This is a genomic window from Neorhizobium lilium (genome assembly GCF_004053875.1).
GTDB lineage: Bacteria > Pseudomonadota > Alphaproteobacteria > Rhizobiales > Rhizobiaceae > Neorhizobium > Neorhizobium lilii.
Window position 1 is genome coordinate 1 of sequence record NZ_SBIP01000005.1, and the last position, 57,461, is coordinate 57,461.

Below are 57,461 nucleotides of genomic sequence, written 5' to 3' on the forward strand. Positions count from 1 at the left end.
TTCCGGGCACATAAAAGCCCGAAAACTATAACGCGGGGTGGAGCAGCCCGGTAGCTCGTCAGGCTCATAACCTGAAGGCCGCAGGTTCAAATCCTGCCCCCGCAACCAAATCTTACAAGATTATCAAGACTTTATCGGCCTCCTTCGGGAGGCCGAAGTCGTTTCTAGACCTAGCACCGCTAGCGCGGCAATCTATCTCGAATTGGAGGCGAAACGCCAGCTCCGCCACAAGCTGGCTATGATCAGACTGCCAGAATACGAAAAGGTCGCCCCCTAGCAGATCGAGAGCTCAAACGAGATTCATATAGCTCAATTCACGTCTATGTCGGGGCCAAGCTTAAAGCGCATTTTGCAATGCCTCCTATATGTAATAGCGAGCTTTCTTCCATATTTTCAGTCAGTTAACAGTTCCGCAGGCGAATATTCGGTCCGAATCCTTTCAAGAGCGTGATTAGATGCCGAAAGTGGCCACCTAACTCAGGCCTTCCCTTCAATCTTCGGATAATTTCTCGCCGCTCCCCGTGCCGCGCCAAGATGGCTCAGCATAAGACTGGACGCTCGAACCCTGTCGCCCTGGAAGATGGCATCGATGATGTCCAGATGTTCACGGCACCAGTTCCGAACCCGGCGTCGGTTGGAATAGCCGCCGAATTCGAGAAGCCGCCGCAGCCGGTTTTGCTGCTGAATGGCCTGCAGAAAGAAGATGTTGCCGCTGAAAGCGGCGATCATTTCGTGAAACTGCGCATCCGTTTCGAACAGCTGGCGCGGATCGACGCTGGCTATGTCGGGATGTCCTTCAAGGTAGAGGTGTTCCAGGCGCGACCGCTCGAGCAGGCCGGCATCGAATTGAAAACTGCTCAACAGAAGCCCGGCCGGCTCCAGAGTGCTGCGGTAGTCATAGCTGTCCCGCAGGGCCACTTGGGAATCGAGCGTCGGTCGAAACGTCCAGCCGCGGCCGCTATTGCGGGAAAGCAGCCCGTCATTGACCAGATGCGTCAGGGTTCGTTGCAAAAGTGTCCGGTCGATATTGTAGCGCCGGGTGAGTTCCGCCTGGGTGATGCTGTCGCCGAGAATGCCCGACAGCCTGTCTTCCACGATGCGCGCATAGAGATCCTGATCGGCCGTGGCCGGCACTTCCAACTCGGTCCGATGAAGCGCGACCTGTTGCGCCTTGAGGAAAAACCCCTGGTTCTTTCTCGCCTCGACAATGCCGCGTTCTGCCAGCAGGTTGAGGGCGGCTCTGACCGGTGTCCGCGAGACGCCAAGCATGTCGCCGAGCTGCTGTTCGCGCAGGTGATGCCCGATCTCGAATTTCGCGTCGCGAATGAGGTCGAGAATCTGGTTGGCAAGGCGATGTCGGCCTTGCTGCGCATTTGTCGTCACCATCGGTGCGAGTTTTGTATCATTGACAGACATGTTGTACAATCATGCGGCTTATATTCGTATGCCTGACTAAAAGCCATCCATCGGGAAAAGTCTATCTCTGGATGAAAGGCTCACGTTGAATTACGCATCACCCCCCAATCTAGGGTCGAAAAACTCATGTTCTGTGGCAAAAATGATCAGTAAGCCCAAAAAATAGGCATAGTTTAAGAGTGCGTAACATTTCACTTTCTTGCTTGACTCTCAAATTTCTTGAATTGTATTGTTGTAGTCAGAAAATGCAATATTGACTTAACAACAAGGGAACTCGCATGCTCAAGAACATCCTCGCCGCATTGATTCTGCCACTCGTTATCGCCGCTTCGGCATCCGCTGCTGAGCTTCCGGTCAGCGGGCTGGTAGAGAAAGGTGCGCTGACATATGGCGTCGCCGCGACCTTCGCTCCGTTCGAATTTCAGAAGGACGGTCAGCTTACCGGTTTCGACATAGATCTCATCGCCGCTCTGTCCAAGAAGCTGAAGGCCGAGACGAAGCCGATGAACATGGAGTTCAAGGGCCTCATTCCGGCGCTGATCGGCGGCCGCCTCGATCTCATCAACTCCGCCATGTACATCAATCCGGCCCGTTCCGAGCAGGTCGATTTCATTCCCTACCTGAAGATCGGCAATATGGTGATCGTCCAGGCGGGCAATCCGAAGAAGATAACCGGCCGTGATGACAGCCTGTGCGGCAAGACGGTCTCCGTCACGCTCGGCGGCATTCAGGAAAGCCAGGCGCGTGCCGACGATGCACGCTGCAAGGCCAAGAACCTCGAAGGCGTCAAGGTTCTGACCTTTCCGACCGCCCAGGATTCCGCGCTGACCCTGCGTCAGGGCCGCGCCGACGCGACCTTCGATTCACGCCGGGCGCCGTCGTGCTGCAGAGTTCCGTTCCCGGCGTCTACCAGACGGTTGGCGAAGAATTCGAATCCAACACCAGCATCGGCATGGCAACCCGCAAGGGCGATGCAGCAGTGCAGAAGTCGATCAAGGATGCCCTGAGCGAGATCGTCGCCGACGGCACCTACAAGTCCCTGATCGAAAAGTGGAAGCTGCCGGCATCGGTCGCGATCTTCAACTGAGCTGTCCGATAACAAAGAGAAAAGGAGAGCGGGATGTCACTTGATCTGGTCTTTGACTATGTCTTTTCACCCGCTTTCTTCCATGGTGCGCTGCTGACCCTGGTCATTACCGTGACCTCGTTGTTCTTCGGAATGATAACCGGCCTCATCGTCGCGCTGCTGCAGGAATCGCGTATCAAGCCCCTGCAGATCGGCACGCTAGTCTATCTGTGGCTGTTCCGTGGCACGCCCGTCCTGTTCCAGATCATCTTCATCTACAACGTGCTGCCGACATTCGGCATCATGCTGTCGGCCTTCGTCAGTGCGATAATCGCGCTCTCCCTGAACGAGGGCGCCTATATGGCGGAGATCATTCGCTCCGGCCTTCAGGCGGTCAAGAAGGGGCAACGAACGGCGGGTCTGGCGCTCGGCATGAGCCGGTTTGCGGTGATGCGCTACATCGTCATCCCGCAGGCCGCCCGCATCGTCCTGCCACCCACGGGCAATCAGATGATCGGCATGCTGAAGACGAGTGCCCTCGTCTCGGTCGTGGCTGTGGAAGAACTGCTTCTCGTCGCCAACCAGACGGCAAGTTCCAACTTCAAATATTTCGAGGCGCTGACGGCTGCAGGCATCTATTACCTGGTGCTGACCACGATTTTCATGGGCCTCCAATATCTTCTCGAACGTGCTCTCGACCGCAAACGGCCGCGTGAAAAGCGTCGTTCTGTTCCCTTGATGGCGCGTCTGACTGCGCTCACTGAAAAGACAGAAGCCCGGTGAAGGACAGATCGATGACAGCTTCCGAACGCCAGCCGCTGCTCGAAATCATGGGGATCAACAAGAGCTTCGGCGATCTCCAGATCTTGAAGGCCTGCAGTCTGAATGTCCGCAGCCGCGAGACCATGGTCATTATCGGCCCGTCCGGATCCGGCAAGTCGACCCTGCTACGCTGCATCAACCTGCTTGAGCCGGCCGATGACGGCAATATCTTCTTCGAAGGCAACGACATTGCCCGGGAATTGCGCCGCGCGCCGGAAATCCGCCGCCAGATCGGCATGGTGTTTCAGAATTTCGAGCTCTTTCAACACCTGACGGCGATCGAAAACATCATGCTTGCTCCGATGAAGGTGCTCGGTATGAGCCGCAGCGATGCCCATGATGTCGCCATGGATCTTCTGAAGAAGGTGCGCATTCCCGAGCGCGCCGATTTCTTCCCCGACGAACTTTCCGGCGGCCAGCAGCAGCGGATCGCGATTGCCCGCGCGCTCGCCATGAAGCCGAAGCTGATGCTTTATGACGAGCCGACATCGGCACTGGATCCCGAAATGATCCGCGAAGTGCTGGACGTAATGGCCGAGCTCAGCAGCGAAGGCATGACCAGCATCGTGGTGACCCACGAAATGGGCTTCGCCAAGCGCGCGGCAGACCAGATCGTTTTCATGGAAAACGGGGAAGTGATCGAAAACGCCTCGCGCGATGCCTTCTTCGGCGGAACCGTCAATGAACGGGCAACACGCTTCCTCGACCAGATCCTGCACTAGGTGACATGCAATCATGACCAATAAGCCAGACATCGCACGCATGAAGCGCGAACTTGCGGAAATCATAGCCATCCGCAGCGAGAACCCGCCGGGCGGCGAGGCCGATGTCGCCGTTTACGTCGAGCGGCTTCTCAAGGACGAGGGCTTTTCGGTCTCCCTTACCGAATACAAGCCGGGACGGTTCAATGTCGAAGCCAGACTGGAAAACGGTCCGGGTCCGGTCTTTGCCTTCAATACCCATATGGACACGGTCCCTGCCGGCGACGGCTGGACCTCCGACGCCTTCACGCTGCGGGAGGAAGACGGCAAGCTTTTCGGGCGCGGCGCCTGCGACTGCAAAGGGCCGCTGATCGCCATGATCGAAGCGATGCGGATGCTGGCGGCGGATCGCACGACCTGGTCGGGCTCGCTTCTCGGCGTTTTCGTCGGTGACGAGGAGATCGCCAGCGAAGGCGCCAAATATTATGCCTCGACCAAGCCGAAGATCGATTTTGCAGTGGTCGGCGAGCCGACATCCAACACGACCTATTCGGCCCATAAGGGCAGCCTGCGGCCGGTCGTGCGCGTTCATGGTGTCACCGCCCATTCCGGCACGCCGCATCTTGGCGACAATGCCATTTATCGCGCCGGCCAGCTTCTGACCCTGATCGAGGCCTATCATAACGAGGTCGTGCGCAAGCGGACGCATCCTCTGGTCGGCGAAGCGAGCCTGACCGTCACGCGTATTTCCGGCGGCCATGCGGACAACGTGCTTCCCGGCTCGTGCGATCTGCTGCTCGACCGGCGCATGGTGCCGGGTGAAGACGAGAATGCGGTAAAGCAGGAATTCGCCGCTCTCCTAAAGGATGCCCGTGATCGTTTCGGTGCGAAGGCTGAGATCGTCGATTACAAGGCGACCACCGGCAGCGCTACGGAAACGGCCGGTGACCATCCGGTCGTGCTCGCAAGTCTGGAAGCATGCAAGGATAACGGCACGGCCGATCCCGGCCCGTTCGGGTTCCAGGGTGGCTGTGACCTGGTGCATTTCCGCTCGCTCGGCGCGCAGGGAACGGTGATCGGCCCCGGCAGTCTTTCCGTGGCCCATAAGGCGGACGAATTCGTGCCGCTGGACGAATTCGTCACCTGCAGCGTCATCTATCGCGACGTTGCCAGAAAGATGCTGCGGCCGAACCCATGAGAGCCTCCCTCCACAGAGCCATGCTCCGATATGGCGGTGGGCTTCTCCTCCATACGGCCTCGTCCGGTCCGGTCGGCGGTCTCGACACGCTTTACCTGAGGCTGGAGCATGGCCAGCATACCGGGATCGGCGAAGTCCGCATCAATATCGCTTATCTGAACGGCATCAGCCCGGGGACCTGCCTCGAAAAGGCCTTGAGTGTTCTGGGCGGTATGGACTGGTCGATGGACCCCGCCGCAATGCAGGCCGAACTGGCCGCGCGGGCGGATGTAATCGCGCCGGTGCGGATGCTGATCGATATCGCTCTTCACGATCTGATCGCACGCGAGAAGGGTGTCACGGTCTCAGCAATGCTCGGCGGCAGCGCCGCGCCGATCGTGCGTTACGCCACCAACCAGACCCTGTTCATTTCCTCGACGGAATGGTTTCTGGCACAGGCCGAGACCTATGTGACACGAGGTTTCCGCGATCTGAAAGTGCGCGTCGGCGGCGGAGACTTTGCCGAGGACGTTGCACGGCTTGCAGCCTTGCGCGACCGTTTCGGCGATGCGGTCAAGCTTGCGATCGATGCCAACGGTTCGTGGAGCGAGGCGGAAGCCACCGCAAATCTTCAGACGCTCGCCCGCTTCGGGCTCGCCTATGTCGAACAGCCGGTCGCGTCGGGAGACTGGGACATGCTGAACCGTCTAGGGGAGGCAAGCCCGCTGCCGCTGATGCTCGACGAGAGCGTTGCCACATCCGCGGATATCGATGCGATCGTCGCCGCCAAGGGTCATCTTTGGGCACATCTGAAACTTGTCAAACTCGGTGGCATCGCTGCCAGTCTGACTGCGGCAAAGCGGCTCTCGGGCGCAAACATCCCCTTCATGGTCGGACAGATGAACGAAGGCGCGGTCGCGACGGCAGCGGCACTTCATTTGAGCTGTGCGGTCGGCCCCCGGTTCGCCGAACTTTATGGCGCCGATGGCCTGGAGAACGATGCAGCTAACGGGCTGGTCTACCGGGATGGCGGTGTCGAAGGACCTGCAACGACGGGTTTGGGTTTGGAATTCGATGCGTCGAAGGCGCATCTGGTCAAGGAGTTTGAAGCATGAGCATTCCCAGCGATATCGTTCAGGGACAGGAATCCGCCTTCCCGAGAGAAGAATACGCACGCCGTCAGGCGCTCGCCCGCGAAGGGCTTGCAGCGGCAGGCCTCGACGCGCTGGTCGTCACAGGCCCGGAAAACATTTTCTACCTGACTGGCCAGCAGACGCCGGGTTATTATACGTTCCAGGCGCTGATCCTGCCGGCCGACGGCGATCCGGTATTCCTCATCCGTCAGCTCGAATATTTCAATTTCATCGCCAACACGTTCATTTCTGATGCTGTCGTCTATCAGGACGGCGAGGATCCGCTCGGCCTTCTGGTGAAGCTAATCGAAAGCCGTGGTCTGGCCTCCAAACGGATTGCCATCGACAAGCGTGGCTGGTTCCTACCGATTGCCGTTTATGAAGCACTGCAGGCCCGACTTGGCACGATCGGCGATGGCGCCGGCGTTATCGAAAAATTCCGCGCCATCAAGTCGCCGCTCGAAGTGGAAAAGCTTGAAAAGGCCGCAGCCTATGTCGACGAAGGCATGCGTGCCGGCCTCGACGCCGTTCGCGTCGGTGCCACCGAAAACGACCTTGTCGCTGCGATGATGGGATCTGCGATCGCTGCCGGTTCCGAATATCTCGGCATGGAGCCGCTCGTCTCGGTCGGCCCGCGCACCGGCGTGCCGCACGGCACCTGGCGCCGTCGCGCGATTGCGGCCGGCGATCCGGCATTCCTCGAAATGGCGGCCTGCCACGATCGTTATCACGCAGCCCTGATGCGCTCGGCCTGGATCGGCGAACCGCCGAAGGAAGCCGCCGACATGATGAAAGTCTGCCAGGAGGCGCTGCAGGTTTCCCTCGATGCCATCCGTCCGGGTGAGGCCTGCGAAGTGCCGCATATCGCCTGCCAGAAGGTTATCGATCGCGCCGGTTATACCGAGAACTTCAAGAAGCGCCTGGGCTACAGCGTCGGGATCTCCTTTGCGCCGGATTGGGGCGAAGGCGCCATCCTCAGCCTGAACGCGGGTGTCAAGACCGAGCTGCAGCCGGGCATGACCTTCCACCTGCCGCCGGCCCTGCGTATCTATGGCCGCTTCACGGTCGGTGTCAGCGAAACGATCGTCATCACCGAAACTGGTTATCGCGTGCTCGGCACGATCGACCGCGATCTGCTGATCGTCTGAAAAACGCGGATCGAACGGAGCTGACGATGGGCCTGATCCTCGTTCACCATGATACCGACAGTCCGGCTCTCTATGGGGCTGTTGCCGCAGCGATTGCGGCAACACGGAACTGCGGGTTCATGCATATCGCGGCCCGTTTCGATACGTCGCGTCATGCCGACGCTGAGCAGCATGTGGTGGCCACCGGCGGGCTTGCTGCGAGCGGACTTTGCTGGTTCGAACGGCTGTCGGGAAAGCCGGTATCACCACCCGCAACGATCGAGGCAGTTCTCGATGCCGCCCGTCTCACCGATGTCGTCGTGCCCGTTCATCCGGCTTTCATAGCCGATGCCGATGCGGCGACGACCCTTGCGGCAGGCGCGGTCGAAGTGATCAGCGTTGTCGGCCGCGGCGATCATTTCGTCGACCGGGAGACACAGACGGTGCTTGCCTGGCGGGATCGCTTCGGTCGCATCGTGCTGGAACAGCCCGAAACTGCACCCGCTGCCGCGCTGAGGATCGCGCTGGTCGGCGCAAGCCGTGATCATCTCAGTGTATACCCGTCAGCCCTGGCAAGTCTGGCCGACGCGGCGGACAGTCTGTCTGTCGCGGTGGATATAGATTTCATCGATCCGGTCGCGTTCCGCGAGGCCGATGCGGACAGGCTGCTTCGACCGTATGCCGGCGTTCTTCTGCCGGGCGGGTCGGACATGAAGAATGTGGCCGGGCAGACGGCTGTGGCCGCCTTTGCGCTCCAAAGCGGCCTTCCGGCCGTCGGCCTCTGCCTCGGCATGCAGACCATGGCAACCGCCGTCGCCTGGAAGACTTTTGGCCGCCGCAACGCCAATTTGGCAGAGGCTGATCCCGATGCCGGCATCAAGACCTTCCTTGCCATGGCGGGAGAAGAAAAGGCCGATGGCGGCTTGCTGCCCGAACACCGGAGCGGCGATCAGACGACGCGCGCAACGCCTGGCACGCGACTGGCAGGCCTGATTTCCGCGGATGCGGTCATTCGATGTAATCACCGTTTCAGGCTCAATCCGAAACTCGTCGGAGATCTTGAAACGCACGGTCTGCGGGTTGCCGCCCGTGGCGTTGATGGAGCCGTTGTCGATGCGATTGAGGTGACCGACCATCCCTTCTACATGGGCATGCAGGGGCATCCCGAACTGTCGTCACGTCCCGGCGCGCCCCATCCGCTGATCGTCGCCTTTCTCCAGGCGGCGCTTCTCAAGCAATCACAGGCGACCGACTAGCTGCCATCTCTTCATCAAAAAAACACAGGAAACATCCATGCGCTCTCTTTTCCATCTCGCCTATCACGTCACCGATCTCGATGAGACCCGCCGTTTCTACGGGGGCGTCCTGGGTTGCCAGGAAGGTCGCAGCACCGACACCTGGGTCGATTTCGATTTCTTCGGCCACCAGATCTCCATGCATCTCGGCAAGCCGTTCGAGACCACGCGCACCGGCAAGGTCGGCAATCACATGGTGATGATGCCGCATCTCGGCGTGGTTCTGGAGCTCGACGCCTGGCTTGCGCTCGCCAAGCGTCTTGAGGATGCCGGTATTGCCTTCGACATCCCGCCGGTTGTTCGCTTCGAAGGTGAACCGGGCGAGCAGCGCACGATGTTCTTCTTTGATCCGAGCGGCAACCCGATCGAGGTCAAGGGTTTCAAGGATTTCGACAGCGTTTTTGCGCACTGAGCTCAAAGGCAGGCAAAGAGGAGACCGTGCGATGATTGCGCTTGTGACGCGTATGACCGCTGACGTGGAACAGCTCTGGCTGACTGCGCTTTCGCAGAAACTGCCGGGTGAAACGATCATCCCGTTCCGGGACCTCGACGAGGCATCGCGGGAAAAGGTCGATATCGCGGTCGTCGCCAATCCCGACCCGGCGGATATTGCGCAGCTGCCGGGTCTGAAATGGATCCACAGCGTCTGGGCTGGTGTCGAACGTCTGGTCGGCGAACTTGGCAAAAGCCGGCTGCCGATCGTGCGTCTCGTCGATCCGCAGCTCAGCCGGACCATGGCCGAGGCGGTGCTGGCCTGGACATATTATCTCTTCCGCGACATGCCCGCCTATGCGCAGTTCCAGCGGCAGCGTGTCTGGCAGCAGCTCGCCTACCGGCGACCCGAGCAGGTCACGGTCGGTCTCTTGGGTCTCGGCGCGCTCGGCGCCGCTTCCGCAGCCCGGCTGAAGGAAGCCGGCTTCAACGTGATCGGCTGGAGCCGTGCTGCCAAATCGCTGGAGGGTGTCGAAACCTTCCATGGGGAACAGGGCCTCGACCTGCTTCTGAGCCGTTCGGAAATTCTGGTGTGCCTGCTGCCGCTGACTGGAGAAACGAAGGGGCTGCTCAATGGCACCCGGCTTTCCATGCTGCCGAAAGGCGCCTCCCTGATCAATTTCGCGCGGGGTCCGATCGTCGTCACCGACGCGCTGATCGCGGCGCTCAGTTCAAGCGCCATGAAGCACGCGGTTCTCGATGTCTTCGACGTCGAGCCGCTGCCTGCCGACAATACAGTGTGGGATCATCCTGCGATCACCGTCCTGGCACATATCTCGGCTCCGACGGACCGGGAGACGGCGGCCGCGATCGTCGCCGGTAATATCCTGACCTATCGCGAAACTGGCGCACTTCCACCCACCGTCGATCTGGCGCGCGGCTATTGAAGCCTGCCGCGCTACGATTCGACCATCACACAGTCATCTTTCTTGGGAACTGAATGAACATGATCTCTTCTGAACGCATCGTCTATGTCGACGGACACTATGGCCCGGAATCGCAGGGCAAGGTTTCGATCTTCGACCGTGGTTATCTCTTCGCGGATGCTATCTACGAAGTGACCTGCATCATAGGCGGCAAGCTCGTCGATTTCGACGGCCACATGGTCCGTCTCGTGCGCTCCCTGAAGGAACTCGACATGCCCATGCCGATGAGCCCGCAGGAATTGCTGGCCATCCATCGCAAGCTGATCGCCGACAACAATGTCGACGAAGGCTTGATCTACATGCAGATCTCGCGCGGAAATGCCGATCGTGACTTCAACTTCCCGTCGAAGGACACGCGGCCGGTCATCGTTATGTTCACTCAGGCCCGTCCGGTTCTGGAAAGCCCGCTTGCCAAGCGCGGCCTCAAGGTCATCACGCTCCCCGATATCCGCTGGGGCCGCCGTGACATCAAGACCGTGCAGCTTCTTTATCCTTCGATGGCGAAGAATGCCGCCTATGAAGCCGGTGCGGACGATGCCTGGCTCGTGCAGGACGGTTTCGTCACCGAAGCCTCTTCCGCCAATGCCTATATCGTCACGGTCGACGGCAGGATCGTCACCCGCGGACTGTCCTCCGACATTCTCCACGGCATCACCCGTGCAGCCGTTATCGGCTTTGCACAGGAAGCAGGTTACGTTCTGAAAGAGCGTCCGTTCACCGTCGCGGAAGCGCTGGAGGCAAAGGAAGCTTTCATCACCTCGGCCACATCCTTCGTCATGTCGGTCCTGTCGGTCGATGGTCAGATGATCGGTGATGGCAAGATCGGTCCTGTCAGCAGCCGCCTGCGGGAAATCTATATCGATAAGGCCGTCGGCGCCCGGATATAAGTCAAGCCGCGATGCCATCGGCTTGGCCGCGCGTTCCGGGAAGCGCGCGGCCTTTACAATTCGGCTCCCGCTCAGGAGCAAATCTAACCGTCTTGATCCGGATGAAGGTGCTCATCATCTTCCGCATGCGCCCGATCAGGTCGTCCAGAACCGCTATCCTCTGCGCGCCGGTGGGGCGGATCGCAAAATAGGAAACCTCGATTCTGGGCTCGAACGGAATTGCAACGACCTGAGCGACGGCTGAGCGAAGGCTGGTGTAATCGACGATGCTGACGCCCATGCCAGCGGCGGCGGCGAAGTAACAGCAGTTCAGCATCGACGTTTCCATCGTGCTGACCAGCGGATGTTCCTCCCGGGAAAAAGCTCGGTTCAGGGAAAGCCTGAGCGGCGAATTTCGTCCCGGAATAGGATGCGTTCGTCGATCAGGTCGGCCGGCGTTATCACACTGCGGCCTGCCAGCCGGTGGCGATTAAATGGAAACAGTTCTGTTGGCTCGAGCGGAAGCAGATGCGAGGAGAGCGGCGCCAAGTCGCAGCCATAGCATACGGCCAAGCCGCGATCTGCTTTGCATGAGGTAGTAGCTAAGGCCCAATGAGGGAGATCTGCTCAAGGCAGGCGGGTGGTGCGATGGCACCAGCATTGCAGGAGACCAACCGGCAGGTTGTAAGGCCCACTCGGGACACGACAATAGAAAACATTTTTCCTATTCGGGCATTCCCCAGAACGATCTCTCTTCATTATCTACCAAATAACTAGACAAATAGAGGGATAAGCAACACCTCCGCGAGGTCGTCATGTATGCGCAAAGCCTTCTCGACAAGAGTCCGATCCGACCAGAAGAGAGTACCCTCCAAGCGCTGTCGCACACGGTCCATCTCGCTCGCCGGGCCGAGGAGCTGGGATATCGCCGCTTCTGGGTCGCCGAGCACCATGGAACGTCGGAATTGGCGAGTTCGGCACCGGAAGTGCTGGTGTCCTGGATCCTTGCCAATACCTCGCATATCCGTGTTGGTTCGGGTGGCGTCATGTTGCAGCATTACAGCCCGTACAAGGTTGCGGAGGTTTTCAACCTGCTGTCGTCGCTGGCCCCCGGTCGCGTCGACCTCGGCATCGGCAAAACACCGGGCGGCCTGCCGAAATCGACGGCAGCACTGCAGGCGTATCGCTCCGTTAAGCCGGATTTCGAGGCTCAGATCGGCGATCTCAGCGCGTTTCTCGACAATGCCGTCGTAAGCCCGCCGACTGATACCCGGCCATTGGCAGGCCCACGTCCGCCCGTAACTGCCGAACGCTTCCTGCTCGGGGCGAGCCCGGACAGCGCCCGTCTCGCAGCCGCCCAAGGATGGAATTTCGTGTTTGCCGCTCATCTCAACGGCGATCCGGAAAACCTGCGGCTGAGCCTGGATGCGTTCCGGCAGCACAGCGGCGGTCGGTCGGCGATCGTGGCGCTCGCCGCCTACGCCTCCGAGAACGCTGCCAGGGCGGCAGCCCAGATCGCCGAGCTCAAGGTTTTCAAGGTCTTTCTCGACAATGGCCAGGCTGTCAGTCTCGGGCGCCGCGAGCAGGCGGAAGAGTTCGCAAGGCAGGCGGGGGCCAAGGAATATCGGATCGAGGAGCGCAAGCCGAGCATTCTGCACGGGACGCCAGAAAGCATCCACGAGGAGCTTGCGCGGCTGTCGGAACTGCACGGCATCGAGGAGTTCATTCTCGAACCGCCGGCCGTCGGCGCTGACGAACGGCTTGCCTCGGTCGAGCTTCTCGCCCGTAAGCCGCTGTCTGCGGCGGCCTGATTTGAAGGAGAGATGAAATGAGCAAGAAAATCCGTTTCGGCATCATGCTTCAGGGCGCAGGCGGGCACATGAATTCGTGGCGCCATCCCAAAAGTCCGGTCGATGCCAGCGTCAATTTCGAGTTTTTCAAAACCACCGCCCTGAAGGCGGAGGCGGCCGGCATCGCATTCGCCTTCGTGGCGGACGGGCTTTACATCAACGAGAAATCCATCCCGCATTTCCTCAACCGGTTCGAGCCGCTGACCATCCTGTCGGCGCTGGCGACGGTGACCTCGAAGATCGGCCTCGCCGGGACGGTTTCCACCTCCTACAGCGATCCTTTCACTGTCGCCCGGCAGTTCGCTTCGCTTGATCTCTTCAGCGGTGGACGGGCTGGGTGGAACGCCGTGACGACGCCGCTCGAAGGGACTGCGAAGAATTACAGCCGCAGCCATCCGGAACATGCGCTGCGCTACGAGATGGCGGACGAATATCTGGAGATCGTCAAAGGTCTTTGGGACAGCTGGGACGACGACGCCTTCGTGCGCGACCGGGAGACCGGCAAGTTCTTCGATCGCGACAAGCTGCACCGGCTGGATCACAAGGGGCGCTTCTTCCAGGTGGAAGGCCCGCTCAACATCCAGCGCTCGCCGCAAGGCCAGCCGGTTCTCTTCCAGGCCGGCGCATCGGATGCCGGGATCGGCCTTGCCGGCAAGCATGCGGACGCCGTCTTCACCAATGCCGTTTCGCTGGAGGACAACCAGACCTTCTTCCGGCGGGTCAAGCAGGCAGCGGTCGCGCAAGGGCGTTCGGCCGAGGACGTGAAGATCTTCCCGGGCATCGGACCCGTCGTGGGCGAGACGCAGGCGGAAGCGGAGGAGAAATACCAGATCATCCGCAACCTGATCTCGATCGACGAGGCGCTTGCCTATCTCGGTCGTTTCTTCGACCACCACGATTTCAGCGTCTATCCGCTGGACGAGCCTTTCCCTGAACTTGGCGACATCGGCAAGAACAGTTTTCGCTCGACCACCGACCGGATCAAGCGGGTTGCCCGCGAAAAGGGCCAGACCCTGCGCGAGGCGGCCCTGGAGGCGGCGACGCCGCGCGAGGGCTTTGTCGGCACACCGGACGCGATTGCCGGCAAGATCATCAACTGGGTCGAGAACGACGCAGCCGACGGATTCATCCTCGGCTTCCCGGTGATCGCCGAGGGGCTTGACGATTTCATCCGCCTGGTCATCCCGATCCTGCAGGAGCGCGGCTATTTCGATCCGCATCTGGAGGGACAGACGCTGCGCGACCATCTCGGCCTGCCCTATCGTGACAGCGTCTACAAGGACGGTGCGGTGCAGCGGACGGAGAAAGTCCGGGCCTAGCAATTTGAAAAGGTGACGCGGCCGCAGCTTTCGGGTTCGCGGCTCCAACCGATGGAAAGCAGACGATCATGAATATCCACATCGACGGCGCGCGTCCGCGGGACGACGCCGAACGGGTGATCCTTGCCTCGATCGACGAGTTCGTGGCCATCCGCCGGGATCTGCACCAATATCCCGAGCTGTCGTTCCAGGAGCGGCGAACCTCGGGTATCGTTGCCCGCTATCTGCTTTCCTACGGCTATGAGGTGGCCGAGGGGATTGGAGGACATGGGGTCGTTGCCACGCTGACCCGGGGCGGAGGCGACAAGCGTATCGGCATCCGCGCCGATATGGATGCACTGCCGATCACCGAAGCCACCAGTCTTCCGTATGCGAGCCGTAATCCCGACGTCATGCATGCCTGCGGCCATGACGGCCACACCACGATCCTGCTCGCTGCCGCTCGTTATCTCGCCGAACACGGCCGGTTTTCGGGCACGCTGACGCTGATCTTCCAGCCGGCCGAGGAAGTCGGCGCCGGTGCCCGCAAGATGATCGAGGACGGTCTGTTCGAGCGCTTTCCGGTCGATGCGGTCTTCGGGCTGCACAACTGGCCGGGTGTTCCGCTCGGGCAGTTCGGTTTCGTCGAGGGACCAGCCATGGCCTCCGTCGATCAGGCGCTGATCCGCATCGTCGGCAAGGGCGGCCATGGCGCCTCGCCGCATGAAACGGTCGATCCGGTGCTCGCCTCGGCGGCTTTCATCACCGCGCTGCAGAGCATCGTTGCCCGCAATGTCGATCCTCTCGAAATGGCGGTGCTGACGGTCGGCTCCATTCATGGCGGATCGGCCTCCAACGTCATCCCGGAAAGCGTCGAGCTGAAGCTGACTGCGCGCGCCTATTCGCCCTCCGTCCGCAACAAGCTGGAGGAGCGGGTCCCGGCGCTTGCAAGGGCGCAGGCCGAGAGTTTCGGTGCCCATGCCGAGGTCAACTACCGGCGCGGCTTTCCCGCGGTGCTCAACCACGTCGAGGAAACCCGGCTGGCCCGCCGCGTGGCGGAGGAGAATTTCCCGGACGACCAGGTGGCCAGGGATTTTCGCCCGCGCACCGCCAGCGAGGATTTTGCCTACATGCTGCAGGCGCGGCCGGGGTCCTACCTCTTCGTCGGCAACGGCGACAGCGCACCGCTGCACAGCCCCCAATACAATTTCAACGACGAGATCATAGCCCCCGCCGCGCGCTTCTGGGTGCGGCTTGCAGAAACATTCCTGTCCTGACAGCGAAATCCAAGGAGCGTCCGATGAGCGATCGTTTTGTCTACACCACACCGCTGGATCCGCTGGCAAGGCCGCTGATCGAGGAACTGACCTTCGAATACGACAGCCGCTACGGCAGCTTTTACAGCGCCGAAGGCGCGGTGACCGAGATGAACCGCTATGGGCCGGAGGTGTTCGCGCCGCCATCGGGAAATTTCCTGCTGCTGGTGCGCGATGGCGTGGCGATCGCCGGCGGCGCTTTCATGCGGCATGAGGACCGGGACACGGTCGAGTTCAAGCGCGTCTGGACGAATTCCGCCCATCGCCGGCAGGGATTGGCCCGCAAGGTTCTGCTTGAACTCGAGGACCAGGCGGCGCGGCAGGGATACCGGCGCATCTACCTGACCACCGGCTTTCGCCAGCCGGAAGCGGTCGGGCTCTATCTCACCAACGGCTATACGGCACTCTTCGACCGGACAGCTGACCCGGAAACGCTGCGAAAGCTCCCTTTCGAAAAATTGCTGTCCAGCAAGGCCTACAGCGTCCCGCCGCCGGCACAGGCTCCCCATAAAATCTTGCACGGAGCGTGAGGATCATGACCGTCGCCGCAGATTTCAACGATGTGGCCGTAAGGCCTCGCGAGACACCCGCCGCCAAGGGTGATTATTCCCATTACCGGATCGTGCCGGCCCGCTATCCGGCCCGTACTGCCGGCACGATCTTTGCGCTTCTGGTGATCGCCGCCACCATACACTCGGTGCTTGGCAATCCCCGCTGGGGATGGGACGTGTTTGCCGAATGGTTCTTCGCCGAGCCGGTCCTAGTCGGGCTGGGGCGGACATTGCTGCTGACCCTGCTCGGCGCCTTCTTCGGCTTCCTGCTCGGCACTGGCCTGGCATTGGCCCGCGTCTCCCGCTCGCCGCTGCTGGTCGGCGTGTCCTGGACCTATATCTGGATCTTCCGGTCAATCCCGCTGATCGTGCTTCTGCTGATCCTCAACAATCTCGGCTATCTGTACGAAACGATCACCGTCGGGGTGCCCTATACGGGCATCAACTTCATCAGTTGGAACACCACGCAGCTGATCACGCCGTTCGCGGCAGCTGTGTTAGGGCTGACCCTCAACCAGGCCGCTTTCGCCTCGGAGATCATTCGCGGCGGCATTCTCTCGGTGGACCAGGGCCAGCTCGAAGCCGCCTCCGCGCTCGGCTTGCCGCGCCGCCGCCAGGCGTCAAGGATCATCCTGCCGCAAGCGATGCGGTCCATCCTGCCGACCGCCTTCAACGACATCATCGGGCTGGCGAAGGGAACCTCGCAGGTCTACATCCTGGCGCTACCCGAGCTCTTCTACACGATCCAGATCATCTATCGCCGCAACCTAGAGGTCATCCCGCTGCTGATGGTGGCGACGGTTTGGTATCTCGTCATCCTGACAGTGCTGTCGATCATCCAGCATCATATCGAGCGGCGCTATGCCCGGGGCGCCCTACGCAATCCGCCGCCATCGATCTTCGCCGGCCTCTATCGCCGGCTCGTACCGGAGTTTTCGGTCCCTCGGGCTGCCGAAGAAGAGCCGGTGCAATCAGGCGATAGCAGTCGTGCCAGCGTCATCCTGCCCGCTCGCGGCGGCGAAGTGACGATCCACGGCGTCTCCAAGAGCTACGGCCAGTTGAAGGTCTTGAGCGACGTCACGCTGACGGTACCGGCGGGCAGCGTCACCACCATCATCGGACAGTCCGGCTCGGGAAAATCGACGCTGCTGCGCTCGATCAATCATCTCGAACGGGTCGATGACGGCTTCATCGCCATCGACGGCGAGCTCATCGGTTACCGCCAGAACGGCGAGACACTTTATGAACTGAAGGAGAAGGACATCCTTAAGCGCCGCGTCGAGGTCGGCATGGTGTTCCAGAGCTTCAATCTCTTTCCACACCTCACCGTTCTCGAAAACATCGTCGAAGCACCGGTCACCGTTCGCGGCATCCCGGGCGATAGAGCAAAGGCAGAGGCGCGCGAGCTGCTTGTCCGCGTCGGCCTGTCCGACAAGGCGGACGCCTATCCAAGGCAGCTTTCGGGCGGCCAGCAGCAGCGTGTCGCGATTGCCCGGGCGTTGGCCCTGAAACCCAAGGTGCTGCTGTTCGACGAACCGACCTCGGCGCTCGACCCGGAATTGGTGGGCGAAGTGCTCGACGTCATCAAGGAGCTCGCCCGGTCCGGCACGACGCTGCTCATCGTCACCCATGAAATCGGTTTTGCCCGCGAAGTTTCCGATCTGGTCGTCTTCATGGAACAGGGCCGCATTCTCGAAACCGGCACGCCCGAAAAAGTCCTCGGCCGGCCGGAGCATCCGCGTACGGCGGAGTTCCTCGCCAAAGTCCTCTGAACATCAATCAAAAGGGAAGCATCCAGCATGTCTTACAGATCCAGGTTCTTCAGCATCGCCATTGGAACTCTCCTGTCGGTTTCCGGCCTTCTCGGCACTCTCGCCCAAGCCCAGGAGGCCGATCTCTCGCCGGACCAGAAAAGCCGGGTGAGGGTGGAGAAGGTCGACGCCGCCATCAAGCTCATTCCCGCCGGTTACAAGTTCGTCACGGCCGGAAAGCTGACCGTTGCCTCGGTGCCCGGACGCCTGCCGTTCGCAGCCTATGCGACTGACAACAAGACGCCGGTCGGCAGCGAGCCGGACGTGGCGCAACTCGTGGCCGATAGTCTCGGCCTGCAGCTTGAACTGGTGCCGATCGCCTGGGCCGACTGGCCGCTCGGTGTCGTCTCCGGCCGGTTCGACGCGGCGATCCACAACATCACCGTGACCGAGGAGCGCAAGGCAAAGTTCGACTTCTCCACCTACCGCAACGACCTTCTCGGCTTTTACGTGCCGCTGAACAGCAAGATCACCAGCATCAGCAAGCCGGAGGATGTCGCGGGCCTCAAGGTCATCGTCTCGTCCGGCACCAACCAGGAGCAGATCCTGCTGCGCTGGATCGAGGCCAATAAGGCCAAGGGTCTGCCGGCCAGCGAGGTGCAGTATTACGACGACGAGGCGGTGCTCGGCGTGGCGCTGCAGTCGGGCAGAGCCGACGCGTATCTGGGCCCGAATGCCACGTCCGCCTTCAAGGCGGCCAAGGAGAAGAACACCAAGCTTGTCGGCACTTTTTCCGGCGGTTGGCCTGAGACTGCCGAGATTGCGGTGGCGACGAAAAAGGGCTCCGGCCTGGCGGATGCAGTGACCGCCGCGGTCAACGCGCAGATCGCCAACGGCAATTATGCCAAGGCTCTGGGACGCTGGAACCTGTCGGCCGAAGCCGTCAAGGAATCGCGCACCAACCCGCCGGGCCTGCCGAAAAGCTGATGTGACGAGGACACAGCAGCGGAGGCGCGGGCCATCTCCTCCCGTCCGCGCCTCCAATCTCTTCAACCGGATAACAGACATGACCATCACCCAAAAGATCAGCCGCGCAATCGCCGCCGGCCTTCTCGCCCTGCCGCTGCTGGCCTATGGCGCACTGGCAGCGAACGATATTTTCGATCTCTCTCCGGATCAGCCGGGCCGTATCCGCGCCGAGAAGGATGCGGCAGCAGTTTCCGCGATCCCAAAGGACTTCAAGTTTACAAGTCCGGGTAAGTTCACAGTGGCGGTCTCCCCCGGCGGACCGCCGCTGGCGACCTACGCCACCGACGCCAAGACGGTGGTCGGGGCGGATCCGGATTATGCGCTGGCGATTGCCGACAGTCTCGGCCTGCAGCTGGAACTGGTGCCCGTCGCCTGGGCCGACTGGCCGCTTGGCCTGGTCTCCGGCAAATACGATGCCGTCATCTCCAATGTCGGTGTCACGGAGCAGCGCAAGGAGAAATTCGATTTCTCGACCTATCGTCAGGGCCTGCACGGCTTCTTCGTCAAGGCAGACAGCCCGATCACCTCGATCCGGGAGCCGAAGGATGCCGCGGGCCTGCGCATCACCGTCGGCGCCAGCACCAACCAGGAGCGGATCCTCCTCAAGTGGAGCGACGAGAACGTCAAGGCAGGGCTGAAGCCGATCGAGCTGCAATATTACGACGACGATGCTGCTCGGATACTGGCATTGCAGGCGGGCCGGGCCGACGTGATCGTTCAGCCGCATGCGCAACTGGTCTACATCGCCGCACGTGACAAGAACATCAAGCGGGTTGGTACTTTGTCGGCCGGCTGGCCGGAACGGTCAGACGTGGCGATCACCACGCGCAAGGGCTCGGGTCTGGCCGATGCTCTGACGCTTGCGACCAACGACCTCATCAAGAACGGCGCTTATGCCAGGATCCTTGCGCGCTGGCAGCTTTCCGAAGAAGCGCTGCCGGAATCGCGCACCAATCCGCCGGGTCTTCCCAAAAGCTGATGTGACAAACGACATGACATCGCCTTCGCTCTCGATCAGCCATATCGGCTTTCTCACCCCCGGGAACTATCCCGACGGCGACCCCGCCGGCGGGCTTGAAGCATCACTGAAGCTTTTCGAGGCCGCAGAAGCACTCGGCTTTGATAGTGGCTGGGTCCGGCAGCGGCATCTGGAGCACGGCGTTTCCTCCGCCCCGGTGTTTCTGGCCGCCGCCGGCCAGCGGACCAGACGGATCCAGCTTGGATCGGCCGTCATCCAGCTCGGCTACGAGAGCCCGTTCCGGCTGGCCGAAGATCTTTCGATGGCCGATGCGCTGTCCGGTGGACGGCTGAATGTCGGCGTCAGCGCCGGACCGCCGCTGCATGCCGAACTGGTAGCGCCGCTGGTCTTCGATGGTGACTGGCAGACGTTCGACTTCTCCTATGCCCGCGTCGAGCGCCTACTTGCCAATCTCGCCGGCCATCCCATCGGCGATGGCGAAACCTTCGTGATGTCGCCCGGCAACCGCCAGCGCGCCCGCCTGCAGCCTTTTGCAAAGGGATTGCAGGATCGAGTCTGGTACGGCGGCGGGTCACTCCGTTCATCGGAATGGGCCGGCAGGACCGCCCTCAACCTGATGATCGGCAGCCTGACCTCCGGCGACGTGTCCGACGATTTCTTCGACGCGCAGGCGCAGCAGCTATCCGCCTATCGCAAGTCTCTGCCGGCCGGCATGACGCCGCGGGTCGCCGCCGGCCGGGTGATCGTGCCGACGGACGGCGCGGATCGCCGGACGAGAAATAAATACCAAGCCTACGCAGCGAGCCGCCACGAGCGGACCCTGTCGCCGCAGGGGCCGCGCCGCACGCTCTTCAGCCGCGATCTGGTGGGCAGTTCCGACGAGATCCTCGAGCGGCTGTTCGCAGACGCGGTGCTGCCGGACGTCCGCGAACTGAGACTTGAACTTCCGTATGAATTGGCGCTCGAGGAATACGTGCAGATCATCACCGATTTTGCCGAAAAGATCGCGCCGCAGCTCGGCTGGCGGCCAGCCGAGGCACCCGAGACGCCCGCCGAACAGACGAAAGCATCCGCATGACCAAAGATCGCACTCCCTCGGGCAAGCTCGGCATCAACACTCAGCTGGTGCGGGCCGGATATGACCCGTTCGATTATCACGGCTTCATCAACCCGCCGCCGGTGCGGGCATCGACCGTGCTGTTTCCGACCGCCGAGGTCATGGACACGCATGCTCAGAAATACACTTACGGGACGCGCGGCACGCCGACCACCAATGCGCTATGTGATGCGATCAACGAGCTTGAAGGAGCGGCCGGCACGATCCTTGTGCCCTCCGGCCTGGCGGCGGTGACGATCGCCTTCCTGGCTTATCTTTCGCCCGGCGACCACGCGCTGGTCGTCGATTCCGTCTATGGCCCGACGCGGCATTTCTGCGAGACGGTGCTGGCGCGTTTCGGGATCGAGGCGGAATTCTACGATCCGATGATCGGCGCCGACATCGAGAGGCTGTTCCGGGCCAATACCAGGCTCGTTCATACCGAGGCGCCGGGATCGAATACGTTCGAGATGCAGGACATCCCGGCGATCGTGGAGGTGGCGCACCGGCGACGGGCCGTCGTGACCATGGACAATACCTGGGCGACACCGCTCTATTTCAAGCCGCTGGAGTTCGGCGTCGACATCTCGATCCAGGCCGTCACCAAATATCCTGCCGGCCATGCCGACGTGCTGATGGGAACCGTTTCGGCCAATGCCGAGCACTGGCCGCGGCTGAAGGAGACCAACGGTGCGCTCGGAATCTGCGGCGCGCCCGACGATGCCTATCAGGTGCTGCGCGGCCTGCGCACCATGGGTGTGCGGCTCGACCGCCATCAGCAGAGCGCGCTTGCCGTCGCACATTGGCTGGAGAGCCGGGACGAGGTTGCCCGCGTCCTGCATCCGGCGCTGCCGAGCTTTCCGGGCCACGATATCTGGAAGCGCGACTTCAAGGGCGCCAGCGGTATCTTCTCCTTCGTGCTTGCCGTCGAACGCAAGCAGGATTTCAAGCGCAAGGCGCAGGCCTTTCTTGATGCGCTGACATTGTTCGGGCTCGGCTATTCCTGGGGCGGGTTTATGAGCCTCGCGCTGCATGTCAATCTCTTCGATCGCAGGGTGACCCCACCGCCTGCCGGCGGGCCGGTCCTCCGGCTTCAGATCGGACTGGAAGAGGTCGACGATCTTATTGATGATCTCGAAAGGGGATTTGCAGCTGCCGAAGCGACCTGATTGCCGACGTCGGCAGACGAGAGGGAGCCGGGCGGTCATTCGCAGCCTGCGACGATTGCGATCATGCCGACGACCGTAGGTCCGCCATGTGATGACGGAGGTCCGTGTTGATAGCCTCGGTACTCGACACCATGACGCCTGTACAGAGGGTTGCCAACGTGATGCCGGCAGGTTCGGCGATCTTCAGGCTGGACACGGCAAGTAAGCTCCGAATATCCGTTGGGCCAGGGCGCTTTTCCGTTGGGATGATAGTCCCGGTCGCGTCCACCGCGCGGGTGCGGGCGAATGATCCTGAGAAGCTGCGTCGCTTGGGGTCCATAGATGTCGGCGAAAACATCGTCCGGCTCGGCGGTTTTTGCAAACACGCCTTCTGCAGACGCCCCTCAAGGCTCAGGCGCTTGAAGGAGCGCTCTAATCTGCATCGTCACCCCGCCACGGGATGCGGCAGTCGGTATCGCTCCCGAACCGTATTTTCCTCGTAATGCGTCCGGTAGACGCCGCGATCCTGGAGAATCGGCACGACCCTGTCGATGAACTCTACGATATCGTCCGGTGCGCGGGGCGGCTGCAGCGTGTAGCCGTCCACCGTGCCGTCGGCCCAGAGATCGATGATGGCGTCGGCGACCTCGTCCGGCGTGCCGAGCAGCAGCCGGTGGTGCCCTTCCGAGCGGCGTACCGCCTGGCGAGCCGTGATTTTTTCATGGGCCAGCAGATCCGACAGACCAAGGCCCATGCCGACAGCCTGCAACCGGTTGGGATCGGGAATGAAGCGTTCGGCGTCCAGCACCGCGTCGGGATCGAAACCATCGGGATCGATCCCGTTCTCCTTGACGAAGCGGGCGATGAGACCGTCCTCCGAACCCGCGCCGCTGAATAGTTCGTGCTTGCGCAACGCCTCATCGCGGGTGTCTCCGAGGATCACCACCAGGCCGGGGACGATGCGGATGCCCGACGGATCGCGGCCCATGGCTGCCGCTCGATCCTTGACCTTCCTGCCGAAAGCCTGGCCGGCGCCGCGCGACAGGATATTGCAGTAGATGATTTCTCCATGGCGGGCCGCAAGCTCGATGCCGCCTTCGGAGGCGCCTGCCTGCGCAATGACCGGATGGCCCTGCGGACCACGCGGGACGTTGAGAGGCCCTTTGATGTTGAAGTGATCGCCGACATGGTCGATCGCATGGGCGCTGGAAGCATCCCAGAACCGGCCGTCCGGAATGTCACCCTCGCGCGCCGGATCCCAGCTCGCCCAGAGCTTCTTGGCGACATCCAGGAATTCGGACGCCTTGGCATAACGCTCGCTGCGCGGCGGCAGCGGCTCGGATCCGAAGTTTGCGGCGACATTGGGGTTGAACGAGGAGACGATGTTGACGATCAGCCGGCCGCCCGAGACGATGTCCACGGACTGGGTGCGGCGGGCAAGATTATAGGGCGAATTGTAGGTCGAGGACATGGTCGCCACGAAGCCGATGTCCGGCACCTGCGCGGCGAGCGCCGTGCAGAGGATCAACGGGTCGATCGTGTGGAACGGCCGCCCGTTTGGATCGGTCATCAGCGCCGGATGGTCGGAGAAGAACACCGCATCGAACAGGCCCCTGTGGGCAAGTTCGGTCAGCCGGCGGTAATAATCGGGATCGTTGATATCGTGGCGGCTTCCGGTCCGGTACTTCCAGGCATTGCCGAGGTAACCTGTCGTGTTGATGCCGACATTCAGATTGAGCTTTCGTGTCGCGCTTGTCATGTCACTGATAATCCTTGTGTTCGGCAGGATAGAAATCGCCGATGACCACATCGACGCCCGGGCTTGCCTTGAGGCTGCCGGCACCGCCGACCATGATGATGCGTCGCACGCCTGGACTATGGGCGCCGATGACGGCGTCATGGCCGGCGACGATCTTTGCCACATCGTCCTCGTCGGCGATGTCGGCCTTGAGAGTGATCAGCCGTTCCTGCGGCGCGAGATCCGTGGAGCGGGTAACGGCGGTGACACGCAAGGCACGGCACAGTGCCTCGAGGCTCTCGGTTGGAGCGCGGCCGAGCGTGTCGATGAATATCTGGAAAAGATGCGGGGGCATGTCGGCCTGCAATGCGTCGATACCGCGCTGCCGGATGCGCATCCGGAAACCCTGCACGTAATCGGCGCGGATCGCGTCGCGCTCGAAGACGGCAGTGTCGATGCCGTTCTTTTTGAGACCTTGGGCCAGCGCCAGGCCGCCGGGTCCTCCGCCGATAATGGCCACGTCAACACATGGAATGCTCATGGAGATGACCCGGCAAGTGCGGCTTTGGAGGCCAGCTGTTCGGAAATAAAGGCCTCGACGCTGCGGGGTGCATGGCCGAGTAGGGTGGCAACCGTGTCCGTTGTCGCCGCCGCTCGTCCCGCGGCGATCAGCGTTGCGAACTGCGCCACGGCGCGATGTTCGAATTCGTCATAGGCGGTCGCCGGCGGAAGCTTCTGGATGACCGGAACCTGGCGGTTCAGGATCTCGGAGAGGAGGCCGGCCACCCGACGGGGCGTTACCACTGCCGGGCCGGTGAGATTCAGTACCTCGTTGACGACGGCTTCCGCCGAGAGCTGGTGAACGGCGACGTCCGCGATGTCGCGCGCATCGATATAACCGATGCCGGCATCCGGATTGCCTGTGAACACGGGTTTGCCGTCCAGCACCTGCCGGATGGTGTTGGCGAGCGACACCTGCATCCAGGCGTTGGGGCGGAGCGAGACATGCTCCATTGCGAGTCCGCGCAGATGTCGTTCGACGATGGCATGCGCTTCGCCCGAGATCGAACTGCCGGGTGGGTCGATGGTCCAGTCCGATCCAGAAATCTTGACGATCCGGCCCAAGCCGGCAATTGACGCGGCTTTGACGACGAAGAGCTGGTCCGCAGCCAGTGCAGGGCTGATCGGCGACAGCAGCAGAAGCCGCTCGACGCCGCGCATCGCCGTCGCCAGGGAAACGGGGTCGGCAAATTCGCCGATGGCGATCTGCACGGCCGGACCGAACAGCTTTAGGGCGACGTCCGGCCTGCGGGTGAAGACGCGAGCCAGCTGGCCGGCCGCGGTCAGCCTTTCCACCACCAGCCGGCCAAGCCTGCCGGTGGCCCCGGTCACGAGGATAGGAGCAGCGCTCATGCGGCATTCCGACGGCCGGCCGCATTCAACGGTGTCCGATCGATCCAGCCGAACACATCGAAATCGGTCGGGATGAAGCCCCATTGCAGCAGGAAAGTCTTGAAATGCTCGAAGGCGGCGATCTGCTCGTCTTCAAGCGTCAGTTCGAGGTGCTTATGGACGTCTGGGCCATTGGCCGCCCAGATCGCATCTTCGCCGACGCCGATCTCGCCGGCGATCAGCCGCACCGCGTCGTCCGGATTGGCCTCTGCCCAACCGGCGACCTGGCCGACGGTGGCGACGAGATCGGCCACCAGGTCGAAATGCTCGTCGATGAAGCGGGCATCGACCGTCAATGGGCGGGGCGTGCCGTTGTTAATGCGGATCTTCGGGTCCGGATGAAAGCCGAACTCTGACACGACGACTGCGCCGATCTGGTTGGCCAGCACGATGCCCTCGGCGCCCTTGACAAAAAACGCGTCGATATCGCCGCGGGCGAGCGCCAGAAGCTCGTCGCCATAAGGATACCGGCGTTTAAGGCCGAGAAAGGCTGCGTTCCCGCGTTCGATCAGGCTGGCCTCCACGCTGTCGAGATAGACGAGCTCGACATCTGCAGGGGTCAGGCCTTCGAGGGAAAGCGCGGAGACGATGCCCTTCAGCGCCGTGGCGCGCTGGAAATCGACGATCTGCTCGCCCGGCTTGCGGGGCACGCCGATGCGGCGCCCCTTCAGATCCGCGCCTTTGGTTATTCCCGACGACGGGAGCGCGATGACGGCCTGGAACTCGTCCGTGGTGGTGATGCCGACCACGCGGGTTTCGCGCCCGCCGGAGCGCGCCCAGATCGGCGGAATGTTGCCGCCCTGCCGGAAGGAATAGTCGAGCGCGTGGGTAAAATGGCTCTGGCGGCCCGCCGGGTCAGCGCTGTCGCGGATGGAGCGCACGGAAACGCCGCTGGCCTGGAACTGCCGATCGACCCAGCCGAGCTGGTGCGCGACCGAAAGGGGCGTCGGTGCCGGGCAGCGGGTATACCAGACGGAATCGAGAGGGTTGGACACCTTAAAACTCCTAGCTGCGGCCGACGACGGTGAGGCGGGGTTGCTGGTGCGGCCGGACCGGCACGGGATTGAGCGGTACGGCCGGCGCAGCGGCATGACGGCCGAAAGCGGCCTTGGCGAGCATGGTGCGGATCAGGTTGTTCTGCGGCGCGTGCGCCTTGCCGGACACCACGTCGCGGTGATGACGCTCGAGCGGATTGTCGCGGCTGAGGCCGGGATTGCCGCCGAGGTCCAAGGCCAGCGTGGTGACCGCAATGGCGTTGTCGATGACGGTATGCTTGACCGCCGCCGCATCCGGGTCGAACGGGCGCCCGGCATCGAAATCCTCAGCGATAGAGCGGAGCAGCCGGCGGTTGACGGTCAGCAGGACCTCGATCTGCCCCAGTCCGTCCTGAATGCGTGGAACGGTCGAGAGCGGCGCGCCGAGGCTGGCGGGCGCCCGGGTCGTGGTGAATTCGATCAGCCAGTCGCGCGCGCCGCGCGCCGCGCCGTCGTAGATTGCCGGTACAAGGCTGAAATACCAGGCGCCCATGCGCTCGTCGCGCTTCAGGCCCTGGCTTGCAGGCGCCAGGTCGATGATGTCTTCCAAAGGGATTGCGACGTCGTCCAGAATGAGATCGTCGCTGTTGGTGGCGCGCATGCCGGTGGCGTTCCAGGTCTTTTCGACGCGGATGCCATCGGCCGATGTCGGCACCAAGAAGGAACCGAGCCGCGGCTCCGGCTCGTCGGTGACGGCCAGCACCGAAACCCAGCGCAACAATGGAATGCCGGTCGCATAGGTCTTGTGGCCGGTGATGCGCCATTGATCGCCGACCCGGCGGGCCACCGTTTCAGGCAATGAACCGTGGGACGGCGAGCCGACGCGGGGTTCCACCTGTGCGGCATTGATCAGCGCGACCCCGTCGCGGTTCGCCTTCGTCAGGCGTTCGATCAGATGGTCCGGCCATTTGCCGGAGATGCGGAGCGAATAGTGCTGGTTGTAATGCATGGAGAGCACCAGCGCGGTGGACGGTTCGCCGCGGGCGATGGCCGAAACGACGGCCAGCGCCTCGCTCAGTCCGCCACCGAGGCCGCCGTGTTCGACGGCGGTCACCAGACCGAGCAGGCCGGCCTGGTGAAGCGCGTCGAAATTGGCGAACGGGAATTCGCCGGTGGCATCATAATGACCGGCGGTCAGCGCGAACCGCTTGCCCAGTTCCTCGGCCCTGACGATCGCATCGGCAAGATCGGCGGAAACAGTCATGGAATTCTCCGATCAGGCCGCGCTGCGGGTTTCGAGTTCCGCCCAGGGGCGCCGGTCGACCCAGGTTTCGATGTCGAAATTGCCGGCCAGAAAGCCCCATTCATGCAGGAAGTCCTTGTAGTGGCCGATCGCATCGACGAGGTCCGGTTCGAGACCGATGCCGAGATGCTTGTGGAGTTCTGGTCCGTTGGCCGCCGCCACGACCTCCTCCGAGGCACCGACTTCGTGGGCCACGAAGCGGCGCACCTCGTCCGGATGCGCTTCGGCCCAGGCGCTGGCGCGTTTCAAGGTGCCGATCAGTGTTGCCACCAGGTCAGGCCGGTCTTCGGCAAGCCGTTCATCGACGGTAAGGATGCGCGGCGAACCGGAATTGATGCGGATCCTGGGATCGGGATGGAAGCCGAACTCGACAACGGTATGCGTTGCAAAGAGATTGGCGACGCTGATCCCCGGCGTACCCTTGACATATATCGCGTCCACCTCGCCACGCAGCAGCGCCGCTATTTCCGGGCCATAGGCCTGGCGGTTGCGTAGGCCATAGAGCTGCGGTCCTTCACGGCCGTCGAGTACGGAATCCGTGAGTGGAATATTCACGATGTCGACCTGGTCATGGGTCAGGCCCTCCAGGGCGAGGGCCGAGACGAGGCCCTTCGACGCGGTCGCGGCCATGAAATCGACGATTCCCGGCGGTCGGCGGGCGATGCCGAAGCGGCGGCCGACGAGATCGCGCGTCGTCTTGATGCCGCTCGACGGCAGGGTGATGATGGCCTGGAATTCGTCGGTCCAGGTGATCCCCACCAGCCGCGTCGGATTGCCTTCCGAGCGTGCGCGGATCGGCGGCACGTTGCCGCCGTGGCGGAAGGAATAGTCCAGGTGATGGTCGAAATGGCTAGACCGGATTGCCCGGTCCTTGCTGTCGATGATCGAGCTGAGCGTGATGCCTTCTTTGGCGAAGGCTTCATCAAGCAACCCGAGTTGGGTTGCGAGACCGACCGGCGTCGGCACAGGGCAGCGCGTGTACCAGATCTGCGAGACAGCGTTCTTGAGTGTCATGGAGCCCTCTCCCACCTGTTACCGAAAGCGTTTTTCACCTAATTGTCCGTCCGGAGTTCAGGATTGCTCCGTCACCCTAGATATTAGGATTAATTTGCGAAAAATCGTGTTTTTTTAAATACAAAAGAAACTTGATTTCCATATGTAGCAGGTATTAGGTTTCGTATTTCAAAACAGATTAGATAAAGCCTATAGAATTAGTCAACTATCAAAATGAACGGACCCGACTGATCGGGTCGCAGACGGGTTCGCCGAGCGGGCCGCGCGAATGAAGAGACGAGCTTGATGCCGGCGCTGCTGAGAATCGGACGAACGCTGAGCCGCATCCTGCTGCAGGCAATCCCGACCATGCTCGGGACGTCATCCTGAACTTCTTCCTGCTGCAGATGGCGCCCGGGGACGCACCCGACGTGCTGGCAGGCGAGGCGGGGTCGGCGACGGAGGAAAGCATGGCGGTGCTTCGTTCGCGATTCGGGCTCGACAATCCGGTGCTCGTCCAGCTGGGCACCTATCTCAACAATCTCGCGCATTTCAGCCTTGGGTTTTCACCCCTATACGGCATGCCGGTTGCCGATCTGATCGGCCAGCGCCTGCCCGGCACGCTGACCTTGATGATCGTGGCGCTCGTCATCGCTATCGTCATCGGCGTCACCCTGGGTTCGGTGATGGCAAGCTTTGCCGGCCGGATACCCGATCGGCTGCTGTCGATCTTTTCGCTGCTGTTCTATACGATCCCGAGTTTCTGGATCGGCCTGATGCTGATCGTGTTGTTCTCGGTGAAGCTCGGCTGGCTGCCGTGGCGGCGATCGAGACCGGCGAAGTCCAGGTGTCCACCGCCAATATTCCGCTGACGGATGTCGAGCGTCTCAAGGACGAGGCGGGCTACAAGCGCGGTGCGGACGGTTTCCGCTTCAAGCTCTTCATCGATCCGACCCAGCCCTCCGGTCCTCCCAAGCAGACCGCGGAATACTTCGCCCAGGCGCTCGGCAAGGTCGGCATCAAGGTCGAGCTTCGCAGCCAGGACTTCGCGACCTTCGTGAAACGCATCTTCACCGACCGCATGTCGCGTCAGTCACCGGCGACAAGGCTGCATGTCGCGATTGCCATCCGCGGCGAATTCGACGAAGTGGCCTGGGAGGCCCTGCTGCATGAGGCCGAATCCCTCTGCACTATCAGCAATACATTGAAATTCGCGCCGACTTTCGAGATATCCGTCAAGCCCTGAGCCGCCAGGCGCGTGTACCACCCATGCGCTCCCCGCATGCGCTCCGCGCGACAGGCAAGCGGAAGCCTGTCGCGTGCCTGGCAGGCAGAATGGAAAACTGTTTCGCTGGCCGGGCAGGGTAGGGGTGAATATGGCTGCCTTCACTCCGGCATTGTGAGTAATTTCAACTCCGTACTGTCCAAGAATGCCGATCGACCACCACTTGACCGCGACGTACCGCTCGTTTGTGCGAGCCGTTGGGCATCTGGAAAAGCGGTCGCACCGGCGCATCATCTAGGGGGTTAAACATGATACTCGTATCGAGCAGGCGCACGCTCATGGCTGCCGCCGTCTTTGCCGCAGGGCTTTCCGGCATCGCAGCCGCGCAGGCCGCAACGCCCGCCAATGCGCTGGTCGTTGCACAGTCGATCGACGATGCCGTCAGCTTCGACCCTGCGGAAGGTTTCGAACTCACCACCGTCCAGACGTTCAACAATGTCTATCAGCGCCTGGTCGAATCCGACCGCAAGGATGGCACCAAGATCAATCCGGCCATCGCAGGCTCCTGGAAGCCCGGCATCGACGGCAAGAGCCTGGAATTCGAGATCCGCAAGGATGCGGTCTTCGCCTCCGGCAATCCGGTGCGCCCGGAAGACGTCATCTTCTCGCTGACCCGTGCCGCCAAGCTCAACAAGTCGCCGGCCTTCATCCTGAACGAGCTTGGCTGGACTGCCGATACCGTCGCGGGCGCGATTTCCAAGATCGACGACAGCCATGTCCGCCTGACCTGGACAGCGGATGTCGGACCCGCCTTCGCGCTTGCCCTCCTGACGGCGCCGATCGCCTCGATCGTCGATGAAAAGGTCGTCTCCACCCATGTAACCGGCGATGATTTCGGCAATGCCTGGCTGAAGACGAATTCGGCCGGGTCCGGCGCGTTCGTGATCGCAAAATATCAGCCGCACGAAGCGCTGGTTCTGGCGGCCAACGCCAGGTCGGCGGAAAAGCCGAAGCTCGCGACCGTCATCCTCCAGAACGTTCCGGATGCTGCGGCACGCCGGCTGCAGGTCGAAAAGGGCGATGCGGACGTCGCCCGCGGCCTCGGTGCCGATCAGGTCGATGCGATCAAGAAGGATGGCAAGCTGACGGTCGATGCGGTTCCTTCCGCCCGGACCGACTATATCCTCATCAATTCGAAGGCCAGTGCAGAGCTCGGCAACCCTGCCTTCTGGAAGGCCGCCCGTTACCTGGTCGATTACGAAGGGATCACCCGCGACCTGCTGCGTGGCCAGAGCGACATCCATCAGGCTTTCCTGCCGGTCGGCTTCCCAGGCGCCTTGAAGGACAATCCCTACAAGCTCGATGTCGAGAAGGCCAAGAAGATCCTTGCCGATGCCGGCATCAAGACGCCGCTCAAGCTGGAATTCCCGGTCTTCAAGGACCAGCCCTTCCTCTCTGTCGCACAGTCCCTCCAGTCGACCTTCGCCAAGGCTGGGATCGAACTCGACATCCAGCCAGGCGTCGCCAGCGACATCTATGCCCGCGGACGGTCCGGCAAGTACCAGATCACCCTGCGCTACTGGATACCCGACTATTTCGATCCGCATTCCAACGCTTCGGCCTTTGCCATCAACAAGGACAATTCCGCCAATACCGTCGCCAAACAGGCGGGCTGGGTCATTCCCGAACTGACCACCGAGACCCTGGCTGCCGTCAAGGAGCAGGACCCGGCCAAGCGCGTGGCGGATTATGAAAAGATCCAGAAGCAAATTCAGGACGAATCTCCTTTCGTCTTCCTGTATCAGGGGGCCGATCAGGTCGTGCTCGGTAAGAACGTCAAGGGATACGTTCAGGGTCTGAACGCCGACCAAGTCTATTATGACGGAGTTTCGAAGTAATTGAGTTTCGACCAGTCTGAAGCATCTCGGGCCGCACAGCCCGAAATTGCGACGAGCCGCCGGCCACAGGGCCGGCGGTATCTTTTTGTGCTGCCGGGTCTGGCCAGCGGCATCGTGTCGTTTGCGATCACCCTGCTGGCGCTGGTGCTCGTCACCTTCGCCATGACGCGGCTTTCGCCAATCGATCCTGCCCTGCAACTGGTTGGAGATCATGCAAGCCAGTCGAGCTATCAGCAGGCGCGGGTAGAGCTGGGGTTGGATCAGCCCCTGCCTGTCCAGCTCGGCATCTATCTCAAGCGGTTGCTGACCGGCGATCTCGGTGTCTCGCTGAGCACGGGCCAGCCGGTTCTGTCCGACATCGCCCGCACGTTTCCCGCGACCGTCGAGCTTGCCACGGCGGCGATCGTCGTCGCCTCTTTGGTTGGCGTCGGTCTCGGCATCCTGGCGGTGCTGAAGCCCGGCGGGGCCGTCGATGCCATCGCGCGTTTCGTCTCCCTCGTCGGATTTTCCACGCCGATCTTCTGGCTGGGCCTGCTTGCCCTCCTGCTGTTCTACGCGCGCCTCGGCTGGTTGCCGGGGCCGGGACGCCTCGATGTCGCCTATGCCTACACGGTCGAGGCCGTGACCGGGTTCGGGATCATCGATGCCTTTCTCTCCGGCCAGGACGGGGCCGTGGCCGACGCTTCGGCTCATCTCGTCCTGCCCGTCCTGGTATTGGCCTTCTACGGCCTTGGCGGCATCGCGCGGTTGACGCGATCGGCCCTGCTGGACGAACTCGGCCAGGACTATGTGATGGTCGCGCGGGCCAAGGGCGCCGGCCGGGCGCGGATCGTGCTGGTGCATGCCCTGCCCAATATCGTCGGCCCGCTCTTGACCGTGCTGGCGCTTGCCTATGCACATCTTCTGGAAGGCGCCGTGCTGACCGAGACGGTTTTCGCCTGGCCCGGCATCGGGCGTTATCTGACCACCGGCATGTTCGCCGGCGATGCGCCGGCCGTGCTCGGAGCAACCATCGTCGTCGGCACGGCCTTCATCTTCCTGAATGCGATGACAGACCTTGCCGTCGGCCGCCTGCAGAAGAGGCGCGGACGATGAGCGCCGTTTCCTCTCTTACCCAGCATTCTCCCGTGAGACGCCTCTTGCGCAAGCCAGCGCTGGTCATCGGAACGGCGATCGTCGCGATCACCGTGGTCGTCGCCCTGTTCGCGCCGGTGATCGCGCCCTTCGATCCCTATGCGCAGGACACGGCGATCCGCCTCATGCCGCCCGATGCCATCCACTGGCTTGGCACCGATGCGTTCGGCCGGGATCTGCTGTCCCGGCTGCTCTACGGCACCCGCCCGACGCTGCTGCTCGTGCTGCTCGTGATCGTCTTCATGGCGCCAGCCGGGGTCGTGATCGGCATCGTTGCCGGCTATTTCGGAGGCATCACGGAACGGGTGCTGATGCGCGTCACCGATGTGGTGATGTCTTTCCCGCGGCTGCTTCTCGCTTTCGCCTTCGTCAGCCTGCTCGGTGCCGGCATTTTCAACGGCGGGCTGGCGCTTGCCCTGACGCTCTGGCCGGCCTATGCCCGGCAGGCGCGAACGGAAACGGCCCGGATGCGGGCGAGCGATTATCTCGCAGCCTCGGAAATGCTCGGCATTCCGGGCTGGCGCCTGCTGCTCTTTCATGTGCTGCCTATGGTGCTGCCGAGCGCCACGGTGCGCGTGGCGCTCGATCTTTCCGGCATCATCATCGCTGCGGCGGGGCTTGGCTTCCTCGGGCTTGGCGTCAAGCCGCCGGCCGCCGAATGGGGATCCATGGTGGCGGAAGGAACTCAGGTCGTCTTCGACCAGTGGTGGATCGCGGCCGCACCGGGTGCTGCGATCTTCATCCTTTCGCTCGGCTTCAACCTTGTGGCCGACGGGCTGCGCGACCTGATGGATCCCCGCCATGGCTGAGCACGGTCTGAACATCCGCAACCTGACGATCACCGCGCCCTCGGCAAGCGGAGAGATCGGGATCGTCCACAATCTATCCTTTTCGGTCGGCCGCGGCATCGTGGCGCTGGTCGGAGAGTCCGGGTCCGGCAAGTCGACCACGGCCAGGGCCGTTCTCGGCCTCAACCCCGAGCAGTTTCGGGTCACGGCGGATAGGTTTTCCTTCGACGGCGAAGATCTTCTCGATCTGTCCGAAAAACGCTGGCGTTCGGTGCGCGGCAGGATGATCGCGCTCATGCCGCAGGATCCGAAGACGGCGCTCAATCCGAGCCATACGATCGGGCGGCAGGTCGAGGAGACGCTATTGCTGCACGGGACGTCGAGCCGCAGTGACCGGCGGCTTCAGGCGCTTGACATGTTGCGAAGGGTCGGACTGACGGACGCAGAGCGCGTCCATGCATCCTACCCGGCGCAGATGTCCGGCGGCATGGCGCAAAGGGCGATGATAGCGGCAATGCTCGTCTCGCGCCCCAAGCTTCTCGTCGCCGACGAACCGACGTCGGCACTGGACCGGGAGGCGCAGGCGGTGGTGCTGTCTCTGCTGTCGGAATTCAGCCGGGATCTCGGCATGGGGCTGCTCCTCATCAGCCACGACCTGGCTCTGGTCTCGCGTTTTGCCGAACGCGTGATCGTGATGCGCGCTGGCCGCATCGAGGAAGAGCTGGCCGCCACCGCACTCGACGATGCGCGCTCCACCTATACGCAAAGCCTCTGGCGTGCCCGCCCTTCCGCGGAAACCTACGGTCAACGCCTGCCCGTGATGGATGAATGATGACCAGGACTCCGGCGGTCGAGATCAACGGATTGAATGTCAGCTTCGGTGGCACCGACAAGCGGTTTACGGCCGTCCGGGACGCGTCGCTTCGGGTCGAGGAAGGAAAGACCTTCGGCCTGATTGGGCCTTCCGGATGCGGCAAAACGACGGTGCTGCGTGCCCTCGCAGGGTTGAACACGCGCTGGCACGGTAGCATGCGCCTCTTCGGCGAACCCGTGCAGCCCGGTCAGAAGCTTTCGGGAAATATCCGCAGCCGTGTCCAGATGGTGTTTCAGGACCCCTATGCCTCGCTGCATCCCCGCCACAAGATCGGCCGCAGCCTGGGCGAGCCGCTCGCCATCCACGGGGCATCCGACATCGACGGAGAGGTGATCGCAGCCCTGGCTCAGGTCGGCCTGACTCCGGACATGGCCGGGCGCTATCCGCACCAGCTTTCGGGCGGCCAGCGTCAGCGGGTCGCGATCGCCCGGGCGCTGATCCCCCGTCCCGACCTTCTCCTGCTGGACGAACCGACATCGGCACTCGACGTGTCCGTACAGGCCGGGATACTGAACCTGCTGAGCGACCTTAAGCAGCAGCGTGGCATGACGTTTGTCCTCGTCAGCCACGACCCGGGGGTGGTTGGCCACATGTGCGATGAAGCGGCGGTCATGGCTGCCGGGGAGGTGGTGGCGAGACTGGATCGCGACGGTATCGATGCCCGCTACGCTGCCGGAACCTGAGGGCCGGATGCACCGGCCGGCCTTGCCCTCTTTGCGATCGTCTTATCTCGGACTGCTCATCACGTCGCCGCAAGCAGGAAGGGTAAAGTCGGACCTTCCCGGAAAACCGCTCACGGCAGCAAGATTTTTCCTGTTCTGGTTTCTGATCAGAAAGACTTCCCTCTCAAAGCCCACGAAAACTATCCAGTGTGCAGACAGTAAATCCATCGAGAGGGTAACATGAAACTTCTTTCCATCCTGACGGCTGTGCTGATCGCAGCGGCCACGCCAGTGCTTGCGGAGACAGTCAAGATCGGCGTGGTGCCGGGCGTGTATGGCGATTCCGTCGAAGCGCTCGTGCCGGAGGCCAAGGCCCAAGGAATCGATCTGCAAGTCATCGAATTCAGCGACTGGACGACGCCCAACGAGGCGCTCCAGGCCGGAGACCTGGACCTGAACTATTTCCAGCACAAGCCCTTCCTCGACAACGCGGTCAAGCAGAAGAGCTATGAGATCGTGCCGATCGGGGTGGGGACACTCGCCAATATCGGCATCTATTCGCTGAAGTACAAGGATTTCGCCAGCGTGCCGGATGGGGCGGTCGTGGCAATCGCCAACGACCCCGTCAACCAGGGCCGTGGGCTTCTGCTGCTGCAGCGCGGCGGGCTCATCACGCTGAAGGATGGCGTCGGATTCCGGGGCACGCTCGACGATATCATCGAGAACCCGAAGCACGTGACCTTCAAGGAGGTTGAGGGACCTCAGCTTGCACGCGTCACCGGTGACGTCGATCTTGCGCTCGGCTATCCGCATTTCATCATTGCGGCAAAGACGTTCGATCCCGGCTCGGCGCTGATTTTCTCGGGCATCGACGACAAGCAGTTCGCCATCGTTTTTGCAGCCAACAAGGCCAAGGCCGACAATCCGGCGCTAAAGAAGGTGGTCGAGCTTTACCAGACCTCTAAGGTCGTCCGCGAGGCGATCGCCAAGGGCTTCGCCAACAATCCGAAGCTCTACACGATCGCGTGGTGACCATGAACACGGCATTTTTCGACGCAGCCTTCGAGGTTCCGCACAGGACGCCCGAGCGTGTGCGCAATGATGCCGTATCGACTGAGGCGCCCCCTTCGAAGGGAGCGTCCGGCTCCGTCCGCTTCGAGGCGGTTCGCAAGACCTATTTGTCGTCTGCCGGTCCGGTCGATGCGCTGAAGGGCATTTCCGTCGACATTCCGGCGGGTACGATTTTCGGTATCATTGGACGCTCGGGTGCCGGAAAGTCGAGCCTGTTGAGGACCGTCAACCGGCTCGAACGGCCGACCGACGGGCGTGTCCTGGTCGATGACGAGGATGTCGCGGCGCTGGATGAAGACGACCTCGTCCGGCTGCGGCGCCGGGTCGGGATGATCTTCCAGCATTTCAATCTCCTGTCTGCCAAGACGGTATTTGCAAATATTGCGCTGCCTCTGGTGGTCGCGAAAGTCCCTCGTGAAGACATCCGCCAACGGGTGGCGGATGTGTTGAAACTGGTCGGGCTTGAGGGCAAGGAGAATACCTATCCATCCCGGCTTTCGGGCGGGCAAAAGCAACGGGTCGGCATCGCCCGGGCGCTCGTCAGCCGTCCGCAGATCCTGCTCTGCGACGAGGCGACATCGGCGCTGGACCCCGAGACGACACTGTCGATCCTCAAGCTCCTGAAAGACATCAATCGCCGGCTTGGCTTGACCATCGTTCTCATCACCCATGAGATGAGCGTCATCCGTGAGATCTGCGACGAGGTCCTCATTCTCGAAGGCGGTGAGGTGGCCGAAAGCGGAGACGTATGGCAGGTCTTCGGAAATCCCCGGCACGAAGCGACCCGTGCCCTGCTGGCGCCGCTGAGCCGCGGTCTGCCGGCGGATCTTGCCGAACTCATTCGACCGGCACCGCTGGACGGCCAGCCGTGCCGCGCGATCGTCGAACTCTCGTTCACCGGCACCGGCGATAATGAACTCGATCTTGCGCGGATTTCCACGGCGCTCGGCATCGGCGCCCGGCTGGTGCAGAGCGATCTTGACCGCATACAGGGGCATCTGAGCGGACGCATTCTCATGAACGTTCCGTACCGAAACGATCTGGCGGCGGTGATCTCAAACCCGTTGCTTGCCAATCACACAAGGATTGTCGGCTATGTCGCCGCAGATGATTGATCGCCTCTGGCACGCCTTTCTCGACACGCTGACCATGGTCGGCGCTTCGACGTTCATCGCGCTTGCAGCCGGCATTCCGCTTGCCGTCTTTCTCGTCATGTCCGCACAGGGCGGCCTCATCCAGGCACCGCGCGCCAACCGTCTGATCGGTGGCCTCATCAACGGCTTCCGCGCGACGCCCTTCGTCGTACTCATGGTCGCGCTTCTGCCCTTCACGCGGCTGGTGACCGGAACGACGATAGGCGTATGGGCCGCGGTCGTGCCGCTGTCGATCAGCGCGACGCCCTTCTTTGCGCGCATCGCCGAGGTCAGTCTGCGGGAGGTCGATCACGGCCTGATCGAGGCTGCCCAGGCCGTCGGCTGTCGCCGCTGGCACATCATTCGCCATGTCCTGCTGCCGGAGGCGCTGCCTGGGCTGGTGGGCGGCTTCACGATCACCATCGTCTCGATGATCGGCGCCTCCGCCATGGCGGGTGTGATCGGTGCCGGCGGGCTTGGCGACGTGGCGATCCGCTACGGCTACCAGCGCTTCGATACCACCGTGATGCTGGTGGTGATCGCCATCCTGATCGTTATTGTCTGCGCGGTTCAGTTCGCGGGAGATTTTGCGGTACGCAGGCTGCGGGCCCGGTAGGCACATCAGAGAACCAAGGTTCCGTTTCATGACAGCATCGTCCAACCGTTCGACCGTGATCGATCCTGCAGGCAAGACGCCGGCGCGACCTCTGCCACCTTCTCCTGTGCACCGTATCGCGAGGGATATTGACGCCCTGGCGATTGCCGAGACGCTTGCGCGGACATTCCGCGACGGTGCGGCGAACCGCGACCGCCATCGCCTGCTGCCATGGGACGAGGTCGAAGCCTATACGGCAAGTGGCCTCGGGGCCATCACGGTGCCCAAGGCCTATGGCGGCGCCGGCGTTTCCTATGAAACGATGGCAAAGGTCTTCGAGATCCTCTGCGCTGCCGATCCTGCGCTCGGCCAGATCCCTCAGAACCAGTTCGGGGTGCTCGCCCTTGTCGAGGATATCGGAACGGCAGAACAGAAAGAGCGGATCTATGGCGACGTCCTCGCCGGCTATCGCATCGGCAATGCTGGCCCGGAGCGCAGTACCAAGGCGGTCAATATTGCGACCACGCGCCTGACGCAGACGCCGCAAGGCCTGCGGCTGAGCGGGCGGCGCTTCTATTCGACCGGCGCCATCTTCGCGCACTACATTCCGACCCGCGCGCTTGACGACGAGGGCAGGGCCGTCCAGGCCTGGGCGCGTTACGACAGTCCGTGCCTGACCGTCATCGATGACTGGAATTCCTTCGGTCAACGGACCACCGCTAGCGGATCGGTCGAATTTGCCGATGCTCCTGTCGATCCGCTGCTGGTGCTGCCGGTCCATGCCTTTGCCGACAGGGCGGGGCTTGCGGGGCCGATTTCGCAGCTGATCCAGGCGGCGATCGATGCCGGGATTGCGCGCGCCGCCTTTGACGACATGCTGGCTTTCGTCCGCGATCATGCGCGGCCGTGGACGGATTCGGGCTTGCAGAGTGCCACGGACGATCAGACCATCCTGCAGGAAGTGGGGGCTTTGGCCACCAGCCTGCATGCCGCCCAGGAACTGCTTTACGACGCCGGGCGGACGATCGACGCCGTTGCCGCCGAGCCGGTAACGGCCGAAAGCAGCGCGCGTGCGTCGGTTGCCGTTGCGGAAGCGAAGATCCTGACGACCGAGATCGCCCTTGAAGCGAGCGAGAAGCTGTTCGATCTCGCAGGCTCCGCCGCGACCCGTTCGAGACACGGGCTCGATAGGCATTGGCGCAATGCGCGGGTTCATACGCTGCACGATCCGGTCCGCTGGAAGTATCACCTGATCGGCAATTACGAACTGAACGGCGTCCTTCCGGCCCGCCATCAGTGGAACTGAACGCCAGGATGCCGCCAATGACAGACGCCCCCATCGCCGCGCCCGCGGCTCCGCCGTCGCGACGTCCGCATCTGATCGTTTCCAATGAAGAGGCGATCGCTGCAGCGCATGATTTTGCCGAAAGACTGCGTGCCACGTCATCGAAACGCGATGCGGAACGGCTGCTGCCCTGGCAGGAACTGGACGACTTCGTCGCAACCGGCCTCTGGGGCATCAGCGTGCCGAGGGCCTATGGTGGTGCCGGCGTATCCTCGTCCACTCTTGCGAAGGTCACGTCGATCATCGGCGCGGCCGACGGTTCGTTGTCGCAGATTCCGCAAAACCATTATTACTCTCTGGAAGTGCTTCGCGTCGGCGGCAGCGAGACTCAGAAGCGATTCTTCTACGAGCGTGTCCTGGCCGGCGAGCGCACCGGCAATGCGCTGGCCGAGATCGGCCACAAGGATTTCAAGCGCCGCACCCGGCTTGTAGAGGACGGCGGCCGGCTGTTCGTCGACGGCACCAAGTACTATTGCACCGGCGCGATATACGCACACTGGATCCCGACGCTGGTCGTAAGGCAGGAAAACGGTGCCGAGCGGCTTTACGTCGTCTTCGTGCCGCGCACGGCGCCGGGCGTCACCGTCCATGACGACTGGGACGGTTTTGGCCAAAGGGTGACCGGCAGCGGCACGGTGCGTTTCGACCGGGTTCCGGTCGACGCAGACTGGGTCATCCAGTTCCAGGATTCCTTCGATCGCCCCACCTCGATCGGCCCGTTGGCGCAGATCATCCACGCGGCGATCGACCTTGGCATCGGGCAGGGCGCCTATCGCGACATGCTCGACTTCGTCCGCACCCGGTCGCGTCCCTGGATCGACGCCAAGGTCGATCGGGCATCGGACGATCCGCTGACGCTTGCCGAGGTCGGCCAGGTGAAATTGCGGCTGAGGGCGGCCGAGGCCCTGGTCGAGCGGGCGGCGACCTTCGTCGATGTCGCCATGCAGGCACCGGATGCTGAGAACGTGGCCGCCGCCTCGATCGCTGTCGCCGAAGCGAAGATCCTGACGACGAAGGCCGGCCTGCTCGCCGCCAACAAGCTGTTCGAGCTCTCCGGCACGTCCTCGACCATGGCCGACGACAATTACGATCGCCACTGGCGCAATGTCCGGACGCATACGCTTCACGATCCGGTGCGTTGGAAATACCAGGCGGTCGGCCGCTACTATCTTAACGGCACGCTGCCTCCGCGCCACGGCGCTATCTGAACCGTCAAGGAGCGATAAGAGCCGATGCCCGAAGACAAGCAGATTCTGCTCAACGCGTTCAACATGAACAGCGTTGGCCATATCAACCACGGACTCTGGACCCATCCGCGTGACCGGTCGCACGAGTACAAGACCTTGTCCTATTGGACCGACCTGGCAAGGACGCTGGAGCGTGGTCTGTTCGACGGCATTTTCCTCGCCGACATCGTTGGGGTCTATGACGTTTATGCCGGTTCGGTCGACCTAACCTTGAAGGAGTCCATCCAGCTTCCGGTCAACGATCCGACGCTGATCGTTTCGGCCATGGCCGGCGTCACCGAAAACCTCGGCTTCGGCGTGACGGTCAATACAAGCGTCGAGCATCCGTTTACCTTTGCAAGGCGTATGTCGACGCTCGACCACCTTACCGGCGGTCGGATCGGCTGGAACATCGTCACCGGCTATCTCGACAGCGCCGCCCGCGCCCTGGGGCAGGCCGGCCTGAACGATCATGACGATCGGTACGATCGCGCAGACGATTATCTCGAACTGCTCTACAAGCTTTGGGAAGGCAGTTGGGATGACCATGCCGTCGTCCTCGACAGGGAGAGGCGGATCTTTGCAGAGCCGTCGCGCGTGCGCGAGATCTTCCACGACGGCCCCTATTACAAGGCACAGGCCTACCATCTGGCCGAGCCGTCGCGCCAGCGTACGCCGGTGCTCTACCAGGCCGGCAGTTCCGGTCGCGGCAGGACATTCGCCGGGCGCCATGCCGAATGCATCTTCATCAACGCCACGGACCCGGTGTCCGCGCGTGCGGTGGTGCAGGCACTGCGCGACGAGGCGGTTGCGGCAGGGCGACGGGCCGACGAGATCAAGATCTTCATCGGCATCACCGTCGTGACCGGCAGGACGCAGGCCGAGGCCGAGGAAACCCTCTCCGACTATCTCGATCACGCAAGCCCCGAGGCGGGCCTTGCGCATTTCTCGGCCGGTACCGGTATCGATTTCTCGCGCTTCGATCTCGACGAGGAGATCCAGTATGGCACGGGCAACGCGATCCAGTCGGTTACGCAACTTGCCCGGCAGAAGGGCTGGTCGAAGCGGCAACTGTTGAAGGAACTGGCGATCGGCGGCCGCTATCCGCTGATCGTCGGCGACGGAGGCAAGGTGGCGGAAGAACTGATCCGCTGGGTAGAAGAAAGCGGCGTCGACGGTTTCAACCTGACCCGAACCGTCGTGCCGGAGAGTTTCGAGACCTTCATCGATGTCGTCGTGCCCGAGCTTCAGTCGCGCGGCGCCTACAGGACCGCCTACGAAGACGGCTCGTTGCGTCACCGGCTGTTCGGTCAAGGTGACCGGTTATCCGATCGGCATTTCGGCAGTCAGTTCAAGTTTCGCCGCAGCGATTTTGCTGGGTCCGCTGATGTGCCGACCGCGGTTTGAGCTCGATCAGGCCCTGGGGACCGCGCCAGGCTTGTCCGAAAGAGAAGAGCTGCTTCTTCCGCTGACGTCTATTGATAGATTACTGTTTTCGAGGCACCGGCTTTGGCACCCAGGTTGGAATGTCCGGCTTTGCGCAAAGTTGGAGTGTCCCTTCTATCGTCGCGTGGCATGTTGATCAGCCCCGACCTGACCGGCTGGGAGGTTATATTCCGCATTACGGAACGCAATTGCTCATTTTAAACGCGGCTTAACAATGATGCTCATTGGATCCGACAGAGGGAACCTGCCGGAGGATGCGGCGCATCAGAGTTGCCGGGAGCTGTCCCGCATCTTCACCGGAGGCATCTCGTTCAGCCGGTTCCATACCCTGCGGAACTGCCGTGCCGAGGAAAAGCCGGCGCGCTCGGCGACCATTTCCATGTCGAGGCGTGAACCGGTCACCAGTTCCCGGGCCAGCGCAATGCGTGTCCGGTTGACGTAATCCGTCACGCTCATGCCGACGTGTTCGTTGAACAGCCGGGACAGGTTGCGCGGGCTGGTCGTCGCAATGCTGGCCAGCCGTTCGACGGACCAGTCCCGGGCCGGCTCGGCGCCGATCGCGTCCTGGACCCGGTGAAGCGCCTGGTGGAGGTGGCTGCGTCCCTGCAGCCATGGCGAAAGCTGCGGATCACCGCCGGCCCGGCGAAGATAGATGACAAGCGTTCGTGCCGCGGCGAGCGCCGCGGGATGACCAGCCTCGCGCGCGACGACGGACAGCATGAGATCGATGCCGGTCGTGACGCCGGCGCTGGTCAGCCGCTCGCCGTCCTCCACGAACAGGCGGTTGTCGCGCACCTTGGCGGTCGGTGCCAGCCGGACGAGGTCCGGCAACATCGTGTGATGCGTGGTGCATTCGTAACCTTCGAGAAGGCCCGCCCGAGCCGCGAGCAGGGCGCCTGAGCAGATGGTCAGCAAGGTGGTGCCCGGTCGAATGGTGTCCGATAGCCAGCCGACGATCTGCCTTTCCAGGTCTTCATCGGCGGATCGGCTGAAGGGCCGTGCAAGCAGTGGGTCGCCTGGCAGGGACCCGGCAGGCAGGGGTTCGTCGACGGCGCCTGACACTATCACGAAACCGCACTGCGGAAGCGCGGTCGGCAAGGGTGCGATCCCGGCCAGTGCCAGACCGACGGAACTGTGAACCTCGGGCGCAGGTCCGACATAGGAGATGTCGAACCGGACTGCCGACTGCTCCAGGTTTGCCCGTCGCAGCACTTCGACCGGGCCGGCAATGTCGAGCAGCAGAGCGCGCGGCGGTACAACCACGAAAACCGGAATACACCGTGGTTGCCCGGGGGTGCTCATGCGGCGGCCTTCTCCCTGCTGAATTCCAGCGCTTCGGCGACGGTCGCAATCCGTGCGAAACGGCCTGCCAGCACCAGTTCGGTGCGGGCGCGGATCTCGGCGGCGGACCGGTCGCATCAGTCATCGGGAAGGTCAGTGTGGCTTCACCCACGTAATCGACCTGGTAACCGAGATCCGAAGCGTGGCGCGTGGTGGTTTCGCAGCACTGCTCGGTGCGGATGCCGGAGACGATCAGCCGCCTGATTCCGTTTTCGGTTAGCCAGACGTCCAGCCCGCTGCCGACAAGAGCGCTGTGGCGCTGCTTGTGAAAGACGGCATCCGGCGCGATGCTGAGCGGGGCAAGAGTTTTTACGAAGCCGGAGGCTACTGAAAACAGGCCGGTGTTCTCGACATGAAAGATCTGCACGATCCGAATTCCGGCAGCCTTGGCGCCGTCGATCAGCGACTGTTGGTGCTCGAGATAGGGGCCGAGTTCCTGATCGCGAAAATAGTTGCGGTGACGAAATGATTCCTGGGCGTCGATGACGAGTAGGGCGGTGTCTTGCGGCATCTGGACAGATCCTCCGATTGATATGGAAGCAGCATACGGTGTCGGTGGCCCTGGTCGATGCCGTCAGCAGACGAATAAGGGACATTTCACGCCAAAGATGCGGGCAGGGAGCGCCATCCGGTCAAAAAAAAGGGCATCGAAAACCGATGCCTTGAGTTTGAAGGTCAAAACCTCCAGAGGGGAACAGCAGCCTCACCGGGAACAGCAGGTCCAAGCGCGAGTGCTATCTCTCTTTTAAGTCGGCTGGGCAGACGAAAGAAAGGAACGGAATTTTCCATTTGCAGACGAAAGAGGATGGTCTTTGCTATTCGCCTTCGCGCTCGCCCCCCGGCGCTGACCTTCAAAGTGATGGCGATATGATAATGCTCATACGTCGTGTGTTTAGTTCCATAATCGAGGATATCATTGCTTTATCTTTTAGGTCTCTGAAATAAGCCGAGTCTGGCTTTAGTAAAAAGACCGATCGACTGGCGAAGCACTGCTCCGACAGAACCGGACCGCTGGCGCGAGCGTACCAAATCCCAAAGACAGTCGAACACAGAACAGCTCAGGGGATCGATCCAATGCGATGAACTTCGTCGTCTTGGCAACCGCCGCTGACATTATAAAATATGAAAGCGATGGCCCGCTTTTGAACCATTTCCCATCTTAAAGCAGACATGGCGACTGATTCTCCGTCAGGCAGTATGGCGCCGGTGCGGGGTCATATTCTTCTTTAACAAAAAGCATTAACCCCTGTGTTCTATATGATAATGGGAGCTCCAATTCGAGAATGGAATTCTCGGTTGATCAAGCTTTCCCAGTAGGGTACTGATGCTCACGCTCGGGGGAGCGCCTTATGGTTACTGCTAAGAGTAAAAATGTATGCACTCTCATAAACGTTTGATGCTCGCATCAGCAGTGGCTCTTTGTTCTTTGGCGACCTCCTGCACCGTGATCCCAAGCTCGGGACCAAGTGCCGGCGAGATCCAGAAGGGCTCCCAGACCGTCGATACGCCTTATGTCCTGATCAACGTTACGCAGACAGTTGCCGATCTCCTGTCGACTACACAGGAAAAGCCTCTGGCTGTCGCCTTCGGATCGGCCCGCAAGGGAAGTTCTTCCACCATAGGCGTGGGCGATACGGTCATTGTTTCGATATGGGAAGCGTCTGAGAACGGTTTGTTTTCTGCGGGTACGAGCAAACAAAGCGGCGCACAGATACCGGAGCAGCCGGTTTCTGAGGATGGCATGATCGTCGTGCCTTATGCTGGTGCGGTGCGGGCGGCGGGCCACACGCCGCAGCAGGTGAAGGCTCAGATTGAGAAGGCCTTGTCCGGCATGGCCGTCGAGCCTCAAGTGCTCGTGAATGTCGTGAAGAATAATTCCAATACCGTTACCGTGACGGGCGAGGTCGCAAAGAGCGGCCGAATTTCGCTCGATGCCGGCGGTCAGCGCCTGATAGACGCGATTGCCACTGCAGGCGGGCCGCGGATGGAATCGCACCAATTGGCGGTGCAGATCACGCGAGGAATGCGGACCGAGACCATTCCGATGGAGAAGCTGATCTCGGATCCGCGCGAGAACATCTATGTTCAACCGAATGATGTGATTACCCTCATTCGCCAACCCCGCAGCTTTACGGTCTTTGGCGCGACGATGGCGAATGCCTCGCTTCAGTTCGATGAATCGCAGCTTTATCTCAACCAGGCGCTCGCAAAGGTTGGCGGTCTCAACGACGACCGCGCCAATGCCAAGGGCGTATTTATTTATCGCCGAGAACCTGTTCAGGAGGTACGCCGGTTCGTGCCGACCGCGCGGGCGATGCACTCGGACGGAACCGTCAACGTCATCTATCAGATTGACCTGAAAGACCCGAGTGGCTTCTTCATCTTGAAAAGCTTCAGGGTGAAGAGTGGAGACTTGGTCTACATCGCCAATTCCTCTCTGGCGGAGATTCGGAAGTTCTCGTCCCTCATCGGCACGACCGTTTCTCCGGTGGTGCAGGGGGCATCTGTCGCCACCACCTTGAAATAGTCTGGCTCCGCAAAACGTCCCTTAAGCCTTCGTCGGCGATGGTTGCATCCTTAGGGACATATGTCCCTTGGTTTCGTATAGCGAAACTTGCGGGATCAAGGCTCTCAGTACCTTTATGATTTAGGTGCCGACTGGGCAGCCGCTCAATGTCACGTGCTGGCAGCCTTGTAGATCCCGTCCAGCGTTTCCGTAACCTTCAGGATGGATTCGCAGGCCGGATCATAGGCTCCGCTTTGCGCAAGACGGCTTGCCCAGGCGGCGGCCGCCCGACCACCCCAATCCTCCGGTGGCTCTGCGAGAATCTCCCGGCTGGTCCCGCGAAAGCGCTCTGTCATGAAATCATAGAAGGAACCGCCAACATTGTGCATGGAGGCGCCGCCTTCCGTGCCGAAGAACCTGGCATCGATCACGGCGTCCTGGCCAGCCTGCAGCCTCCAAGAGCAGGTAATCCGTACAACTATGCCGGTTTCCAGCGTGATGGTTGCAACTGCATAGTCCTCGACGCTGTCTGCCAGTGCGTCTAGGGGTTTGCCGCCTGCCATAAGCTGGCTGGTGATGTGTCTGACGGCGGGGAAATCCAGGCACCATAGCGCCATGTCGATCAGATGGACGCCGAGATCCATGACGCAACCGCCGCCCGAGAGGGCACGATCGTAGAACCATGGTTTGTCCGGCCCATAGGCATTGTGGAAGGTCAGGTCCGCAGCAAAGACATGGCCGAGAGCGCCCGCCCGAACGAGTTCCCGGATCTGGCCAAGTCCTGTCGTCTGCCTGTAGGAGAGATCCACATCGAGCAGCCGGTCTGTAGTCTTTGCAGCTTCGATGACTGCGGCGACCTCGCCGCCCGATCGACCGAGCGGCTTCTGACAGAAAACGGCGACCCCGGCGCTCAGCGCCTCGACTGACTGTTGCGCATGCAAGGCGCTTGGGGTGGCGATCACGATGCCGTCCAGATCATGGCGAAGAAGCTCTTCAAGCCCATCCACCATGGCTGCATCGGGCGCGAGCTTGCGCGCTTCCTCTGCCATCTCAGGCGACGGATCGGAAATGGCGACGGCCCGCGCCAGGCCGGTATCCAATATTGCCTTCATCCGGTGGCGACCGATCCAGCCGACCCCGAGGAAGCCAAGCCGCAGCAATGTCGTCTGACCGACGACCTGGTTTTCGGACATCATCTCGTTCATGGATAAGTCACCAGTGCCTTGAGGAAGGCGCCGGGCCTGTCGCGCGTGGCATCCAGCGCCGCGCCCAGTTCCTCCAGCAAATAGCGGTTCGTGTAAAGCGGACTGGGATCGAGCCGGCCTTCGACGACCGCGTCGATCGCCTGACGAATGCCGTCCATGTAGATGGCAGGATCGCGTTCATGGGCGTTGATGACGTCCAGCCCGCGCCAGTTCCACAGCTGCATGTTGACCTGCCGTGGTCCATCCTGATGGTAGCCGGCAATGATGAGACGGCCTCGTTCGCGGGTCAGCTCGGCTGCGAGATCCAACGGCCACTGCTTGCCGACAGCCTCGATGACGCGGTCGCAGAAGCGTCCCTCCGTCGTCGTCCGGACATCCTCGATGATGCGCCAGTGATCGTCCATGACAATGGTTTCGGCGGCTCCCATGCGGCGGGCGATCTGAAGCGATTCCGAGCGGCGGGAAATGGCGATGACGCGGGCTCCGGCCCTGGAGGCAAGCTGGGTGAGGAGGGAGCCAAGGAAGCCGATGCCGACGATTGCCACCGTCTGACCGGCTTTTATATCGCTGCGGTTGAAGATGTTCATGGCGCATCCTAACGGCTCGCCAGGAAAAGGCTGTCCGTCCAATGCCGCCGGCAGCTTTACCACCATGGCTTCATCGGCAATGTCGTGGGTTGCATAGGCATGGTAGCTGAGGGCGGCGACGCGATCGCCGACGTTGACGGAAGACACGCCGGGACCGACGGCATCGACATGGCCCCAGCCTTCATGGCCGAGACCCCCCGGTTCCGTCGGGAATTTCATCCATTCCGGACCCGACCATGGGGTGAGGTTGGACGCACAGACGCCACATCCTTGCAGGCGGATGCGGACCTGACCAGCTTGGGGTGCTGGCAGTGGCACGGTATCGACGATCAATTTTCCCGGGCCGGTAATTATTGCTGCGCGCATAAGATCCGTTCCGGCTTTCGCCATCATATTCATCGGTCGCCTTTCCGCGGGAACATCGAGAGATCAACGGCCGAACTGCCTTGGCAAGGGATAGTTCCGGAAGAAGATGAAGATGTTGAAGAAGCTATGTGAGGTTGCCTGCGTCGTTGTGGCGGCCCTGCTTTCTTCGTCGTTCCGGAAAGGATCTGGTTCTGAGAACGGCGGGGTCAACTACCTGAGCGACGAGACGTTGCCGTGGCTCCGCTTTGGGCGCCGTTCCCTCGGATGTCATTGAAGACAAAGATGTCATTGAAGAAGGAACTTTATGTTCCAGAGCCGGTTCGGAGGGCGGTTATCTCGTCTTTCTCTCGCATCCAGGACATCCAATGGCAGTAATTCTTGTGACTGGTGGTTGTGGTTTTATCGGCCGACACGTGGCCGAGGAGCTTCTTGGCAGCGGCTATCAGGTTCGCATTCTCGACGCGATGATAGACCAGGTTCACGCGGATGCGGAAGCTGCCGTTCCCGATGGTGCCGAGGTCATTCGCGGCGACGTGCGAGACAAGGCGATCGTGGAGAAGGCGCTGGAGAATGTCGATGGCGTCCTGCATCTTGCCGCCGAGGTGGGCGTCGGCCAATCCATGTACGAGATCGCGCGTTATGTCGGCGGCAACGACCTCGGCACCGCAGTTCTTCTAGAGGCGATGATCGGCAAGAAGATCAAGCGCATCGTCGTCGCGTCCTCGATGAGCGTTTACGGCGAAGGACGCTATCAGACCAAGAACGGAATTTCGCTTGATCTGGTGCGGCGCAAGGCGGAACGGATAAAGGCGGGCCAGTGGGCGGCAACCGGGCCTGATGGTGAAGATCTTGTTCCGGTGCCGACAGACGAGGAGAAACCGGTCGATCTGGCCTCCATTTATGCCCTCACCAAATATGCGCAGGAAAAACAGGTCCTCATCTTCGGCGAGGCCTATGGCGTGGAAGCGGTGGCGCTCCGCCTGTTCAACGTCTTCGGTGCAGGCCAGGCCCTGTCCAATCCCTATACGGGCGTACTCGCCAATTTCGCCTCGCGGCTTGCCAACGGGCAGCCGCCGATGATCTTCGAAGATGGCCGCCAACGGCGCGATTTTGTGCATGTCCGCGACGTGGCTCGCGCCTTTCGCCTTGCCTTGGAAAAACCCGCAGCCAGCGGCCATGTCATCAATATCGGCAGCGGCCAGGCCTATACGATTGCTGAGGTCGCCGCCCTTCTGGCAGATGCCATGGGTGTGCCGGACATTGCTCCCGATATCATGAACAAGGCGCGCTCCGGCGATATCCGCAACTGCTTCGCCGATATCTCCAAGGCCCGCGAGCTTCTTGGCTTTGAACCCCAACATCGGCTGGAAAACTCGCTCGGTCCCTTCGCCGAATGGGTGCGCAGCACCGGCGCCATCGACCGCGGCGCCGAAATGAAACGGCAGCTGGAAGAGAGGGGGCTCGTATCGTGACGGTATCCCAGTCTGAAGGCGATCAGCAGTCCCGCGAGTATGGCTTTGTCGAATGGTTTCGGCCTGGGGAATACGAACGGACAGAACGCCTTCTTCCCCAGATCATCGCCAGCGGCGCCAGCTATCTGCGCACCCATCTGTCCTGGGCTGAATATCTGGCGCCTGGCGGCGAAGAGTGGTTCGACTGGCTGATGCCGCAGCTCGGCAGCCAGATCGATCTCCTGCCATGCCTTCATTACACGCCGCCGTCCATGTCGCGAACCGGCCGGGCCAACGGCGCACCGCGCAACCTCAAGTCCTATGCCGATTTTCTGGATCACGTGCTGACGCGCTACGGCAAGCACTTCACCCATGTCGAGCTTTGGAACGAGCCCAACAACCTGCTCGACTGGGACTGGCGCGACGACGGCGATTTTCTGCTGTTCTCCGAGATGATCGGCGGCGCGGCATACTGGGCCAGACAGAGAGGGTTCAAAACGGTTCTTGGGGGGCCATGTCCTTTCGATCCCTTCTGGCTCAATCTCATGGGCGAACGGGGTGTATTGAACGTCTGCGACGCGGTTGGTTTCCATGGCTTTCCAGGCACCTGGGACAGCGAGGAAGGATCCTGGGGCGGCTGGGACATGCACCTGGGCGAAATGCGCAGGATCCTCGATCGCTTCAATGCGGATGCGCAGATCTGGATTACGGAAACAGGCTATTCGACCTGGCGCAGCGACGAGATGGAGCAGGCGCGCCGCTTCATGAAGGCGCTGAGCGTCCCGGCAGACCGCATGTATTGGTATTCCTGGCAGGACGTAGCGCCCGATGTGCCGGTTCAGGAAGGCCTCTGGTTCGATCTGCGCCATTACCATCTCGGTGCCGTCAGCCATGACAACCAGCCGAAGCTCTTGGCCCGTCTTCTTCTCGAGGGCGGCGTTTCGCGTCTCGAAGAGGTTGCGAAACTTGCCGCGCCCAATCTATCGACCGGCGCGTCGCCCATCGTCGTCACCGGCGGCAGTGGGTTCATCGGGTCGAACCTCGCGGACAGTTTCCTGCAGGATGGTGAGGATGTCATCATCCTCGACAATCTAGGGCGCCCCGGTGTCGATCAGAACCTTGCCTGGTTGACGGAGCGCCATGGCGCTCGGGTCCATCCCGTGCTGGCTGATGTGCGGGACCTGCGAGGCATCGAAGCAGCTTTTGCCGACGCGAAAGCCGTTTTCCATTTTGCAGCCCAAACTGCCGTAACCACAAGTCTCGTGCACCCGCTGGACGATTTCGAAGCCAATGCCCGCGGCACGATCAACGTGCTCGAATCCGTCCGCAAGGCGGGTAAGCAGGCGCCGGTGATCTTTGCCAGCACCAACAAGGTTTATGGCGCGTTGGAAGACGTGCAGATGCTTGAGATGGACGACCGTTACATTCCGGCCAATCAGGACATCCGGGCATACGGGATCGGCGAGGACCGCCCCATCAATTTCTGCACGCCGTATGGATGTTCCAAAGGCGTCGCCGATCAGTATGTGCTCGATTATGCCAAGTCCTATGACCTGCCAACGGCGGTCCTGCGGATGAGCTGCATCTACGGCCCGCGCCAGTTTGGCACGGAAGATCAGGGTTGGGTGGCCCATTTTCTTATCCGCGCGTTGTCGGGAGAGGAAATCTCGATCTATGGCGACGGCAAACAGGTTCGCGACATCCTGCATGTGGATGACGCAGTGGCAGCCTATCGCGGGCTTCTTGCATCCATCGAGAGCGTCAAGGGACATGCCTTCAACCTCGGCGGCGGCCCCCTGAATGCGGTCAGCATTCTCAGCGTGCTGCGTGAAATCGAGAAGCTGACGGGCCGGCCTTTGCACACCGAGTTTGGCGACTGGCGGGCCGGCGACCAGTATTATTTCGTGGCCGATACGCGCCTGCTGGAACGTCAGCTGGGCTGGGAAGCGGACGTCCACTGGCGCGACGGCCTGAAACACCTTGCCGAATGGCTGGCTGACAACCGCTTCGGCGGCCGCTCGGTGCTTCAGGAGGAAAAGCGGAAGGTCTCGGCATGACGGACCCGGAACAGGCCAGCGTTGCCCGTATCCTCATGACGATCGATGCCGTTGGCGGCGTCTGGCGGTACGCCATGGATCTGGCGGCGGCCCTGCGCCCGCTTGGCTTCGAGTTCATGTTTGCGGGGCTCGGTCCGCAGCCATCGGAAGAGCAGCGGCAGGAAGCAAGCGCGCTAGGTCCGCTGCTTTGGCTCGACCTGTCCCTGGATTGGATGGTGAAGGAAGAGCGGGATCTGGCCGAAGTCGGACCTCGGATCGCAGAAGTCGCGCGGGCTGAGAAGGTAGATATCCTGCATCTCAACCTGCCTTCGCAGGCAGCTTTGCTGGACACGGATCTTCCGGTCGTGGTCATGTCGCATTCCTGCGTGGTCACCTGGTTTGCCGGCGTGCGTGGCGAGGAGGTTCCTGCGGATTGGGTCTGGCATCGTGGCATCAACCGCCGTGGCCTGGATCGCGCCGACCTCGTGCTGGCACCAAGCCGCAGCCATGCCGCTATGCTGGAGGAAGCTTACGGCACCATCGGCAATCTTCATGTGGTTCATAATGCCAGCAGGACAGAGACCTCCCGTCCCATCAAGAATGATTTCATCGTCGCGGCTGGGCGCTGGTGGGACGACGGCAAGAATGGTCGGGTCCTTGACAAGGCTGCAGGCGCCATCACCTGGCCGGTGGTCATGGCTGGTTCCAACCGTGGGCCTGATAGGCAGTTCCTGCCGATCCGCCACGCCGACCATCGTGGCGAATTGGCACATGACGAGGTCATGGCGCTGATGCGTCGTTCGTCGATCTTCGTATCGCCCTCGCTTTACGAGCCCTTCGGCCTTGCGGCGCTCGAGGCGGCCCGGGTTCACAATGCCCTGGTACTTGCCGATATTCCGACCTACCGCGAGCTCTGGGCAGATGCTGCCTTGTTTGCGGACCCGCAGGATAGCGCAGCATTTACGGCGGCGGTGAACCAGCTGATCGATGACACAAAGCTGCGGGCGCAGATGGCAGCGAAGGCGGCGGAACGCTCTCGCCGGTACGACCTCGCGTCACAGGCGAAAGCCATGTCCGGCCTCTATGCGGGTCTTCTTCGCCGCAATTCCACGCTTTCAGCTGCGGAGTGATCATGAAGTTCGTTTTCTATACCCACTCGCTGATCTCTGACTGGAACCATGGCAATGCGCATTTCCTGCGCGGCGTGATGCGCGATCTGATCCGGCGCGGGCATGAGGCCGTGGCGCTCGAGCCTTCCGATTCATGGAGCCGCAGCAACCTTCTACAAGACCAGGGAAAGGCAGCGCCTGCGGATTTCGCCACCATTTTCCCGGAGCTGCGTTCCGAAATCTACGATACTGATTTCGATCACGAAGCGGCATTGGATGGAGCGGATGTCGTCGTCGTGCATGAATGGACGGAGCCGGCGCTTGTGGCCCAGATCGGCCGCATCCGGGCTGAGGGCCGACAGTTCACGCTGCTTTTTCACGACACGCATCACCGTGCCGTCTCATCCGAGGCCGATATTGCCGGGCTGAGGTTGCGCGACTACGACGGCATCCTTGCCTTCGGGGAGACGCTGCGCCAACGCTATCTTGCGGCCGGATGGGGCAGCACGGTCTTCACCTGGCATGAAGCGGCCGACGACAGCCTGTTCAAGCCGATGCCGGAGGTGGACAAGACGGGCGACCTGATCTGGGTCGGCAATTGGGGCGACGACGAGCGGTCGGGCGAGATCCTTGAGTTCCTTGTCAAGCCGGCCAAGGATCTTGAACTGCACGCACTCGTCCATGGCGTTCGCTATCCGGAGCATGCGCTGCAGGCCCTGAAGGATGCCGGCGTCACCTTCGGCGGCTGGATCGCCAATGCTCGCGTTCCCCACGCCTTTGCCCAACATCGTGTGACGGTCCATATTCCTCGCCGCCCCTATGTGCAGAACCTACCGGGCATTCCTACCATCCGGCCGTTCGAGGCCCTGGCCTGCGGCATTCCCTTGATCTCCGCACCCTGGGACGATGTTGAACATCTGTTCCGGCCAGGCGAGGACTATCTGATCGTCCACAGTGGCGAAGAGATGAAGGCGCAGTTGCGCGACGTGCTTTCGGACTCCGATTTTGCCGCCTCGCTCGCCCGGTCAGGTTGCGAAACCCTGCTTGCCCGCCACACCTGCCGCCATCGCGTGGATGAGCTTCTCTCCATCCTGGCGGATTGCGGGACAGATCGCGTTACCCGGAAACTCGTATCCCTGGAGGCTGCAGAATGAAGATCGCCTTTTACGGTTCCAGCCTTGTCTCTGCCTACTGGAATGGTGCGGCCACCTATTACCGGGGCTTGCTGCGGGCGCTCGCTGAGAAAGGCTACGACATCACCTTCTATGAGCCGGACGTCTACGATCGTCAAAAGAACCGCGATATCGATCCGCCGGAATGGTGCAGGGTCGTGGTCTATGACGGAACGATCGATGCGCTGAAGACCGTCGCCGCACGGGCAGGCGAGGCGGATATCGTCGTCAAGGCAAGCGGTGTCGGCTTCGAAGACGATCTCTTGCTGGACGAAGTTCTGCGTGCCGCCAGACCTTCCGCGCTGAAGACCTTCTGGGACGTGGACGCGCCGGCGACGCTTGGCGAGTTGCGCGCATCTCCCGATCATCCGCTGCGCCAGGCGCTTTCTGCAATCGATCTCGTGCTGACCTATGGCGGCGGCGATCCGGTCGTGAATGCCTATCGTTCGCTCGGCGCGCGTGACTGTATCCCCATCTACAATGCGCTCGACCCGATGACGCATCATCCGGTGGCTGCGGATACCAGGTTTGCCGCCGATCTCGGCTTTCTTGGAAATCGCCTGCCGGACCGGGAGGCTCGTGTCGAGCATTTCTTCCTGGAGCCGGCGGCAAGGCTGCCAAGCACAAACTTCCTGCTCGGCGGCTCCGGCTGGAGCGACAAGCCGATGGCCGACAATGTCAACTATATCGGCCATGTCTCGACCCGGGATCACAACGCCTTCAACGTGACGCCGAAAGCTGTGCTCAACATTTCGCGTGCCAGCATGGCGGAAAACGGCTTCTCGCCGGCGACCCGCGTGTTCGAAGCGGCCGGTGCCGGTGCCTGCCTCATCACCGACTACTGGGAAGGGATAGAACTGTTCCTGAAGCCGGACGAGGAGGTTCTGGTAGCCCGTGACGGCCAGGATGTGGTGGATGTTCTGGCAGGTCTGACGACCGAAAGGGCGCAGCTCATCGGCAGGAAATCTCTGGACCGGGTGCTGGCCGACCACACCTATGCGAGCCGCGCCGTTACCGTCGATGCCATCTTCCGGGCGCATGCCGCCCAGCGGATGGAGGCCGCCGAATGACCAAGCCCCTCGACATCGTGGTCATCGGGCTGTCGCTGTCCTCCTCCTGGGGAAACGGCCACGCCACGACGTTTCGTGCGCTTATCCGCGGGCTGAACCAGCAGGGGCATCGGGTGCTGTTCCTGGAGCGGGACGTCCCTTGGTATGCCAGCCAGCGCGACCTGCCTGCCCCCGATTTCTGCCAGCTTGAATATTATTCGGCCTTGGCCGAGCTGACGGGCAAATTTGGCGGCGCGATCCAGTCTGCCGATGCGGTGATCATCGGTTCCTACGTGCCGGAGGGCGTGGCGGTCATCGATGCGGTGGCGGCGCTGTCGCCGAGGCGGCTGTGCTTCTACGATATCGACACGCCCGTGACGCTGGCCAAGCTCGATCGTGGCGAGGAGGAATATCTGGCGCTGGAGCAGATCCCGGTCTTCGACGCCTATTTCTCGTTTTCCGGCGGCGAGGTGCTGACAAGGTTGGAACGGGACTACCACGCCCGCCAAGCAGTGGACCTCTACTGCTCCGTGGACGCGGAACGCTACTACAATACCGGTGAGCCTCAGGAATGGGACCTCGGCTATCTCGGCACCTACAGCCCGGATCGCCAGCCCACGCTTGAGCGCCTGCTGATCGAGCCGGCGCGCGCCTTGCCGCATCTGCGCTTCGTGGTCGCGGGGCCGCAATATCCTACGACGATCGAATGGCCGTCCAATGTGGAGCTGATCGACCACCTGCCGCCTCACGACCACCCAAGCTTCTATAGCCGGCAAAGATTTACCCTGAACGTGACCCGCGCCGACATGATTGCGGCCGGGTGGTCACCGAGCGTGCGGCTGTTCGAAGCGGCCGCCTGCGGCACACCTATCATCAGCGACTATTGGCGCGGCCTGGACGAGGTCTTTCCGGACGGCGAGGCGGTCTGCATTGCCCGCAGCGGCGAGGATGTCGTCAAGGCGTTGACGCAGATGGACGAGCAGCACCGGAAGGCCATGAGTCTTGCTGCCAAAGTTCGGGTGATGCAGTCGCACACCGGCGCTGCCCGAGCAAAGCAGTTGGTGTCGGCGCTGGAGGGTCTGCCGGAGCGCCTGTCGCAACGAGCCCCAGCGCTCGACACAGTTTCAGCATGAGGAGTGAGGAGAACGTGATGTTGCAGCGAGTTCGTGACGGAAAGACCAAGACCATCCTCGTGGCCGGCGGTGCCGGATTTGTCGGCTCGCATCTGTGCGACTCGCTGCTGCTGCGGGGGAACAGGGTGATCTGCGTCGACAGTTTCCTGACAGGCTCCAAAGCCAATGTCCGGCCGCTGGAAAATCATCCGAATTTTCGCCTGATCGAGAAGGATATCTGTGGTCTCTTCGACATCGATGAGCCGGTGGATCAGGTCTACAATCTTGCCTGCGCCGCTTCGCCGCCGCAGTACCAGGCGGATCCTATGCACACGATGATGACCTGCGTCACGGGAACGGCGAACCTGCTGTCGATTGCGGAGCGTCACGGCGCCTCCTTCCTGCAGGCCTCGACCAGCGAAGTCTATGGCGACCCGGAAGAGCATCCGCAGCGCGAGGATTACCGTGGCAATGTGAGCTGCACCGGACCACGCGCCTGTTACGACGAGGGCAAGCGCGCTGCCGAAGCCCTTTGCTTCGACATGCTTCGGGCCGGCCGCACGGACGCCCGTGTGGTGCGCATCTTCAATACTTATGGCCCGCGCATGCAGCCCAATGACGGTCGCATCGTGTCCAACCTCCTGGTTCAGGCCATCTCCGGAAGCCCGCTCACCATCTACGGCAGCGGCGAACAGACGCGCTCCTTCTGCTTCGTGACCGACCTAGTGGCAGGGCTGATGGCGCTGATGGATGTCGATCCGAATCCGGGCGTACCGGTCAATATCGGTAATCCCGGCGAGTTCACCATCAACGAACTGGCGGAGATGGTGGTGGCCATGGTTCCAACCGCATCCGAGATCGTTTATCGGCCCTTGCCAATGGACGATCCGCAGCGCCGCCGTCCGGATATCAGCCGCGCGCAGCAATTGCTCGGCTGGGAGCCAAAGATCGCGCTTGCGGAAGGCCTGCAGCAGACGGCCGACTGGTTCATCTCTGCGCTGGCCGAGCGTGGGTCTCGCCCGAAGACTGTCCGGGCACAGCAACGGCCTGACCTCACCAAGGAATTGTCGATCGGAGCCTGAGGCATGCACGCGCAAAAAAGGCATGACCACGAGCTTGAGCGACAGATTTCCGAACTAGGTCCCTGGTTCCAGAACATCGATATCAGGGGCATCCCGACGGCGCCGGATCATTTCCTGGGGAACTATCCGGCCTTCAAGTGGCGCGGCTTCCAGCATGTGATGCCGGAGGATTTGGAAGGCCGCAGCGTGCTGGATGTTGGCTGCAATGCGGGCTTCTATTCCTTCGAAATGAAAAAGCGCAATGCGGGCCGGGTGTTGGGCATTGATGCCGATCCGCATTATCTGCGGCAGGCGCGGTTCGTGGCGGAGCAGACAGGCGTCGATGTCGAGTTCCGCCAGATGTCGGTCTACGATGTCGGTAAGATTGGCGAGAAGTTTGATCTCGTGATCTTCATGGGCGTTCTCTACCACCTGCGCCATCCCTTGCTGGCGCTCGACCTGCTGTACGAGCACGTCGTCGGTGATCAGATGCTGTTCCAGTGCCTTCAGCGCGGCGACGAGCGCGTACCGGAGCTTGGGGAAAACTACGACTTTTCGGAATGGGCGCTG

Annotated in this window: 49 protein-coding genes, 1 tRNA gene and 4 pseudogenes (1 of these 54 running past the window's edge); 42 read left to right on the plus strand and 12 right to left on the minus strand. The window is 61.8% G+C overall.

Features of this window, described 5'->3' with window-relative positions; all coding sequences use genetic code 11:
- Positions 1–31: 31 nt before the first annotated feature.
- Positions 32–108 (plus strand) — tRNA-Met (locus tag EPK99_RS20920).
- 369 nt (positions 109–477) lie between these two features.
- Here the strand turns inward: EPK99_RS20920 and EPK99_RS20925 are convergent.
- Positions 478–1,416: a GntR family transcriptional regulator gene (locus EPK99_RS20925; RefSeq protein WP_205909120.1), complete on the minus strand. Its 939-nt coding sequence runs from the start codon at positions 1,414–1,416 to the stop codon at positions 478–480.
- A 278-nt stretch (positions 1,417–1,694) separates the two neighbouring features.
- On the opposite strand from EPK99_RS20925, the gene EPK99_RS20930 reads away from it, so the two are divergent.
- The 10 genes from EPK99_RS20930 (at position 1,695) to EPK99_RS20975 (ending at position 11,042) form a co-directional block, all read left to right on the plus strand.
- A complete protein-coding gene (locus EPK99_RS20930) occupies positions 1,695–2,423 on the plus strand; it encodes an ABC transporter substrate-binding protein (protein ID WP_281033482.1) in 729 nt (242 codons plus the stop codon).
- Positions 2,424–2,536: 113 nt separating this feature from the next.
- On the plus strand, positions 2,537–3,265 hold the full coding sequence (locus tag EPK99_RS20935) for an amino acid ABC transporter permease (RefSeq protein ID WP_128445048.1): 729 nt from the start codon (positions 2,537–2,539) through the stop codon (positions 3,263–3,265).
- Between the two features lie 11 nt (positions 3,266–3,276).
- On the plus strand, positions 3,277–4,026 hold the full coding sequence (locus tag EPK99_RS20940) for an amino acid ABC transporter ATP-binding protein (protein WP_164901836.1): 750 nt from the start codon (positions 3,277–3,279) through the stop codon (positions 4,024–4,026).
- 13 nt (positions 4,027–4,039) lie between these two features.
- Positions 4,040–5,203: a M20 family metallopeptidase gene (locus EPK99_RS20945; RefSeq protein ID WP_128445050.1), complete on the plus strand. Its 1,164-nt coding sequence runs from the start codon at positions 4,040–4,042 to the stop codon at positions 5,201–5,203.
- A complete protein-coding gene (locus EPK99_RS20950) occupies positions 5,200–6,297 on the plus strand; it encodes a mandelate racemase/muconate lactonizing enzyme family protein (RefSeq protein ID WP_128445051.1) in 1,098 nt (365 codons plus the stop codon). Before EPK99_RS20945 ends, EPK99_RS20950 begins: the two co-directional genes overlap by 4 nt.
- The gene (locus EPK99_RS20955) at positions 6,294–7,463 is read left to right on the plus strand and encodes a M24 family metallopeptidase (RefSeq protein ID WP_128445052.1); all 1,170 of its coding nucleotides are present in this window, start codon (positions 6,294–6,296) and stop codon (positions 7,461–7,463) included. Before EPK99_RS20950 ends, EPK99_RS20955 begins: the two co-directional genes overlap by 4 nt.
- Positions 7,464–7,489: 26 nt before the next feature.
- Positions 7,490–8,698, plus strand: coding sequence for a glutamine amidotransferase-related protein (locus tag EPK99_RS20960; protein WP_128445053.1), 1,209 nt, complete (start codon positions 7,490–7,492; stop codon positions 8,696–8,698).
- Between the two features lie 37 nt (positions 8,699–8,735).
- Positions 8,736–9,149 (plus strand): VOC family protein, encoded by a 414-nt coding sequence (locus EPK99_RS20965; protein WP_128445054.1) that lies wholly within the window; start codon positions 8,736–8,738, stop codon positions 9,147–9,149.
- Between the two features lie 31 nt (positions 9,150–9,180).
- Positions 9,181–10,116 (plus strand): 2-hydroxyacid dehydrogenase, encoded by a 936-nt coding sequence (locus EPK99_RS20970; protein ID WP_128445055.1) that lies wholly within the window; start codon positions 9,181–9,183, stop codon positions 10,114–10,116.
- A 53-nt stretch (positions 10,117–10,169) separates the two neighbouring features.
- On the plus strand, positions 10,170–11,042 hold the full coding sequence (locus EPK99_RS20975; RefSeq protein WP_128445056.1) for a D-amino-acid transaminase: 873 nt from the start codon (positions 10,170–10,172) through the stop codon (positions 11,040–11,042).
- Between the two features lies 1 nt (position 11,043).
- Here EPK99_RS20975 and EPK99_RS20980 read toward each other — a convergent pair whose 3' ends face one another.
- A complete protein-coding gene (locus EPK99_RS20980; protein WP_342633753.1) occupies positions 11,044–11,448 on the minus strand; it encodes a LysR substrate-binding domain-containing protein in 405 nt (134 codons plus the stop codon).
- Between the two features lie 388 nt (positions 11,449–11,836).
- Between EPK99_RS20980 and EPK99_RS20985 the strand changes: the two genes are divergently transcribed.
- The 9 genes from EPK99_RS20985 to EPK99_RS21025 all read left to right on the plus strand — a co-directional run bounded on the left by EPK99_RS20985 (position 11,837) and on the right by EPK99_RS21025 (position 22,060).
- Positions 11,837–12,832 (plus strand): MsnO8 family LLM class oxidoreductase, encoded by a 996-nt coding sequence (locus tag EPK99_RS20985; protein ID WP_128445057.1) that lies wholly within the window; start codon positions 11,837–11,839, stop codon positions 12,830–12,832.
- A 17-nt stretch (positions 12,833–12,849) separates the two neighbouring features.
- Entirely contained in the window at positions 12,850–14,190 is a 1,341-nt protein-coding gene (locus EPK99_RS20990; protein WP_128445058.1) for an LLM class flavin-dependent oxidoreductase, read from the plus strand.
- Positions 14,191–14,258: 68 nt separating this feature from the next.
- Entirely contained in the window at positions 14,259–15,446 is a 1,188-nt protein-coding gene (locus EPK99_RS20995; protein WP_128445059.1) for a M20 aminoacylase family protein, read from the plus strand.
- A gap of 23 nt (positions 15,447–15,469) precedes the next feature.
- The gene (locus tag EPK99_RS21000; protein ID WP_128445060.1) at positions 15,470–16,015 is read left to right on the plus strand and encodes a GNAT family N-acetyltransferase; all 546 of its coding nucleotides are present in this window, start codon (positions 15,470–15,472) and stop codon (positions 16,013–16,015) included.
- 5 nt (positions 16,016–16,020) lie between these two features.
- On the plus strand, positions 16,021–17,808 hold the full coding sequence (locus EPK99_RS25945; RefSeq protein WP_128445061.1) for an amino acid ABC transporter permease/ATP-binding protein: 1,788 nt from the start codon (positions 16,021–16,023) through the stop codon (positions 17,806–17,808).
- Positions 17,809–17,835: 27 nt separating this feature from the next.
- Entirely contained in the window at positions 17,836–18,774 is a 939-nt protein-coding gene (locus EPK99_RS21010) for an ABC transporter substrate-binding protein (protein WP_128445062.1), read from the plus strand.
- 79 nt (positions 18,775–18,853) lie between these two features.
- Positions 18,854–19,795: an ABC transporter substrate-binding protein gene (locus tag EPK99_RS21015; protein WP_128445063.1), complete on the plus strand. Its 942-nt coding sequence runs from the start codon at positions 18,854–18,856 to the stop codon at positions 19,793–19,795.
- A 13-nt stretch (positions 19,796–19,808) separates the two neighbouring features.
- Positions 19,809–20,873, plus strand: a complete 1,065-nt coding sequence (locus EPK99_RS21020; protein WP_128445064.1) for an LLM class flavin-dependent oxidoreductase — start codon at positions 19,809–19,811, stop codon at positions 20,871–20,873.
- Positions 20,870–22,060, plus strand: coding sequence for a cystathionine beta-lyase (locus EPK99_RS21025; RefSeq protein ID WP_128445065.1), 1,191 nt, complete (start codon positions 20,870–20,872; stop codon positions 22,058–22,060). Before EPK99_RS21020 ends, EPK99_RS21025 begins: the two co-directional genes overlap by 4 nt.
- A gap of 424 nt (positions 22,061–22,484) precedes the next feature.
- Here EPK99_RS21025 and EPK99_RS21030 read toward each other — a convergent pair whose 3' ends face one another.
- From EPK99_RS21030 to EPK99_RS21055, 6 genes and pseudogenes are all read right to left on the minus strand, one after another.
- The gene (locus EPK99_RS21030) at positions 22,485–23,798 is read right to left on the minus strand and encodes an NtaA/DmoA family FMN-dependent monooxygenase (RefSeq protein WP_128445066.1); all 1,314 of its coding nucleotides are present in this window, start codon (positions 23,796–23,798) and stop codon (positions 22,485–22,487) included.
- Positions 23,799–24,069: 271 nt separating this feature from the next.
- Positions 24,070–24,318, minus strand: a pseudogene (locus EPK99_RS25995) (FAD-dependent monooxygenase); the annotation flags it as partial.
- Positions 24,315–25,190: an NAD(P)H-binding protein gene (locus EPK99_RS21040; protein WP_128445067.1), complete on the minus strand. Its 876-nt coding sequence runs from the start codon at positions 25,188–25,190 to the stop codon at positions 24,315–24,317. The gene EPK99_RS21040 and the pseudogene EPK99_RS25995, both read right to left, overlap by 4 nt.
- Positions 25,187–26,224: an ABC transporter substrate-binding protein gene (locus EPK99_RS21045; protein ID WP_245582516.1), complete on the minus strand. Its 1,038-nt coding sequence runs from the start codon at positions 26,222–26,224 to the stop codon at positions 25,187–25,189. Before EPK99_RS21045 ends, EPK99_RS21040 begins: the two co-directional genes overlap by 4 nt.
- A 10-nt stretch (positions 26,225–26,234) precedes the next feature.
- Positions 26,235–27,467 carry an acyl-CoA dehydrogenase family protein gene (locus EPK99_RS21050; protein WP_128445069.1) on the minus strand — a complete coding sequence of 411 codons (1,233 nt, stop codon included), beginning with the start codon at positions 27,465–27,467 and terminating at the stop codon, positions 26,235–26,237.
- 12 nt (positions 27,468–27,479) lie between these two features.
- Positions 27,480–28,520: an ABC transporter substrate-binding protein gene (locus tag EPK99_RS21055; protein ID WP_128445070.1), complete on the minus strand. Its 1,041-nt coding sequence runs from the start codon at positions 28,518–28,520 to the stop codon at positions 27,480–27,482.
- 285 nt (positions 28,521–28,805) lie between these two features.
- On the opposite strand from EPK99_RS21055, the pseudogene EPK99_RS21060 reads away from it, so the two are divergent.
- The 13 genes and pseudogenes from EPK99_RS21060 to EPK99_RS21120 all read left to right on the plus strand — a co-directional run.
- Positions 28,806–29,317, plus strand: a pseudogene (locus tag EPK99_RS21060) (ABC transporter permease); the annotation flags it as partial.
- Positions 29,311–29,580: pseudogene (locus EPK99_RS26000) on the plus strand (ABC transporter substrate-binding protein); the annotation flags it as partial. The pseudogenes EPK99_RS21060 and EPK99_RS26000, both read left to right, overlap by 7 nt.
- A 452-nt stretch (positions 29,581–30,032) precedes the next feature.
- Positions 30,033–31,622, plus strand: coding sequence for an ABC transporter substrate-binding protein (locus EPK99_RS21070; RefSeq protein WP_128445071.1), 1,590 nt, complete (start codon positions 30,033–30,035; stop codon positions 31,620–31,622).
- Positions 31,623–32,717 carry an ABC transporter permease gene (locus tag EPK99_RS21075; RefSeq protein ID WP_245582517.1) on the plus strand — a complete coding sequence of 365 codons (1,095 nt, stop codon included), beginning with the start codon at positions 31,623–31,625 and terminating at the stop codon, positions 32,715–32,717.
- The gene (locus tag EPK99_RS21080) at positions 32,714–33,565 is read left to right on the plus strand and encodes an ABC transporter permease (protein WP_128445072.1); all 852 of its coding nucleotides are present in this window, start codon (positions 32,714–32,716) and stop codon (positions 33,563–33,565) included. The genes EPK99_RS21075 and EPK99_RS21080 overlap by 4 nt, the downstream gene beginning before the upstream one ends.
- On the plus strand, positions 33,558–34,376 hold the full coding sequence (locus EPK99_RS21085; protein ID WP_128445073.1) for an ABC transporter ATP-binding protein: 819 nt from the start codon (positions 33,558–33,560) through the stop codon (positions 34,374–34,376). The genes EPK99_RS21080 and EPK99_RS21085 overlap by 8 nt, the downstream gene beginning before the upstream one ends.
- A complete protein-coding gene (locus tag EPK99_RS21090) occupies positions 34,376–35,101 on the plus strand; it encodes an ABC transporter ATP-binding protein (RefSeq protein ID WP_128445074.1) in 726 nt (241 codons plus the stop codon). Before EPK99_RS21085 ends, EPK99_RS21090 begins: the two co-directional genes overlap by 1 nt.
- A gap of 219 nt (positions 35,102–35,320) precedes the next feature.
- On the plus strand, positions 35,321–36,112 hold the full coding sequence (locus tag EPK99_RS21095; RefSeq protein WP_128445075.1) for a MetQ/NlpA family ABC transporter substrate-binding protein: 792 nt from the start codon (positions 35,321–35,323) through the stop codon (positions 36,110–36,112).
- Between the two features lie 2 nt (positions 36,113–36,114).
- Positions 36,115–37,266, plus strand: a complete 1,152-nt coding sequence (locus EPK99_RS21100) for a methionine ABC transporter ATP-binding protein (RefSeq protein WP_128445076.1) — start codon at positions 36,115–36,117, stop codon at positions 37,264–37,266.
- Positions 37,247–37,900, plus strand: coding sequence for a methionine ABC transporter permease (locus tag EPK99_RS21105; protein ID WP_128445077.1), 654 nt, complete (start codon positions 37,247–37,249; stop codon positions 37,898–37,900). The genes EPK99_RS21100 and EPK99_RS21105 overlap by 20 nt, the downstream gene beginning before the upstream one ends.
- A gap of 28 nt (positions 37,901–37,928) precedes the next feature.
- A complete protein-coding gene (locus EPK99_RS21110; RefSeq protein WP_128445078.1) occupies positions 37,929–39,185 on the plus strand; it encodes an SfnB family sulfur acquisition oxidoreductase in 1,257 nt (418 codons plus the stop codon).
- A 17-nt stretch (positions 39,186–39,202) separates the two neighbouring features.
- Positions 39,203–40,432, plus strand: coding sequence for an SfnB family sulfur acquisition oxidoreductase (locus tag EPK99_RS21115; RefSeq protein ID WP_128445079.1), 1,230 nt, complete (start codon positions 39,203–39,205; stop codon positions 40,430–40,432).
- 24 nt (positions 40,433–40,456) lie between these two features.
- Positions 40,457–41,857, plus strand: a complete 1,401-nt coding sequence (locus EPK99_RS21120) for an LLM class flavin-dependent oxidoreductase (RefSeq protein WP_128445080.1) — start codon at positions 40,457–40,459, stop codon at positions 41,855–41,857.
- Between the two features lie 303 nt (positions 41,858–42,160).
- Here the strand turns inward: EPK99_RS21120 and EPK99_RS21125 are convergent, their stop codons facing one another.
- Positions 42,161–43,198, minus strand: coding sequence for a GlxA family transcriptional regulator (locus tag EPK99_RS21125; RefSeq protein WP_128445081.1), 1,038 nt, complete (start codon positions 43,196–43,198; stop codon positions 42,161–42,163).
- Positions 43,195–43,748, minus strand: a pseudogene (locus tag EPK99_RS21130) (isochorismatase family protein). Before EPK99_RS21130 ends, EPK99_RS21125 begins: the two are co-directional and overlap by 4 nt.
- Positions 43,749–44,633: 885 nt before the next feature.
- Between EPK99_RS21130 and EPK99_RS21135 the strand changes: the two are divergent.
- Entirely contained in the window at positions 44,634–45,764 is a 1,131-nt protein-coding gene (locus EPK99_RS21135) for a polysaccharide biosynthesis/export family protein (protein ID WP_281033485.1), read from the plus strand.
- Positions 45,765–45,913: 149 nt separating this feature from the next.
- Here EPK99_RS21135 and EPK99_RS21140 read toward each other — a convergent pair whose 3' ends face one another.
- Positions 45,914–46,948, minus strand: a complete 1,035-nt coding sequence (locus EPK99_RS21140; RefSeq protein WP_128445083.1) for a Gfo/Idh/MocA family protein — start codon at positions 46,946–46,948, stop codon at positions 45,914–45,916.
- Positions 46,945–47,934, minus strand: a complete 990-nt coding sequence (locus tag EPK99_RS21145; protein ID WP_128445084.1) for an MDR/zinc-dependent alcohol dehydrogenase-like family protein — start codon at positions 47,932–47,934, stop codon at positions 46,945–46,947. The genes EPK99_RS21140 and EPK99_RS21145 overlap by 4 nt, the downstream gene beginning before the upstream one ends.
- Before the next feature lie 332 nt (positions 47,935–48,266).
- Between EPK99_RS21145 and EPK99_RS21150 the strand changes: the two genes are divergently transcribed.
- The 8 genes in view from EPK99_RS21150 to EPK99_RS21185 are tightly spaced (at most 17 nt apart) and all read left to right on the plus strand, a layout consistent with a single transcriptional unit that may run on beyond the window.
- Positions 48,267–49,373 carry an NAD-dependent epimerase/dehydratase family protein gene (locus tag EPK99_RS21150; protein ID WP_128445085.1) on the plus strand — a complete coding sequence of 369 codons (1,107 nt, stop codon included), beginning with the start codon at positions 48,267–48,269 and terminating at the stop codon, positions 49,371–49,373.
- A complete protein-coding gene (locus EPK99_RS21155) occupies positions 49,370–51,409 on the plus strand; it encodes an NAD-dependent epimerase/dehydratase family protein (RefSeq protein WP_245582518.1) in 2,040 nt (679 codons plus the stop codon). Before EPK99_RS21150 ends, EPK99_RS21155 begins: the two co-directional genes overlap by 4 nt.
- Complete coding sequence (locus EPK99_RS21160) at positions 51,406–52,518, plus strand: glycosyltransferase family 4 protein (RefSeq protein ID WP_245582519.1); 1,113 nt, start codon at positions 51,406–51,408, stop codon at positions 52,516–52,518. The genes EPK99_RS21155 and EPK99_RS21160 overlap by 4 nt, the downstream gene beginning before the upstream one ends.
- 2 nt (positions 52,519–52,520) lie before the next feature.
- Positions 52,521–53,651: a CgeB family protein gene (locus EPK99_RS21165; protein WP_128445087.1), complete on the plus strand. Its 1,131-nt coding sequence runs from the start codon at positions 52,521–52,523 to the stop codon at positions 53,649–53,651.
- Positions 53,648–54,739, plus strand: a complete 1,092-nt coding sequence (locus EPK99_RS21170; RefSeq protein WP_128445088.1) for a CgeB family protein — start codon at positions 53,648–53,650, stop codon at positions 54,737–54,739. Before EPK99_RS21165 ends, EPK99_RS21170 begins: the two co-directional genes overlap by 4 nt.
- On the plus strand, positions 54,736–55,851 hold the full coding sequence (locus EPK99_RS21175) for a CgeB family protein (RefSeq protein ID WP_128445089.1): 1,116 nt from the start codon (positions 54,736–54,738) through the stop codon (positions 55,849–55,851). The genes EPK99_RS21170 and EPK99_RS21175 overlap by 4 nt, the downstream gene beginning before the upstream one ends.
- A 17-nt stretch (positions 55,852–55,868) precedes the next feature.
- Complete coding sequence (locus tag EPK99_RS21180) at positions 55,869–56,912, plus strand: UDP-glucuronic acid decarboxylase family protein (protein ID WP_128445090.1); 1,044 nt, start codon at positions 55,869–55,871, stop codon at positions 56,910–56,912.
- Between the two features lie 3 nt (positions 56,913–56,915).
- On the plus strand, positions 56,916–57,461 hold the 5' portion of the coding sequence (locus EPK99_RS21185) for a TIGR04290 family methyltransferase (RefSeq protein ID WP_128445091.1). Its footprint extends 210 nt past the window's final position; only the first 546 of its 756 coding nucleotides appear in the window; its start codon is at positions 56,916–56,918; the stop codon falls past the right edge of the window.

What these genes read in the sequence shown, in the direction of transcription:
- EPK99_RS21165 (WP_128445087.1), top strand. Translation starts at nt 52,521, where the DNA reads ATGAAGTTCGTTTTCTATACCCACTCGCTGATCTCTGACTGGAACCAT.
- EPK99_RS20965 (WP_128445054.1), top strand. Translation starts at nt 8,736, where the DNA reads ATGCGCTCTCTTTTCCATCTCGCCTATCACGTCACCGATCTCGATGAG.
- EPK99_RS21115 (WP_128445079.1), top strand. Translation starts at nt 39,203, where the DNA reads ATGACAGACGCCCCCATCGCCGCGCCCGCGGCTCCGCCGTCGCGACGT.
- EPK99_RS21105 (WP_128445077.1), top strand. Translation starts at nt 37,247, where the DNA reads ATGTCGCCGCAGATGATTGATCGCCTCTGGCACGCCTTTCTCGACACG.
- EPK99_RS21030 (WP_128445066.1), bottom strand. Translation starts at nt 23,798, where the DNA reads ATGACAAGCGCGACACGAAAGCTCAATCTGAATGTCGGCATCAACACG.
- EPK99_RS21020 (WP_128445064.1), top strand. Translation starts at nt 19,809, where the DNA reads ATGACATCGCCTTCGCTCTCGATCAGCCATATCGGCTTTCTCACCCCC.
- EPK99_RS21055 (WP_128445070.1), bottom strand. Translation starts at nt 28,520, where the DNA reads ATGACACTCAAGAACGCTGTCTCGCAGATCTGGTACACGCGCTGCCCT.
- EPK99_RS21120 (WP_128445080.1), top strand. Translation starts at nt 40,457, where the DNA reads ATGCCCGAAGACAAGCAGATTCTGCTCAACGCGTTCAACATGAACAGC.
- EPK99_RS21110 (WP_128445078.1), top strand. Translation starts at nt 37,929, where the DNA reads ATGACAGCATCGTCCAACCGTTCGACCGTGATCGATCCTGCAGGCAAG.
- EPK99_RS21025 (WP_128445065.1), top strand. Translation starts at nt 20,870, where the DNA reads ATGACCAAAGATCGCACTCCCTCGGGCAAGCTCGGCATCAACACTCAG.
- EPK99_RS20925 (WP_205909120.1), bottom strand. Translation starts at nt 1,416, where the DNA reads ATGTCTGTCAATGATACAAAACTCGCACCGATGGTGACGACAAATGCG.
- EPK99_RS21000 (WP_128445060.1), top strand. Translation starts at nt 15,470, where the DNA reads ATGAGCGATCGTTTTGTCTACACCACACCGCTGGATCCGCTGGCAAGG.
- EPK99_RS21150 (WP_128445085.1), top strand. Translation starts at nt 48,267, where the DNA reads ATGGCAGTAATTCTTGTGACTGGTGGTTGTGGTTTTATCGGCCGACAC.
- EPK99_RS21040 (WP_128445067.1), bottom strand. Translation starts at nt 25,190, where the DNA reads ATGAGCGCTGCTCCTATCCTCGTGACCGGGGCCACCGGCAGGCTTGGC.
- EPK99_RS20990 (WP_128445058.1), top strand. Translation starts at nt 12,850, where the DNA reads ATGAGCAAGAAAATCCGTTTCGGCATCATGCTTCAGGGCGCAGGCGGG.
- EPK99_RS21080 (WP_128445072.1), top strand. Translation starts at nt 32,714, where the DNA reads ATGAGCGCCGTTTCCTCTCTTACCCAGCATTCTCCCGTGAGACGCCTC.
- EPK99_RS20975 (WP_128445056.1), top strand. Translation starts at nt 10,170, where the DNA reads ATGAACATGATCTCTTCTGAACGCATCGTCTATGTCGACGGACACTAT.
- EPK99_RS20950 (WP_128445051.1), top strand. Translation starts at nt 5,200, where the DNA reads ATGAGAGCCTCCCTCCACAGAGCCATGCTCCGATATGGCGGTGGGCTT.
- EPK99_RS21175 (WP_128445089.1), top strand. Translation starts at nt 54,736, where the DNA reads ATGACCAAGCCCCTCGACATCGTGGTCATCGGGCTGTCGCTGTCCTCC.
- EPK99_RS25945 (WP_128445061.1), top strand. Translation starts at nt 16,021, where the DNA reads ATGACCGTCGCCGCAGATTTCAACGATGTGGCCGTAAGGCCTCGCGAG.
- EPK99_RS21090 (WP_128445074.1), top strand. Translation starts at nt 34,376, where the DNA reads ATGACCAGGACTCCGGCGGTCGAGATCAACGGATTGAATGTCAGCTTC.
- EPK99_RS21135 (WP_281033485.1), top strand. Translation starts at nt 44,634, where the DNA reads ATGCTCGCATCAGCAGTGGCTCTTTGTTCTTTGGCGACCTCCTGCACC.
- EPK99_RS21180 (WP_128445090.1), top strand. Translation starts at nt 55,869, where the DNA reads ATGTTGCAGCGAGTTCGTGACGGAAAGACCAAGACCATCCTCGTGGCC.
- EPK99_RS20995 (WP_128445059.1), top strand. Translation starts at nt 14,259, where the DNA reads ATGAATATCCACATCGACGGCGCGCGTCCGCGGGACGACGCCGAACGG.
- EPK99_RS21085 (WP_128445073.1), top strand. Translation starts at nt 33,558, where the DNA reads ATGGCTGAGCACGGTCTGAACATCCGCAACCTGACGATCACCGCGCCC.
- EPK99_RS21125 (WP_128445081.1), bottom strand. Translation starts at nt 43,198, where the DNA reads ATGAGCACCCCCGGGCAACCACGGTGTATTCCGGTTTTCGTGGTTGTA.
- EPK99_RS21095 (WP_128445075.1), top strand. Translation starts at nt 35,321, where the DNA reads ATGAAACTTCTTTCCATCCTGACGGCTGTGCTGATCGCAGCGGCCACG.
- EPK99_RS20985 (WP_128445057.1), top strand. Translation starts at nt 11,837, where the DNA reads ATGTATGCGCAAAGCCTTCTCGACAAGAGTCCGATCCGACCAGAAGAG.
- EPK99_RS20960 (WP_128445053.1), top strand. Translation starts at nt 7,490, where the DNA reads ATGGGCCTGATCCTCGTTCACCATGATACCGACAGTCCGGCTCTCTAT.
- EPK99_RS21160 (WP_245582519.1), top strand. Translation starts at nt 51,406, where the DNA reads ATGACGGACCCGGAACAGGCCAGCGTTGCCCGTATCCTCATGACGATC.
- EPK99_RS21170 (WP_128445088.1), top strand. Translation starts at nt 53,648, where the DNA reads ATGAAGATCGCCTTTTACGGTTCCAGCCTTGTCTCTGCCTACTGGAAT.
- EPK99_RS21100 (WP_128445076.1), top strand. Translation starts at nt 36,115, where the DNA reads ATGAACACGGCATTTTTCGACGCAGCCTTCGAGGTTCCGCACAGGACG.
- EPK99_RS20955 (WP_128445052.1), top strand. Translation starts at nt 6,294, where the DNA reads ATGAGCATTCCCAGCGATATCGTTCAGGGACAGGAATCCGCCTTCCCG.
- EPK99_RS20970 (WP_128445055.1), top strand. Translation starts at nt 9,181, where the DNA reads ATGATTGCGCTTGTGACGCGTATGACCGCTGACGTGGAACAGCTCTGG.
- EPK99_RS21010 (WP_128445062.1), top strand. Translation starts at nt 17,836, where the DNA reads ATGTCTTACAGATCCAGGTTCTTCAGCATCGCCATTGGAACTCTCCTG.
- EPK99_RS21145 (WP_128445084.1), bottom strand. Translation starts at nt 47,934, where the DNA reads ATGAATATGATGGCGAAAGCCGGAACGGATCTTATGCGCGCAGCAATA.
- EPK99_RS21140 (WP_128445083.1), bottom strand. Translation starts at nt 46,948, where the DNA reads ATGAACGAGATGATGTCCGAAAACCAGGTCGTCGGTCAGACGACATTG.
- EPK99_RS21015 (WP_128445063.1), top strand. Translation starts at nt 18,854, where the DNA reads ATGACCATCACCCAAAAGATCAGCCGCGCAATCGCCGCCGGCCTTCTC.
- EPK99_RS20935 (WP_128445048.1), top strand. Translation starts at nt 2,537, where the DNA reads ATGTCACTTGATCTGGTCTTTGACTATGTCTTTTCACCCGCTTTCTTC.
- EPK99_RS21050 (WP_128445069.1), bottom strand. Translation starts at nt 27,467, where the DNA reads ATGACTGTTTCCGCCGATCTTGCCGATGCGATCGTCAGGGCCGAGGAA.
- EPK99_RS20945 (WP_128445050.1), top strand. Translation starts at nt 4,040, where the DNA reads ATGACCAATAAGCCAGACATCGCACGCATGAAGCGCGAACTTGCGGAA.
- EPK99_RS20930 (WP_281033482.1), top strand. Translation starts at nt 1,695, where the DNA reads ATGCTCAAGAACATCCTCGCCGCATTGATTCTGCCACTCGTTATCGCC.
- EPK99_RS20940 (WP_164901836.1), top strand. Translation starts at nt 3,277, where the DNA reads ATGACAGCTTCCGAACGCCAGCCGCTGCTCGAAATCATGGGGATCAAC.
- EPK99_RS21070 (WP_128445071.1), top strand. Translation starts at nt 30,033, where the DNA reads ATGATACTCGTATCGAGCAGGCGCACGCTCATGGCTGCCGCCGTCTTT.